39 protein-coding genes are annotated in these 43,517 nt (G+C 69.7%); 22 read left to right on the forward strand and 17 right to left on the reverse strand.

The features are described from left to right. Positions 1-34 precede the first annotated feature (34 nt). The 7 genes from EKO23_RS20320 to EKO23_RS20350 all read left to right on the forward strand — a co-directional run bounded on the left by EKO23_RS20320 (position 35) and on the right by EKO23_RS20350 (position 4,639). Positions 35-1,000 (forward strand): FAD-dependent monooxygenase, encoded by a 966-nt coding sequence (locus tag EKO23_RS20320; protein WP_134720128.1) that lies wholly within the window; start codon positions 35-37, stop codon positions 998-1,000. Positions 1,001-1,321: 321 nt separating this feature from the next. Continuing rightward, entirely contained in the window at positions 1,322-1,795 is a 474-nt protein-coding gene (locus EKO23_RS20325; RefSeq protein ID WP_134720130.1) for a nucleotidyltransferase domain-containing protein, read from the forward strand. Further along, positions 1,795-2,106: a HepT-like ribonuclease domain-containing protein gene (locus EKO23_RS20330; protein WP_134720132.1), complete on the forward strand. Its 312-nt coding sequence runs from the start codon at positions 1,795-1,797 to the stop codon at positions 2,104-2,106. Before EKO23_RS20325 ends, EKO23_RS20330 begins: the two co-directional genes overlap by 1 nt. Positions 2,107-3,019: 913 nt before the next feature. Next, positions 3,020-3,388, forward strand: coding sequence for an alpha/beta fold hydrolase (locus tag EKO23_RS20335; RefSeq protein ID WP_134720134.1), 369 nt, complete (start codon positions 3,020-3,022; stop codon positions 3,386-3,388). Beyond that, positions 3,364-3,810 (forward strand): hypothetical protein, encoded by a 447-nt coding sequence (locus tag EKO23_RS20340; RefSeq protein ID WP_134720137.1) that lies wholly within the window; start codon positions 3,364-3,366, stop codon positions 3,808-3,810. Before EKO23_RS20335 ends, EKO23_RS20340 begins: the two co-directional genes overlap by 25 nt. Further along, positions 3,807-4,118, forward strand: a complete 312-nt coding sequence (locus EKO23_RS20345; RefSeq protein WP_134720139.1) for a hypothetical protein — start codon at positions 3,807-3,809, stop codon at positions 4,116-4,118. The genes EKO23_RS20340 and EKO23_RS20345 overlap by 4 nt, the downstream gene beginning before the upstream one ends. 116 nt (positions 4,119-4,234) lie before the next feature. Continuing rightward, entirely contained in the window at positions 4,235-4,639 is a 405-nt protein-coding gene (locus EKO23_RS20350) for a COG4315 family predicted lipoprotein (RefSeq protein ID WP_246051211.1), read from the forward strand. A 382-nt stretch (positions 4,640-5,021) separates the two neighbouring features. Here the strand turns inward: EKO23_RS20350 and EKO23_RS20355 are convergent, their stop codons facing one another. The 5 genes from EKO23_RS20355 to EKO23_RS20375 form a co-directional block, all read right to left on the reverse strand. Beyond that, the gene (locus tag EKO23_RS20355) at positions 5,022-6,257 is read right to left on the reverse strand and encodes an NAD(P)/FAD-dependent oxidoreductase (RefSeq protein WP_246051213.1); all 1,236 of its coding nucleotides are present in this window, start codon (positions 6,255-6,257) and stop codon (positions 5,022-5,024) included. Between the two features lie 72 nt (positions 6,258-6,329). After that, complete coding sequence (locus EKO23_RS26535; protein WP_167880571.1) at positions 6,330-8,000, reverse strand: helix-turn-helix transcriptional regulator; 1,671 nt, start codon at positions 7,998-8,000, stop codon at positions 6,330-6,332. A gap of 91 nt (positions 8,001-8,091) precedes the next feature. Beyond that, on the reverse strand, positions 8,092-8,700 hold the full coding sequence (locus EKO23_RS20365; protein WP_134720143.1) for a universal stress protein: 609 nt from the start codon (positions 8,698-8,700) through the stop codon (positions 8,092-8,094). A 123-nt stretch (positions 8,701-8,823) separates the two neighbouring features. Further along, complete coding sequence (locus EKO23_RS20370) at positions 8,824-9,495, reverse strand: potassium channel family protein (RefSeq protein ID WP_134720145.1); 672 nt, start codon at positions 9,493-9,495, stop codon at positions 8,824-8,826. 7 nt (positions 9,496-9,502) lie between these two features. Next, positions 9,503-10,927 (reverse strand): TrkH family potassium uptake protein, encoded by a 1,425-nt coding sequence (locus EKO23_RS20375; RefSeq protein ID WP_134720147.1) that lies wholly within the window; start codon positions 10,925-10,927, stop codon positions 9,503-9,505. A gap of 262 nt (positions 10,928-11,189) precedes the next feature. Here EKO23_RS20375 and EKO23_RS20380 point away from each other — a divergent pair, with 262 nt between their 5' ends. The 3 genes from EKO23_RS20380 (at position 11,190) to EKO23_RS20390 (ending at position 16,492) form a co-directional block, all read left to right on the forward strand. Further along, on the forward strand, positions 11,190-11,513 hold the full coding sequence (locus EKO23_RS20380) for a hypothetical protein (protein WP_134720149.1): 324 nt from the start codon (positions 11,190-11,192) through the stop codon (positions 11,511-11,513). A gap of 411 nt (positions 11,514-11,924) precedes the next feature. Continuing rightward, complete coding sequence (nhaA, locus tag EKO23_RS20385; RefSeq protein ID WP_217702724.1) at positions 11,925-13,250, forward strand: Na+/H+ antiporter NhaA; 1,326 nt, start codon at positions 11,925-11,927, stop codon at positions 13,248-13,250. A gap of 182 nt (positions 13,251-13,432) precedes the next feature. Further along, positions 13,433-16,492, forward strand: coding sequence for an ATP-binding protein (locus EKO23_RS20390; RefSeq protein ID WP_167880572.1), 3,060 nt, complete (start codon positions 13,433-13,435; stop codon positions 16,490-16,492). A gap of 23 nt (positions 16,493-16,515) precedes the next feature. Here the strand turns inward: EKO23_RS20390 and EKO23_RS20395 are convergent, their stop codons facing one another. Further along, positions 16,516-17,439, reverse strand: a complete 924-nt coding sequence (locus tag EKO23_RS20395; protein ID WP_134720153.1) for a class I SAM-dependent methyltransferase — start codon at positions 17,437-17,439, stop codon at positions 16,516-16,518. A gap of 68 nt (positions 17,440-17,507) precedes the next feature. On the opposite strand from EKO23_RS20395, the gene EKO23_RS20400 reads away from it, so the two are divergent. Together EKO23_RS20400 and EKO23_RS20405 are read left to right on the forward strand one after the other, a co-directional pair. Further along, positions 17,508-18,203: a PadR family transcriptional regulator gene (locus EKO23_RS20400; protein WP_246051212.1), complete on the forward strand. Its 696-nt coding sequence runs from the start codon at positions 17,508-17,510 to the stop codon at positions 18,201-18,203. Positions 18,204-18,273: 70 nt separating this feature from the next. Next, complete coding sequence (locus tag EKO23_RS20405) at positions 18,274-19,080, forward strand: methyltransferase domain-containing protein (RefSeq protein ID WP_134720157.1); 807 nt, start codon at positions 18,274-18,276, stop codon at positions 19,078-19,080. 720 nt (positions 19,081-19,800) lie between these two features. On the opposite strand, the gene EKO23_RS20410 is transcribed toward EKO23_RS20405, so the two are convergent. Then, the gene (locus tag EKO23_RS20410; protein WP_175582726.1) at positions 19,801-20,286 is read right to left on the reverse strand and encodes a hypothetical protein; all 486 of its coding nucleotides are present in this window, start codon (positions 20,284-20,286) and stop codon (positions 19,801-19,803) included. 129 nt (positions 20,287-20,415) lie between these two features. Next, positions 20,416-21,906 (reverse strand): hypothetical protein, encoded by a 1,491-nt coding sequence (locus EKO23_RS20415; RefSeq protein WP_134720159.1) that lies wholly within the window; start codon positions 21,904-21,906, stop codon positions 20,416-20,418. Positions 21,907-22,536: 630 nt separating this feature from the next. Here EKO23_RS20415 and EKO23_RS20420 point away from each other — a divergent pair. Genes EKO23_RS20420 through EKO23_RS20430 form a run of 3 tightly spaced genes read left to right on the forward strand, consistent with a single transcriptional unit; the run spans position 22,537 to position 25,303 of the window. Next, complete coding sequence (locus EKO23_RS20420; RefSeq protein ID WP_134720161.1) at positions 22,537-23,247, forward strand: response regulator transcription factor; 711 nt, start codon at positions 22,537-22,539, stop codon at positions 23,245-23,247. Continuing rightward, on the forward strand, positions 23,244-24,623 hold the full coding sequence (locus tag EKO23_RS20425) for a sensor histidine kinase (RefSeq protein WP_134720163.1): 1,380 nt from the start codon (positions 23,244-23,246) through the stop codon (positions 24,621-24,623). The genes EKO23_RS20420 and EKO23_RS20425 overlap by 4 nt, the downstream gene beginning before the upstream one ends. Further along, positions 24,620-25,303 carry a GerMN domain-containing protein gene (locus tag EKO23_RS20430; RefSeq protein WP_167880573.1) on the forward strand — a complete coding sequence of 228 codons (684 nt, stop codon included), beginning with the start codon at positions 24,620-24,622 and terminating at the stop codon, positions 25,301-25,303. The genes EKO23_RS20425 and EKO23_RS20430 overlap by 4 nt, the downstream gene beginning before the upstream one ends. 46 nt (positions 25,304-25,349) lie before the next feature. Here EKO23_RS20430 and EKO23_RS20435 read toward each other — a convergent pair whose 3' ends face one another. Both EKO23_RS20435 and EKO23_RS20440 read right to left on the reverse strand, forming a co-directional pair. Next, the gene (locus EKO23_RS20435) at positions 25,350-25,793 is read right to left on the reverse strand and encodes a hypothetical protein (RefSeq protein ID WP_134720165.1); all 444 of its coding nucleotides are present in this window, start codon (positions 25,791-25,793) and stop codon (positions 25,350-25,352) included. Next, positions 25,790-26,251: an STAS domain-containing protein gene (locus EKO23_RS20440; RefSeq protein ID WP_246051215.1), complete on the reverse strand. Its 462-nt coding sequence runs from the start codon at positions 26,249-26,251 to the stop codon at positions 25,790-25,792. Before EKO23_RS20440 ends, EKO23_RS20435 begins: the two co-directional genes overlap by 4 nt. Before the next feature lie 186 nt (positions 26,252-26,437). Between EKO23_RS20440 and EKO23_RS20445 the strand changes: the two genes are divergently transcribed. Together EKO23_RS20445 and EKO23_RS20450 are read left to right on the forward strand one after the other, a co-directional pair. Beyond that, positions 26,438-26,890, forward strand: coding sequence for a MarR family transcriptional regulator (locus EKO23_RS20445; protein ID WP_134720169.1), 453 nt, complete (start codon positions 26,438-26,440; stop codon positions 26,888-26,890). A 61-nt stretch (positions 26,891-26,951) separates the two neighbouring features. Then, positions 26,952-27,938, forward strand: a complete 987-nt coding sequence (locus EKO23_RS20450; protein ID WP_134720171.1) for an ATP-binding protein — start codon at positions 26,952-26,954, stop codon at positions 27,936-27,938. A gap of 38 nt (positions 27,939-27,976) precedes the next feature. Here EKO23_RS20450 and EKO23_RS20455 read toward each other — a convergent pair whose 3' ends face one another. The 5 genes from EKO23_RS20455 to EKO23_RS20480 form a co-directional block, all read right to left on the reverse strand. After that, positions 27,977-29,170 (reverse strand): NAD(P)/FAD-dependent oxidoreductase, encoded by a 1,194-nt coding sequence (locus tag EKO23_RS20455; RefSeq protein ID WP_134720172.1) that lies wholly within the window; start codon positions 29,168-29,170, stop codon positions 27,977-27,979. A 66-nt stretch (positions 29,171-29,236) separates the two neighbouring features. Beyond that, a complete protein-coding gene (locus EKO23_RS26280; protein ID WP_134720174.1) occupies positions 29,237-31,093 on the reverse strand; it encodes a LuxR C-terminal-related transcriptional regulator in 1,857 nt (618 codons plus the stop codon). An 859-nt stretch (positions 31,094-31,952) separates the two neighbouring features. After that, a complete protein-coding gene (locus tag EKO23_RS20470; RefSeq protein ID WP_134720176.1) occupies positions 31,953-32,222 on the reverse strand; it encodes a hypothetical protein in 270 nt (89 codons plus the stop codon). Between the two features lie 136 nt (positions 32,223-32,358). Beyond that, complete coding sequence (locus EKO23_RS20475; protein WP_167880574.1) at positions 32,359-32,760, reverse strand: ester cyclase; 402 nt, start codon at positions 32,758-32,760, stop codon at positions 32,359-32,361. Positions 32,761-32,859: 99 nt separating this feature from the next. Beyond that, positions 32,860-35,697 carry a helix-turn-helix transcriptional regulator gene (locus EKO23_RS20480; RefSeq protein WP_134720180.1) on the reverse strand — a complete coding sequence of 946 codons (2,838 nt, stop codon included), beginning with the start codon at positions 35,695-35,697 and terminating at the stop codon, positions 32,860-32,862. A 132-nt stretch (positions 35,698-35,829) separates the two neighbouring features. Between EKO23_RS20480 and EKO23_RS20485 the strand changes: the two genes are divergently transcribed. From EKO23_RS20485 to EKO23_RS20495, 3 genes are read left to right on the forward strand one after another with little or no spacing between them, the layout of a single operon-like run. Then, a complete protein-coding gene (locus EKO23_RS20485) occupies positions 35,830-36,474 on the forward strand; it encodes a TetR family transcriptional regulator (protein WP_167880575.1) in 645 nt (214 codons plus the stop codon). Continuing rightward, entirely contained in the window at positions 36,471-37,391 is a 921-nt protein-coding gene (locus EKO23_RS20490; RefSeq protein WP_134720184.1) for an ABC transporter ATP-binding protein, read from the forward strand. The genes EKO23_RS20485 and EKO23_RS20490 overlap by 4 nt, the downstream gene beginning before the upstream one ends. Then, the gene (locus EKO23_RS20495) at positions 37,388-38,965 is read left to right on the forward strand and encodes an ABC transporter permease (protein WP_134720186.1); all 1,578 of its coding nucleotides are present in this window, start codon (positions 37,388-37,390) and stop codon (positions 38,963-38,965) included. Before EKO23_RS20490 ends, EKO23_RS20495 begins: the two co-directional genes overlap by 4 nt. Before the next feature lie 595 nt (positions 38,966-39,560). Here EKO23_RS20495 and EKO23_RS20500 read toward each other — a convergent pair. Both EKO23_RS20500 and EKO23_RS20505 read right to left on the reverse strand, forming a co-directional pair. Continuing rightward, positions 39,561-40,016, reverse strand: coding sequence for a MarR family winged helix-turn-helix transcriptional regulator (locus tag EKO23_RS20500; protein WP_217702725.1), 456 nt, complete (start codon positions 40,014-40,016; stop codon positions 39,561-39,563). Then, positions 40,013-40,798, reverse strand: coding sequence for an MBL fold metallo-hydrolase (locus EKO23_RS20505; protein ID WP_217702726.1), 786 nt, complete (start codon positions 40,796-40,798; stop codon positions 40,013-40,015). The genes EKO23_RS20500 and EKO23_RS20505 overlap by 4 nt, the downstream gene beginning before the upstream one ends. A gap of 580 nt (positions 40,799-41,378) precedes the next feature. Here EKO23_RS20505 and EKO23_RS20510 point away from each other — a divergent pair. Both EKO23_RS20510 and EKO23_RS20515 read left to right on the forward strand, forming a co-directional pair. Continuing rightward, complete coding sequence (locus tag EKO23_RS20510; protein WP_134720190.1) at positions 41,379-42,086, forward strand: M15 family metallopeptidase; 708 nt, start codon at positions 41,379-41,381, stop codon at positions 42,084-42,086. 509 nt (positions 42,087-42,595) lie between these two features. Beyond that, positions 42,596-43,417, forward strand: coding sequence for a GNAT family N-acetyltransferase (locus EKO23_RS20515; protein WP_134720192.1), 822 nt, complete (start codon positions 42,596-42,598; stop codon positions 43,415-43,417). Positions 43,418-43,517: the final 100 nt, after the last annotated feature.

The raw sequence follows: 43,517 nt of genomic DNA on the forward strand, positions 1-43,517 counted from the left end.
GCAATGACCCACGGATCAATCACAAGAGCCGTATTTGCCTGCCAACTCGGTCCGGGCGCTCGGCGCGCTCGGTCTCGAGGCCGAGCTCCGCGACCGCGGCCGGGTGATCGCACGTCAGCGGTTCCTGGATGAACGCGGTCGCCTCCTTCTCGAGATCGACCTACCCGGTTTCTGGGGCGAGGCAGGCCCGTGTGTCGCGCTAGGGCATCGTGAGCTGCACGAGGTGCTCCGCGAGGGCATCGACGTGCGGCTGGCGACGACCGTCGTTGACCTTCGCCAACGTGGCGGACCAGTCCACGCGGACTTCGTCGACGGCTCGGGCGAGGACTACGACGCCGTCGTTGGCGCCGATGGCCTGCGCTCCTGGGTACGCGCCCATGCGTTCGGTGGCGGCGAGCCTCACTTCGTGGGGCAAGCCAGCTGGCGTCTGCTCGTTGACGGCTTCGCGGACGTCACGTCGTGGACCGTGTGGCTCGGGCGGGGCCGGGCGTTCCTGGTGATCCCTCTCGACGGTGGTCGGGTCTACTGCTACGCCGATATCGATGCCTCCGAGACGACCGACCCCACCAGTGGGGACCCGGCGGCGTTGGCCGAGCTCTTCGGTCGCTTCGCGGAGCCCGTTCCGACGATCCTGGCAGCGGGGCTCGCGACCGGTGGCGCGCCGTACTTCTCGCCGATCGAGGAGGTCGTCCACGAGCCGTGGGTGCTCGACAAGATCGTGCTGGTCGGTGATGCGGCACACGCCATGGCGCCAAACATGGCCGAAGGCGCCGGGATGGCGCTGGAGGACGCGCTCGTCCTCGCGGAAACGATCGCCTCCGGCCGGCCACTCGAGGCGTTCCAGGCTCGACGGCGGCCCCGCGTCGAGTTCGTGCACGCCCAAACGCGACGCCGGGACCGAACGCGCAGACTCCCCGGCACCGTGCGCAACGCGTCCCTCCGGTTCGCCGGTCGGCAGATCTTCAACAGCAGCTACGCACCGCTGCGGACCGCGCCGTAGCGCGAGCAGCGCGCCGAAGTCACCGGTCAGGTCTGGACTGGCCCGGCATCGATGTCAGTGTTGGCCCTTCTGTTCGTAGGAGGGGCGGCAGCGATCCAAGCTCGCGACGTCCTGGTGCTGCACGGCTTCCTGCGGCGAGAGGTCTAGGCCGTGCTGGGAAGCGAGACGCGGTCGGAGGCCGACCCAGCAGTGGTGGACCGCCCTCTGCGCCGACGTTCACGGCGGAAGGTCCGCCTTGAGCTCGCGCTCATCCCGTACGACGTCGTGCAGGTGACGTTCGGTCCACCGCCAGGTGTCCTCCCGGTTTGATAAGGTGGGCTTATGACCCTGATGGCCGAGTACCGCGACGCCCGGCGCGAGGAAGACGTCGCGCGGCTGCGACGCGTCCTCGCACTGCGGGCGATGGGTGCCAGCGGCATGAGTCAGCGCCAGATCGCCGAAGCGCTCGGCATCACCCAGCCCGCCGTCAGCCAGCAACTCAAGTTCGCCCACGATCTCGGTGGCGTCCATCCCGAGAAGCTGCTCGAAGCCGCCGCGCCGATACTCAAGGCACTCGCCGCTGAGCACGGCTACAGCAAGCTCGCTGTCTTCGGATCCGTCGCGCGCCAACAGGCCCGTCAGGACTCCGACATCGACCTGATCGTCGAAGCACCCGCAGGAACCTCGACCTTCGGGTTCATCGGCTTCAAACAACTCATCGCACAGGTCCTCGGTCGCGAGATCGACCTCATCGACTACGGCGGACTCAAACCGACGCTCGACGATGACATCCGTCGTGACGCGGTGCTGCTGTAGTGGAACGCAAGGCAGCGAAGGAACTCCTGCACGTAAAGGGCTGGCTCACCCGCGTCGACGAGATCATCGAACGCGGCCACGACGCGTACCTTGCCGACGACCTCCTGCAAGAGGCCGGCGATTCCCTGATGATGAAGCTTGGGGAGGCCGCCAACCGGCTCTCCAAGCTAGACGTGCTCGCACCCGACGGCGTCGACTGGGCGCTTGCGGTCGCCAACCGCAACTTCCTCATCCACCAGTACGACGAGATCAACGGGAGCTCACCTGGCTCACGCTGTCCCGTGATCTGCCGGCGTGGCGAGCCTCGCTGAATGCGCTGTTCGTACAGGCGGACCAGGCGCTCGATGAGGTCGATCCCGATTGAGGTTCCCGCAGGAGACTGAGACGATCAGGGTTTCGACAACCCTTCACCCACCGCCGGGGTAGGCCGGTTGGCATCGGAATCGTCGTGTGCGATTCCAGAGGTTCGTTGGTCAATCCTCGCCACCGTGACGCACATATTCCCCAAGTATTCGAGCAGATCGGCGCTGATTGGGGCGATCGCTGGCAAACACAGAAGGAGTGCCTATGTGTTTGCGCAGGTCAGGTGCACGATGACGCAAATGTGGGCCATTCGGTGAGGTGCCCGCCGAGAAACAAGGGGTCGCAGGTTCAAATCCTGTCAGCCCGACAAGAAAATAGGCCTTGACCTGCGGAAACGCGGATCAAAGGCCCTGCAAGTGTTGAACTATCGGCCTCGAATCCCGACATAATCCCGAAGTACTCGCGGGTTCAAGTCTCGCCGGAAGGTCGCAGACCAGCGAAAATGGCCACGCGGTCGCCGACCGGGGGAACGGTTGCTCCCCAAAAACTCCCAAAGTATTCGCGCGTGGTGGCTCTCGGCGGCGACGCTGCCCGTCAGGGTCGCTGCATCGCCAGACCAGCTCGGGCGCGATCGCAAGCTCCAGGTAGGTCGCTGGTGTTCGCTGGGGGCAAAGACCCCCATGTCAGCCGGGCGCTGGGTCAACGCTGCGATCCGGGCGCGGTCGCCCGGTGCCCAGAGCGGGCAACTGCCGCAAAGCGCGGCGGTGGGACACTGGTCCGCGGCACGAGTCGCGGCCTTTAGGCGAGGGCGCACACGGCGACGAGTTCGAGACCGTTGGCCCTAGGCACGAACGAACGGCAGCCGACGTCGGCGATGGCACACCCATCGCCCGAGACCACGGCGCCGAGGCACCTGCGTTGATGCTGCTCCACGGCGGTGGCGCGAACCTCGAGTCGATGGACCAGTACGCCGAACGGCTGGGGCACGGCCGACGGTGCGTGGCCATGGACGTCCGGTCCTGCGGTCGGTCGGGCGACCCGGCGAGGTTCCGTCTCGAGGACGCCGCAGCGGACATCGCCGCGGTGGCCAAGGGACTCGGCCTCGGACCGGTCGACGTGCTCGGGCACTCGCTGGGCGGCTTCCTCGCCGGCTACCACGGCAGTGTCCACGGGGGACGAGTGGTCAGCATCGATGGCTTCGGCCCGGGCATGGTCACTGTCGGCACCCCGGCGCAGCGGCGCGAGTTCGCTCGTTCCAGGAAGGCATGCGGGAGGCCTTCTTCGCGATAACCGCCGCCCCGGAGTCCGGCGACCGGCACTGGCGGGACGAGCAGGTGGAGCAGCTGTGTGCGGTGTTCCCGCGGATCGGCTACACCGCCCCGAACGCCCGGGTGATGGCCGAGCGCAACCTGGTCCCCGTCGGTGAGGGGCAGTGGGTGCGCCGACCTCCCCGGCACCTGTTCGCCGACGCGTTCGAGGACGACGGCGAGGCCGATGTGCTGCGGATGTATCGAGGGGTGCAGGGCCCGACGATGATCATCCGCTGCACCCGCTCCGACGCCCCGCCCGTGCTCGACATGGCGCTTGACGAGCTGGCCTCGACCAACCAGAACGTCTCAGTCGTGCCCATGCCGCTCACCCACCTCGAGCCCGCCTGGGACGCCGTCGACGACGTCGTCGCCGTGGTGGAACCGTTCCTCTCGCCGCTATGACGCTTGCTAGCCCGGTCAGTGACCGGGCGTGGCTCATCCGCCCGATCGGCCAGGGGCGTCAGTTCGCTGTGTCGATCTCCACCTACGCCATCGCCGGCGACCGGACGCTGTCCCTGATCGCGCCGGTCGCCGCGACGTCCGGCGCTGGTCCCACCGATGCCGCGGTCTCCCCCGACGGCCGTCAGCTGTCCGTGCGGATGCGCGCCGGGTCGGTCGCCTCGTGGCGGATCGGTCCCAGCGGGTCGCTCACCGACGCCGGCACCGCAGCCGGGACCGCGTTCGGCATCTCCGGTCTGGTCGCCGACTGACACGGCGGGATCGGCGCCGTGACGGCCATCCGCGTGCGCGTCCCTGGAGGGGTCGCCCACGCGGACGTCACGATTTCGTCACCACCACAAGGCGCACACCGCCGGAGACTGGCCTCATGCGCCCGACCTCGCTGCTCCTGCTGAGCCTCCTCTTGGCGACCGCGTGCAGCGCCCCGGCCGACGACACCGCGGACCCACCCATCGCCGCAGGCCAGGCATCGCAGCGCCCATCCACATCCCGCACGGCGCAACCCGCCGACCCCACCCAGCCGCCCAGTGGACACAACGGCGCCGAGATCATCACCGCCGACAGTGACTACGGTCCGATGCTGTTCGACAGCACCGGCCAGCCCATCTATCTCTTCGCCCGCGAGGCGGGCGCCGAGCCGGCTTGCTATGCCGACTGCGCGGCCGCGTGGCCCCCGGTCCTCACCACCGCCGAACCATCGGCTGCGGGTCAGGTTCGGGACGCGCCGCTCGGCACCACTCGCCGTACGGACGGTTCCCTCCAGGTGACCTAGGCCGGGCACCCGCTGTACCTCTGCGCCCACGAAGGCAAGCACCAGGTGCTGTGCCACGACGTGCAGGAGCTCAGCCGCACCTGGCTGGTGGTCCGGCCGCAAGGAACGGCCGCGGGGGCTTGAGGCAACGCAGCGGTCGCTCGCCATCTGCAGCTGCACCGTCCAGGACCATCTCCAGGCCGTGTTCGACACGGTGAACGTCAACAATCGACGGGAGCGGTGGCCACACAACCTCGGGGGACCGCGGCCCGAAGAGTGACTTTGAGAGATTGAGCTCGCCCGAAATCGTCAGGCGTCGGCCACGGCCGGGCGCGTAGCGCCTCTCGCACGTCGGCATCGGGTTCAGGCAAGTTGTTGGTCGGGAGGCAAGGTGAAGCCCCGATCACTGGACTGTGGGAGACGATTCGGGCACCGCGTCGTACTTCTCGAGGTGCCGAGGGTTGAAGAACGCGTCGACCGGCATGGTTCCGGCCAACACGCTGAGGAAGTCCTGCGTCGCGTCCTCGCGGCTCGCGATGAAGGCGAGCAGAGCAGCCTCCTCGGCAGAGGGCGGGTCGTTCGAGGCGAGCTGGCAGGTGAGATCGAACATCGGCCTGGTCGCAGTGTCCCGGTTGTGCTCGTACGTGGCGAGCGCCTCGGCCTCCGCGCGACGGCCCGAGAACGCATCGTCCAGCGCCCTGGCGATGAGCTCCGCATCGTGAAAGGCGTCGGTGATCCCTTGTGCGGTAACGGCGTCCTTGTGGTACCCGGCATCGCCGATCAACGCCCATCCCGGCCCGTGCGATCGCCTGTAGAAGTTGTGCATCCTCGCGCCCACCAACCGCGTCTCCCGTCGCCCAGCCCGCGCACGCTCAGCGAGTGACGGGTCCGACTCGAAGGCCCCGAGATAGTTCCCGAGCAGATCCCGCCGGTTCGCGTCGAACTCGTCGACCGGCCAAGTCACCACCACAGCAGTGAGGCCCTCGTTGGTCGGGATCACGCCGAACCCACGCGCGCCGCGCTGGTACAGCTGGAACTCCCCGTCGGTGGGGAACCCGCTCCAGTAGGCGTAGTACAGGGCTTCGAGCGCCGGGACTTCGTGGGTGATCGGAGCGCCCACCCAGCGTGCCACGGATGAATGCACCCCGTCCGCGCCGATCACCACCCGAGCGCGTTCCTCGAAGGTCGCCCCGGCACGGGTCCGGCCGCGGATCCCGCGCACGACACAGCCCTCCACAACGAGGCCGTCGACGAGCACTTCCTCCCGGAGCTCGGCGCCCGCTTCTACCGCGGCGTCGACCAGGATGGCGTCCAGGATGAACCGCCGTGGCGCCAACGCGCAGGGCGCTGCGGTGGTGCCGCGAGGGGTGCCGGCGATCGCGAACGGGCCCAGGTCGAGGCGATAGCCGGTGACTGGAGGGCAGCCGCTCGCAACCACGCGCTCGGCGAGCCCCCACCGCTGTAGGAGCTCCATCCCGGGCGGGTGGATCAGATGAGTGGACATCGTGTCACTCGGGAAGCTCGCCCGGTCCAGCAGCAGGACGCGGGCCCCCTTCCTGGCGAGCAGCATGGCCGCCGGCGCACCCGCGGCGCGGGCTCCCACCACAATCACGTCGAACGTGCTCGCTGTCACGGTCATCGCCTCCACGACCGAAGAGATCTCGGACAGGGCGAGCCTGCCGCGGATCCGGGTGCCTCCGCATCGGGGTCCTCACCTATCTCTGAGCGGATCTCCCGAGAGGAGGCTCGGTGCTCGGGCGACGAGCTCGGCTCGTCCGGTGAGCCCGAGCTTGGCCAGGATGCTGCTCACATGGTGCTCGACGGTCTTGCGCGTGATGAAGAGTCGGTTGGCGATCTCCGGGTTCCCCAGTCCCGCGGCGACGAGCTCGGCGACCTCGCGTTCACGTCGCGTGAGCAGGCGGTCCGGGCTGGGTCCGCCCCGGCGAGCCCTCGCGCCGAGCGAGCGGATGAGTGCGGCGGCCTCGTCCGCAAGTCGAGCGGCGCCGATGATCTCGAAGGCATGGAGCGCTGCTCGAGCCTCGGCGAGCGCGGACTCGGCATCGACGCTTGCCAGCGCGCGACCCAGGAGTAGCCGGGTCCGGGCCCCGTCGACAGCCAGACCGAGGTCGTCGTAGAGGGCGACCGCTCGCTGAAGGTGCTCGGTGGCGCCGGGCGGGTCGCCCGCGCCGAGCAGCGCGATTCCGAGCAGGCGCGACGCGGCCGCGACCACGGGGTCGCATCCGGCACGCGTGCCTCGATCCAGCAACTCACCAGCCCGAAGGGTTGCCTCGGCGAACGCGCCGCGTGCGACGTCGATCTCGCCGAGGAGCCCGGTCAGCCGCCACGCCTCCAAGCAGTCCTCAGCCACACGGGACAGGCGCCGTTGGACCAGGGAACCAGCGGCGCTGGGTTCGCCACGTGCGAGCAGGTGAGCGGCGACGGCGAACGTGGCCACCGCCTCCGACTCGAGTCCTTGGAGGAGATGATCCGCCTCATCGATCCGCCCTTGCGCGAGCCGAAGTTCGGCGAGCATGGCCCTCGCCTCGGCGTGCAGCGTGGGCTCGGCTCGTCGTCCGATCTCCAGCGCGGCTAGGAGCTCGCGTTCGGCGTCTTCCCATGCGCCGGTCGCCAGGAGGACCGCGCCGTAGTGCACACGGCACGTTGTGAAGAGGTGCGATGAGCCGTAGCGATCGTGGAAGTCGTCGGCGGCGTGGACCCACTGCAGCGCGCGTTTCGCATCGGCGGCGTGACTGCACGACGTCAGCACCCGGCAGGCGATCAGCACGACGGCATCCAGGTCGGTGGCCTCTCCTGCCAGCGAGCGGGCCATCGCCTTGCCGAGCAGACCCAGGCCCTCGTCCAACCGGCCGCCTTCGACTAGTGCCGTGCCCAGCTCGGCAGTGGCGCAGAGCTCCAGGTCGACGTCGCTCGCCGCATGGGCGCGCTCGATCGCTGCGCGGGCCAACGACGCCGCCGTCCCGGGTCTGCCGTGGTCGTTCGCGAGGTGAGCACGACACAGCGCGATCCACCCGACGAGCGGCTCCAGCTCGTGCCGGATCACCAGCTCGTCGGCTCGATCGACCCAGGCCGTGGCGATTGTCTCGTTCCCCAGACTCATCTCGTAACCCAGACAGAGGTAGAAGCCGGCGAACGCTGCGCGCTGCCAGTCCTCGCGCACCACGGCGGTCGTGTAGGAGCGTTCCCAGCCCGAGAGGGCCGCCTCGGTGTCGCCGAGCCACCAGGCGGCGATCGCGACGCCGAACAGCGCCTCCGGTGATGGGTCGTCCGCGGCGGCGAGGTCGAAGCTCGCCCTCGCTTCGGTCCATGCGCCTTGCGCGAGCTGCCGCCTCGCTCGCTCCATCGGCGCCGCACCGTCGGTCATCAGCCCGATGGCAAGTCGCGGAACGAGGCAGGTGCGGCATGCCGCGGACCGGGTAGCGACGAGGGTTCGCTGAGGGGCTGGCTCCGTGAGGTCACGGTGACCCTCCGATCGGTCGCGCCCGGGACCAGCGCACCGCGCCGGTTCGATCAGGCCGGACCAGGATGACGCGACGCTCACAGCGGCGCGCCACGTGCCCTGAGGTGCTTCCCACGAAGATCGCGTGCAGGGCGCCGCGTGCTCCGGTGCCCATGACGATCGCCTGGGCCTGCACGGTCCGGGCGTAAGCAACGATCGCGGCCGAGAGGAGCCGCCGGTCGGCATCCGCGACCACGGCGTCGGCGCTCACCCCGGCGGCACGCAGGCACCGCGCTCCCCGCTCCGCGATCTCGCGCGCTTCCTCCCGGGTCTCGATGAAGAAGAACCCGCCGCGGCACACGTCCCACGGCCGGACATAGAGCACCAGGACCGTCGCTCGCAGCTGCAGCGCGCAGGGAGCAGCCACCGGCAGCGCGGCCTGCGCCACCGGGCTGCCGTTGTAGGGCACCAGCACGATGTCCCGGTCCGCATGTGGCGACCAGGCCTCGCTCGGGGAGACCGGGCGAGGCTCGGGACCGATCCAGCCGACCGGGCCGATGCGGTTCCGCGGCACCCATACGCCTGCGTGCCGGAGTTCGAGGGGAAGAGCCGCTTGCTCTGCCATGGTGGCATCCTCGGGGTCGACGTTCGATGTTGCCGACCAGCCTTCCCGGCGCTCCACGGCCCACGGTACGCCGCCGCGGGCGGCACGGCCAGGCCTGACGAGGCCTCCGCGGCCCGGAGGTCGTCAGGTGAGCTCGCTGAACCGCTCCACCTTGTCCTGGGGCCCGGAGACGATGATCAGGTCGTCGGGTTGGACGACGGTCTCGGGGGTGGCGTGGGTGAAGTCCTGGCCGGTGCGTTTGACGCCGACGATGGTGATGCCGTACTTCGAGCGGGGCCTGGAGTCGCCGAGCGGGAGGCCGTGCAGGCTGGAGGGGGGCTTGGTCTTGACGATGGCGAAGCCGTCGTCGAACTCGATGTAGTCCAGCATCCGCCCGCGGACCAGGTGAGCGACGCGCTTGCCCATGTCGTGCTCGGGACGAACGACGTGATGCACACCGATCTGGGCGAGGATGCGGGCGTGGGACTCGCTGACGGCCTTGGCCCAGATGTTCGGCACGCCGAGCTTGAGCAGGACCGAGGCGGACAGGATGCTGGACTCCAGGTCGGTGCCGATGCCGATGACCGCGCGGTCGAACTCGTGCACCGAGAGCTGTCGCATCGCCTCCTCGTCGGTGGTGTCCGCTTCGACGACGTGGGTGAGCCGCCCGGCCAGGGACTGCACGACCTTGTGGTCGCCGTCGATGCCGAGCACCTCGACGCCTTCGGCGACGAGCTCGAGGGCCAGGGACTTGCCGAACCGGCCGAGGCCGATGACGGCGACCGGGGAGCTGGACAGCTGGATCTGCCGGGCCATGATCTGTCTAGCCAATGAGGGGCCTGCCTTCCGGGAGGGTGTAGCGGCGCTGCCGCTCGCGCAGGGCGAGCGCGGACACGAGGGTGATCGGGCCGAGCCGCCCGACGAACATGAGCACCACGAGGAGGACCTGGCCACTCACCGGCAGGCCGGGGGTGATGCCGGTGGACAGGCCCACGGTCCCGAACGCGGAGACGGTCTCGAACAGGACGTCGCGCAGTGCGAGACCGGTGACCTCGAGCAGCACCAGGGTGGCGGACATGACCAGCCCGATCGAGAGCAGGGCGACGGTGAGCGCCTGCCGCTGCACGCGTTCGCCGACCCGACGGTCGCCGGCGTTCACGTGGCGCTCGCCGCGCACCTCGCTGGAGATGACGAAGAACAGCAGGATGAACGTGGTGACCTTGATGCCGCCGGCAGTGCCCGCGGAGCCGCCGCCGATGAACATGAGCACGACGGTGGCCAGCAGGGTGCTCTCCTCCATCTGCCCGTAGTCGACGGAGTTGAACCCGGCAGTGCGGGGCATGACGGCCTGGAAGAACCCGGCCAGCACGCGCCCGGGCGGGTCCAGGGCGCCGAGGGTGCCCGGGTTGTTCCACTCCAGTCCGGTCACGACCAGGACGGCGATGGCCAGCAGTCCGAAGTAGGTGGACACGGTCAGTCGGGTGTGCAGGCTCCATCGGCCGGGGCGGCGTAGGTGTCGTCGCAGCTCGAACAGCACCGGGAACCCCAGGCCGCCGAAGATGACCGCGGCCGCGATCGGCAGGCAGATCCAGGGGTCGGTGACGAAGCGGGTGAGGCTGTCGGAGTAGAGCGCGAACCCGGCGTTGTTGAACGCCGAGACCGCGTGGAACACGCCGTGGTAGAGCGCCCGGTCGAACGGTTCGTCGTAGCCGATGAGGAACCGTCCGGTCAGCAGTGCCGCGGTCGCGGTCTCGAACACCAGGCTCACCGTGGCGACACCGGTGATGATGCGCCGGATGTCGCCGAGTCCGACGCTCTTGGTCTCCGCCGCCGCGGTGAGCCGGGTGCGCAGCCCCATCCGGCGCGAGAGCAGCAGGCCGACCAGCGACGCCACGGTCATGATCCCGAAGCCGCCGACCTGGATCAGGGCAAGGATGACCAGCTGCCCGAACTCGGTCCAGTACGTCGGGGTGTCCACGGTGACCAGGCCAGTGACGCACACCGCGCTGGTGGCGGTGAACAAGGCCGTCTCGGGGGGCGCACCGCCGGCGCCGGTGCGTGACACCGGGAGCATCAGCAGCACCGTCCCGAGTAACACAGCCGTGCCGAAGGCGAGCACGATCACCTGGGCCGGGTGACGCAGCAGCGGACGCGACGCCGTCCCGCTCGGTCGTACCCGCACGGTCACCCCACCTTGCCGGCCGGCGGACACCAGGAGGACCCGCTCAGCGACCTCGGGGTCGGCCATCGTCCTGCTGTGCCGACATGCCGTGACCCCGCGCTTGCGCCGAGGAGGCACCGTCGCGTCGGCCTCACTGGCCGGGCCAGCGCTTCGCCGCGAAAGCCGTACTCCTGCGGCGGCCGGTGTAGATCGACAGGCATCGAGAGGGGTTCCTTGGGGGTCGGCGATCTGACCGCCGACCAGACTTCCCGGCACACCAATCACCAACCGTACCCCGCATCGCCCCGGCGTGTTCGTGTCCGACGCCCGGGCACGTAGCCTGCGGTGCGTGGACTCCACTCCCGACAGGCAGCAAGATGGCGCGGTGTCCCGAATCAGAGCAGCGGCTTGGCTCACGCCCGTCGTGGGCATGGTGCTGGCCATCGTCGTGTACCGCGACGCCTACTCGGCTGAGGCCGGTCGCTACGCCGGCGACGAGCCGGCACTCGCGGGACTGTGGGTAGCCTTCCCCTTCGTCCTCCTGGCCCTGGTGCAAGCCAGCTGCGCAGTGGGTGCGTCCGTATCGAAGACCACCCAAGCCCGCGCCGCTTGGACTTCCGCGGCTATCGCTACCACCGCGACTGGCCTACTTGCCGCGTTCCTCGTCGTCTGAGGCATCACCACCGACCTTCCGGACGTACCGCTCCCTCAGCCCTGCCCCTACCGAGGCACGTAGTCGGCGCGGCGGGTCGGGGTTGGGCGCGGGGTACAGTCGTGATGGGTGTGCCGGGAAGCCTGGTCGGCGTCTTCTTGCCGAGCGCGAGGGGACTCATCGCCGATGCCGCACCGTTTTCTGGGGGAGCTGTTTCTCCGGCTCCGTTGTGTTCTGGCGCGGGCAACGTCACCCGAGGCGATCCTGCGCCGCAAGGCGCACCATCGGCGGCGGGGCTTCGGGCTGAATCGCTTCGACCGGTTCTGACCGCACACGGTGGCGCGACGCCCGCACCCGCGTCGGTAGGGTGGAAACAGGTGTGCCGGGAAGTCTGGTCGGCAAAGTCTTGTCGCCGGCCCACGACGGAGCCTCGTGACCCGCACCGACCGTCCTACCCGTCAGCCCGGCCGCCGCCCGCTGCGCCTGTTCGCACGCGGCTCCTGGCTCGAGAGCTCGCGGACTGCGGAGATCCTCCGGGCGGAGACCACCGGCGGCGTGCTGCTGATCGTCGCCGCCGTGATCGCGCTGATCTGGGCGAACAGCCCGTGGCACGACTCCTACTTCGAGCTCCGCGAACTCACGGTCGGCCCGGCCGCGCTGCACCTGGGCCTGACGCTCGGCGCGTGGACTGCCGACGGGCTGCTCGCGATCTTCTTCTTCGTCGCCGGTCTGGAGCTCAAGCGCGAGTTCGTGGCCGGCGACCTGCGCGACCCACGCCGGGCGGCACTGCCGGTCGTCGCGGCCCTCTGCGGGATGCTGGCCCCGGCACTCGTCTTCGTGGCCTGGAACCTCGGCACCGACAACCTCGTCGGCTGGGCGATCCCGACAGCCACCGACATCGCGTTCGCGCTGGCGATCCTCGCCGTCATCAGCACGCACCTGCCCACGGGACTGCGCACCTTCCTGCTCACGTTGGCGGTCGTCGATGACCTGCTGGCCATCACGATCATCGCGGTCTTCTACACCGACCACCTGAACCTGCCCTACCTGCTGCTGGCGATGATCCCGATCGCAGCCTTCGGCGGCCTCGTCCAGCACCGTATCCACCACGTCTGGCTGTTGCTGCCGCTCGCGGCGGTGGCCTGGATGCTGGTGCACGAGTCGGGTGTGCACGCGACGGTCGTCGGGGTGCTGCTCGCCTTCACCGTGCCCGTACGCCGCTCGGACGGTCACACGGGTCGGGGTCTGGCCGAGCACCTCGAGCACCTCGTCCGCCCGGTCTCGGCCGGCGTCGCCGTCCCGCTGTTCGCCTTCTTCGCCGCCGGCGTGTACGTCGGCGGACTCCGCGGGCTGCAGCGGTCGCTGACCGATCCGATCGCGCTGGGCATCATCGGTGGCCTGGTCCTCGGCAAGACGATCGGCATCCTTGGCTCGAGCTGGCTGCTGTCCAAGTTCACCCGCGCCGACCTCGACGAGGAACTGGCGTGGATCGACGTCGCCGGCATGGCGATGCTGGCCGGAATCGGCTTCACCGTCTCCCTGCTCATCGGCGACCTCGCCTTCGGTAGCGGAAGCACAGCCGACGACCAAGCCAAGGTCGGGGTCCTCCTCGGCTCGCTCTGCGCGACGGCGTTCGCCACGATCGTGCTGCGAGCCCGCAACCGGGTCTATCGGCGTATCTGCCTGGAGGAGGCGCGCGACTCCGACGCAGACGGCATCCCGGACGTGTACGAGCAGGACGCGGAAGACTCGGCCTGAAGCGAGTCAGGGCTGTGTCGGGTCGGCTGATCGATCTGTGCCGAGGCAGGACGTCGACGCACCGACGCGAACGGAAGCACGTTACGCCCGATTCTCGCCCTCACAGCCGATACACAGCCCGCCAGGACCACCCTCGCCGGCGTCGCCCCAGGATGGCTCGCTACCGTTCGCCCATCAACGGAATGGCGACGAGCGCCAGCAGCAATGGTGCCGACCTGCGTGATCCTGTGCGTCAGCGCACAGTGTGCGGTCCCGCATCGAATCGGGGATACGATGTCGACGTCGAAGGTCTGACCCAGGCACTCGGGACGGCCGGGGGTGGGTTGGCGCCCGCGGGCCACGACGGAGCACGCACGTTGCCGCGCCGACGCGCTGACTGGTTCGTGTTCCGTGACATGGCTGGTCGCCTTTCGATCTCCTGCGCAGGAGGTGCCATGGCTGTTGTGGTCTCGGTGCTCGGTGGTTTCGAGGTCGTCGTTGACGGCACCCCGGTGCCTGCCGCGTCGTGGCGCCGCCGGCATGCGGCCAGGCTCGTCAAGTTCCTTGCCCTTGCGGAGGGCCATCGCCGGCACCGGGAACAAGTGCTGGAGGCCCTGTGGCCGGAGCTGCCTCCCGATGCGGCGGTGCGACAGCTGCACAAGGCGGCTCACTACGCGAGGGGCGCTATCGGGGTACCCGGAGCGGTGGCCCTGTCCTCCGATCTCGTCTCGCTGCTGCCGTCAGCCGACCTCACCGTCGACCTCGAGGCCTTCGACGTTGCCGCTGCCAGCGCCGAGTCCGCGCAGCGGCGGCTGGCCGGTGCGCATCGAGGAGACGAGGTGCTCGCCGACGAGGCGCGCCGGCTCGCGGAGCGCGCGGCGGCGCTCTATCCAGGTGATGTACTGCCCGAAGATCCCTACGAGACGTGGGCGGACGCCGCTCGGGGATCGCGCCGCCTGCAGTACCTACGCCTGCTGCGCCAGGCCGACCGCTGGGAAGACCTGGTTCGGGAGGACCCCACGAACGAGGAGGCGCACGTTCGCGTCGCACACCGGCTGGCGACACGAGGAGACCGCGCGGGCGCCTTGCGACAGCTCGACGTGCTCGCCGAGGTGCTGCGCGACGAGCTCGGGACCGTGCCGGGAGACACTGCCGCGACCCTCAGGACCACCGTGCTTGCGCTTCCGGCGGCCGATGGCGCGGAGACAACGTTGCTCCGGGGCCGTCCCCCCTCACCGGTGCCGGAGATGTCGTCACCCATTCTCGGGCGGGTCGCCGAGCTCCAACAGGTGTCCGCGCTGCTGGACCAGTCACGCATCCTGACGATCGTGGGCCCGGGTGGGGTGGGCAAGACCACGCTTGCAATCGAGGCGGCGCACCGCCGGAGCGCGGCACGGGCCGCTGAGGCTTGTTTCGTCGACCTGGCCAAGGCGAGCCGAGCCGACGAGGTCCCGGGTCTCGTTGCCACCGAGCTCGGGATGCAGCTCGCCGGCTCGGATCCGCTTCAGATGCTGCGGGAGGCCATGCGTGGCCGCCGGATGGTCCTCGTGCTCGACAACTTCGAGCACGTCATCGAGGCCGCTGCGCTCGTTCCCGAGATCGCGGCACGGTCGCGCGAGCTCGAGATCGTGTGCACCAGTCGCGCTCGACTCCGCGTCACCAACGAGCAGGTTCTCGAGGTCCAACCCTTTGCGGTACCCGGAGACGCAGGAGGCGGGTTCGACAACGACGCTGTAGCGCTGTTCGCCCACCATGCCTCCGCCAGCGATCCGCACTTCGCTCTCGAACCCCATCGCCGCGAGGTGGCCGAGATCTGCCGCCTGGTCGACGGTCTGCCGTTGGCCATCAAGCTCGCTGCCGGACATGTCCGCACCCTCCCACCGCCCCTGCTCCGGCAGCGGCTCCGCCAGAGCCTGCGGTCGTCGTTCGGCGGCCCCCGCGAGGCTCCCGAGCGGCAGCGGACCATCCCCGCGACGATCGACTGGAGCCTGCACCTCCTCGGCGCGCCCGAACGTGAGCTGTTCCGCCGGATGGGCGTGTTCGCGGGTGCAGCCCGGCTCGGAGCAATCGAGGAGGTGTGCATGCAGCCCGGCCAGGACGTGCTTGCTCCACTGTCGCAACTGGTCGACCAGAGCCTGATCCGACGGGTGGACGCTCACGACCTCGAGCCGCGGTTCTCGATGCTCGAGCTCATGCGCGAGCGCGCGTGCGAACAGCTGCAAGCCAGCCCCGAGCACGATGACATCAAGAGACGTCACGCGCGGCACGTCGCCGGATGGCTGGAGCGCATCGAGGAGGACCGCTGGACCACGCTGGCTTCCACCTGGATCTCGATGGTGGTGTCCGAGCTCTCCGAGGTGCGGGCCGCACACGCGTGGGCGAGACATTCCGGCGACCTCGTGCTGGCAGCCAGGATCTGCGGATCGTTGGGCACGTTCTGGCACCGGGAGGGCCACCACGCCGAGGCACGGCGATGGGTCGACGCCAGTCTGGAGCACCTCGACGAGCTCGACTCCGAGCTCGCGGCACGGAACCTGATGTCGGCGGCCTTTCTCTCGTGGAATCTCGACCCGGTGCGTGCACGCAGCTTCTGGGAGGGTGCGGTGTCGCGCTTCCGGGCCAGCGGCAACGATCGGTACCTGTCGTACTGCCTCGGTCTGACCGCGGGGACCTACATCGGCGCCGAACAGTCCTACGAGACGGCCGTCGGGATGTGCTCCGAGGCGATAGCCCTGGGCCGACGCGTCGGCGGTGGACCGCTGGTGGCGCAGAGCCTCAACGTGCTGGGGGAACTCGCCCGGGTCCACGGCGACGACGACCTGGCGTGCACGGCGTACACCGAGGGGAGAGATCTCGCTCTTGCAGCGGGCGACCTGGCGCACGTCTCGGTGTTCCTGGCCAACCTCGCGTACATCGCGGACCACCGTGGCCAGTACGAGCAGTCGCTGCAGCTCGGGCGCGAGGCCCTGTTGACCTGCTGGGGGCTGGGTCGGCGGATGATGGCGGCATGGACCGTGTCCGAGATCGCCGGCCCCCTCACGGGCCTCGGTCGGCCTGAGCTGGCCGCCCGTCTGGTGGGCGCCGGCACGAGCGCTCTGGACATCCTCGGCCAGACCCGGCACCTCGGTGACCTGGGCGAGCACGAACGGGTGGTGGCCGCCTTGAGGGCAAGCCTGGGCGAGGACGCCTACGGGCGCTTCGCCGCCGAGGGTGGCAGGCTCACCCTCGAGGAGGCCGTGCACCTTGCACTGTCGGCCACTTGAACACGAACTACCGCTCGGCGCGGTCAGGCGCGTCGGGCCGTGATCAGCCAGGCCGCGCAGCCCAACGCGACGCCGTCGTCGGTCTGGTGCTCGACGAGGAGGGAACGAAGCTGCTCCAGCGATTGCCTGCGCGCCGCCGGATCACGGTCCTGGAGCATCCAGCCAAGCAGGTCGCGCAGGATCAGGAATCCTTCGTCGGCGTCCCCGCCGAAGTACATCGGCGTGTCGATTGCCTGCAGATCCACGTCGTCGAAGCCCGCGGCATGCAGGATCTCGGTGGTGGCGGAGGCGTCAGCGTGCCGGAACGGCGACGGCGCCGAGGGCGGAGGTGGCGGCGGCGGGTCGCCGAGCAGGGCTCGGACCAGTGAGCTGAACCACTCGTTCTCGGACGGGCCGCGCCAGGACACCACCGCCAGTCGGCCCGCTGGTCGCAGCGCGTGGGCGATGTTGGAGAACGCGGCGACCTGGTCGGCGAAGAACATGGCGCTGGTCCGGCTCACCGCCACGTCGAACGCCGCGGGCGGGAACGGGTAGACCTGCGCGTCGCCGTGCACGAAGGTCGCGTTCCCCAGCCCGTTCCGTCGGGCGATCGACTCCGCGACGCGGAGCATCGGCAGCGAGAGGTCGATGCCGAGCGCGCTGCCCCGGGTTGCCGCGCGTGCTGCGTCGTGGGTGCACTGGCCGTTGCCGCACCCGACGTCGAGGACGCGGTCGTCGGGTGCGATAGCCGCGGCCTCCATCAGGTGGCGGTGCAGGTGGCGGACCGAGTTGTCGAAGAACTCCGGGTGAGCAGCCCAGAGGTCGCCCTCGTCGCCGTTCCACGCGGCGTACTGCTCGTGGTTGCCGTGGGCCACCTCGGTCCGGTCGGCTCGGGGGTGTGCCGGCGGCCGGCCGTGCTCGCTGGCGTGTTCGCTCCTGTGTTCGTTGCTGTGCTCGGTGGTGGTCATGGCGATCTCGCTCGGATAGTCTCGAAGGGACTATTCTGGAATACTCTCAAGGAGACGATGTGTCAAGGGTGGACCGGACCCCTGCTTTGACCACGACCTCGTTCGCGATCCTGGGCCTTCTCGCGATCCGGCCGTGGACCACCTACGAGCTTGCGGTGCAGATGGAACGCACCCTCAACCGCGTCTGGCCACGCGCGCGGAGTCGGCTCTACGAGGAGCCGAAGAAGCTGGTCGCGCACGGGCTGGCGGAGGCGGCCAGGGAGACCGTCGGGCGACGTCCGCGGACCGTGTACACGATCACCGAGGAGGGCCGACGGGCGCTGGCGGAGTGGCTGCGTACCCCGGGGGCGGGGCCCAGCCTGGAGTTCGAGCAGAACCTGAAGCTGTTCTTCGCAGACTTCGGCACCCGCGACGACGCGCTGGCGCAGCTGGAGGCGGCACGGGAGTGGGCGACCGCACAGCTCGAGGTGTTCGTGACGGCCGCCCGTGACTACGTGGAAGACCGTGGCCCGTTCCCGCAGCGGCTGGCGGTCACCTCACCCGGCGCGCGGTTCCTGGTCGACTTCTACGATCTGGTCGACCGCTGGGCCGCGTGGGCGAGCACGATCGTGCAGGGGTGGCCGGAGGACCCGAGCCAGGCCGAGCCGACGCTCGAGGTGGACCAGTACATCCTGCGGCTCGCCGAGGAACGAGCCCGCCGTCCCGGCGGGGACGCAGCCGTCCCGGCACCAGACCTGGCGCCGCACCAGGTAAGCGGTCCGTAACCAGGCGGGGGTGGCTGGCAAGCGCGGTCGGGTGCATCCTCTACAGGGAGAGGCAACCCGGGAGGGGCACATGCCGGACGTCTACGCCCACATCACCGACGCTGACGAGGCGACGCTGGAGCAGGTGGCGGCGGCCATGGAGATGCGGGCCAAGGATGCCCGTCAGCACGAGATCCTCGACACCTACCTCCGCCGGATCGCGTGGCCGCGGGGCGCTCGTGTGGTCGAAGTGGGGTGCGGCACCGGAGCCATCGCCCGCGCGCTGGCGGCTCGCCCCGAGGTCGCCGACGTCGTCGGCGTCGAGCCCTCGCCCGGGCTGGTGAAGCGGGCCCACGAGCTGGCTGCCGACCTGGCGAACATCTCGTTCGTGGAGGCCGATGGACGAGACGTGCCCCTGACGGACGGCTCCTTCGACGTCGCCGTCGTCCACACCGTGTTGAGCCACGTGCCCGACCCGCACCGCCTCGTCAGCGAGGTGCACCGACTTCTGCGACCCGGAGGATGGGCAGCCTTCTTCGACGGCGACTACGCCACCATGACGGTGGCGCGCGCCGCAGACGATCCTCTCCAGGCGTGCGCTGCCGCCTTTGCGGAGCACTTCATCCACGATCCCTGGGTGATGCGGCGCCTGTCCCGGCTCTCCGAGGACCTGGGCTTCGTCGACCCCGTGGTCGACAGCCACGGCTACCTGCAGGTGGGGGACGCGCCGTACCTGCTGAGCATCATCACCAGGGGCGCGGCTGCGCTCCGCGGCGACGGAGTGGTCGACACCGAGCTGGCGGAGTCGCTGGTGGCCGAGGCCGAGCGACGCGTTCGGAACGGGACCTTCTTCGGCTTCATCGCGTACATCAGTCTCGTGGCGCGTCGGTCAGACTGATCTGGTGACGGCGTCAGGCCGCATCCCGCAGGGCAGCAGCGTGGGTCATCGCGCGGGTCCTCGGGCCACCCAGCTCCGGGCAGTGCCGACACCCCGGCCAGTCTCCGGGGAACCGTGCGTGCCGACCTGTCCGAGGCCAGGCGCACGCTGGGTGCACCCACCCCACCGCCGCGGCCCGGCTGGCCGGACCCGGCTGGCTCTGGACCGAAGCGGTAGTACGCCCGCTCACCCGACCGGCAACTGGACCCTGCGCGAGCTCTCGCCGACGCGATGCTCGGGGGCGCCGGCGTCTCGTCATGCCCGCAACGTCGTCAGGATGCGCAGGCCACGCCGATCATGCTCCTCGCGCTCGGCGCCGTGGGATTGCTCGGCGCCGGCGCCGCGGTATGGGTGGATGCGAAGCGCGAGGGCGTGGATCGCGCGAGGACGCAGGACTGATGCAGGAGAGGCTCGACACGCCCTGATCGCGGACTCCGTGATCGCCACCCTCGCCGCGCGCGGGAGTCGGGGACGCACGCATCGCCCGGCGGACGAGACAGCAGGGCTGCCGACCGGCTCGACCTCGTACTACCTGCGGAGCCGGGCCGATCGGCTGGCAGCAGCGGCAGAGAGGCGGGACTTGCGTGCCTGCGTCGACCGCTTCCTGGAGTCGATAGCCGCGGACCGGGCCCGGGCGGGCGAACCTGTCGAGGAAGATCCGCCTGCTGTCCAGGGCGCCGCTCAGTGCGTTCGTGGCGGGGGGTCGCCTTCTGGTGCGCGGCGCCTGGGTGGTGCGCTGGGACCCTCACCGTCCAGGTACCGGTGGGTCGCGAGCCAGAACTGAACGCCGATGACGAGGAGATACGTCGTCGTGGCCGTGAACCCCACCAACGGCCATGCGGCGTGGCCGTGGACCATCGAGGTCACGAAGGCGACCAGGAGGATGCTCGACCCGACGGACGGGAGATGGATCCCGCCCCAGATCCGGATCTCCCGGGTGTCCTCCGGGGCGAGGACACCGTTGAGCCCGCCGTAGGCGAAGGTTCCCACGACGCCGAACGCCAGGACCGCGCCCGCCAGCAGCAGCAGCGCGTCGAGCGCGGAGGGGATGCCTTCCGCATGACTCGTCACCGCTCCCGCGGTCCACACCGTGAGGGTGTAGCCGTACGGTGCAGCGCTGGCCGCCACCACGGCCCGCAGGTGGCGGCGATAGTCGCTTCGCGTCATCTCGACCTCCGATCCGTGTCGTCCGCGACCTCGTGACCGCCCCGACGGTCGGGAACCAGCGTGCCACCGCGACCGGACGCTGGAGGCACCAGGGCGCTGGACGAGCGAGCCCTTCGCGCCCCCGGGCACTCACCCGGTCGACGCGCGGTTCGAGAGGGCAGCGGCTGTCACGCCGTGTGGGATGCGCCGTCCGGTCCGAGCGTGGACCTCCTCCGCCTGGGCGTCGCTGAGCAGTGTCTGGGGCGTGACGCTGACCGTGGCATCCGGTCTGACCGTCACCACGGAGTACGAGGTCTCCTTCGTGGCCGTGGCGACGTACAGGATCGCGAATCGGGCCGGGTGCCGGATGACCCCAGCGTTCGGGCGGGTGTCGATGTGCCCGCCAGCGCTTCCGATGGTGAACTCGATGGTCTGCCGTCCCGTGGCCGTCGTGACCTGTCGGGGCCCGAGGAACCGGTAGGACCGCCCGTCGAGCACCGCCACGTCCTGGCATCCTTCGCCGGCGACCCGCTCGCCGAGGAGATGGTCATGGAGCAGGACGAAGTCCGTGCTAGTCGCGCACGAGGCCTCGGCGGTGGCGTGCACGAAGGTGTCGACGTCGACGTCCGGGTCGCGCCGTACCGTTCCGACGCCGAAGTCGCCGACGGTCGAGATCCTCGGGTCGGCAGCCGCCAGCAGGGTGAGGCCGTCGACGGCATGGGTCGTACCGTCCGCGACGTGCCAGCCGCGTGTGATGGCCGCATCCACGATGGTGGTGGTGTCGTGGAGTCCGGGGGCGAACCAGACCGGCATCTTGTCCGAGTAGTAGTCGATCGTGTCCAGGAGGTAGGTCTCCTCCCTGCGTCCCGCGAACGTGAGGTCGCCTGTGAGGGCGATGAAGTTCGCGTCGATCAGCCTGGCTGCGAGTCCGACCTGTCGGGCCATGCCGTTGACGTCCTCGAAGTCCTCGGCGAGCACGAACGACACCTCGCCGTCCTGCCTGGTGAGCGACGACTGCTCGGCCAGTGCCGTCTCGAGGTTGCGGCTCACCTTGTCGTAGAACTCGGTGCGAGGCCTGAGCACCGAGGTGAACGGCAGCGCGTCCGCGAGCAGCCCGGTGACCTGGGTTCCCTCGAGCGCCGTGCCTTCGAGCGCGGCTGACGGGAGGATCGCATGGTCGTCCTCGTGCGTGTACGTTCGCGCGGCCGCGATGTCGAGGGCGAGAACTGCCGCGATGCAGGCGGCGATGACGGCGCGGCGCAGCGGGCGGTTGTAGGCGTCGATGAGCTCGGCCTGCTCGGTCGGGTAGCGGGCGAGTCTGGCGCGACGTCGCCTCCAGAGGAAGAGCGCCGCACCATCGAGGGCGAGACCGGCGGCGAATCCGGCCACAGCCCACGCGAGTACGTGCCGGCGGGCAGTGTCCCTGATCCGGCCTATGGCCGGTTCGGGGTTCTCCCACAGGCTCGTCAGGTAGGACCGAGTCTCCTTGTCACTGGGGACGAGGAGGTTGATGTTCGCATCGACATCCACACCGACGGCCTTGTCCAGCAGCGGTAGCCGTGCGTACTGCGGTCGTACGAGAGCCCCACCGAACAGCCGGCTGTTCGACTGCCCCAGCACCGGAGTCACGGTGACCGGCACGCCGGCGATCTCTACGGTTGCCGGCGGCGCGTGGGCCACGGCGAGGACTGCTCCCGCCAGCGGGACTGTCGCCATGACCATGGCTGCCGCGATCCACGCGATGACGCGCCGGCTCGCGGGGAGTGCTTGCGCCCGTGGCCTCGGGGCGCCCGGTGCCGTCATCGGGCGGCGCTCCACATCCGTTGTGCGCCAGGTGCCACTCCACCTTGGTAGCACGAAGGAAGTGGGCTCCTGGCCGACGTCCGGCCCAGCCCCGCCGACCTCGGACACGTCGCCGGCCGGTTGGTCGAAGGGCGACGAGCGAGAACCGGCTCCGACCTGCGAGATGGCTGGGCCGGAGCCGGTTCCGTTCCCCCGGAGCTCCGCCGTACCGGGACGTGCTCCGGGCCAGACCCCGGGCCGGGAAGGGTGGCCCAGGGACACCGGGACCTCGTGGCTCGTCTCAGGGACCAGCAGTGAGCCACTGGGCCTCCGGCATTTCCCCCGCGAGTCCGACCCCCCTGTCGGCCCCACCGCCAATCTGCCACCAGTCGTTGACCGTGGCCGGTCGACTCCGTTGCAGTTGCGTGACAAACCACCCCCGGTCGGCTGTTGCCGGGTCGATTCGCCCACGATGGGAACATGACTGGCATGGCGACCCGACTCCTGGTGCTGGAGGACGACGACGGATTGCGTACGTCCCTCCGGCTCGTGCTCGAGAACGAGGGATACGACGTGGTGGAAGCCGCGGATGCCGAGGTCGCACTCGAGGCGGTGGACCAGCCCGGCGTCGACCTGATGCTGGTCGACCTGATGCTCAACGGGATGGACGGCTTCTCCTTCATTCGGCGCGCGCGCCCACAGACGGACGCCCCGATCGTCGTGGTCAGCGCCCGCGACGGGGTCCAGGACATTGTCGCCGCCCTCGAGGCCGGCGCCGACGACTACGTGACGAAGCCGTTCGTCGTGGAGGAGGTCCAGGCTCGGCTCCGCGCTCTGCTGCGCCGGCCCGCGATGGTCAGTGAGGGGACCCGGAGCCGCGAGGACGACGTGTTCGTGCTCGACAGTGGGAATGGTCCGCTCGTGTTCGACAGGGGCGCGGCGATCCTGACCCGCGGTTCCCGGGAGCTCCACCTCACCAACACCGAGTTCCGGCTCCTGGGGGTACTGGTCGACCACGCGGGCCGTGTCCTCAGTCGCAGCGCCCTGCTGGAGCACGTCTGGGACCGGGGCTTCTTCGGGGACGAGCGAATCGTCGACGTGCACGTGCGCCGGCTGCGCAGGAAGATCGAGATGGATCCCGGCACACCGTCCGTCCTCGTGACGGTTCGCGGGCTCGGCTACCGGCTCGACGTACGGTGACCCGCTGGCGCAAGGTGCACGGGCTGCGGTCCTCGGTCACGGTCGCCTTCGCGCTCGGCGCCCTTGCCCTGTCAGCCGCCCTTGCCTTGGGCACCTACTTCTCCGCGCGGCACTACCTGGTCGAACAACGCGAACGGACCGCGATGCGTCAGGCCTTCACCGACGCTGCGTTCGTGCGCGACAACCTGCTCACGTCCGGTGCCCAGGTCAGCGACGTGCTCGGGTCGATATCCCCGCCCGCCGGCACGGTCATCTTCGTCCACCGCGACGGGCGCTGGTACTCCTCCTCCCTGGATCTGCCCGGTCCGGAGGCCACCTCCGGCGTGCAGCCGGTCGTGGCCACCGGGGCAGCGGGCGTCGGGTGGACGAGCGTGACCGAGCCTGGCGCCGTCGTCGTCGGAGTCCCGTTGCCAGCCGTCGACGCCGAGTACTACGAGGTGGCGGTGGCCGAGGAGCTGGACCGGACCTTGTCGACCCTGGGCATTGCCCTGGCGATCTGTGCTGCCGTCACCACCCTCGGCGGAGCCATGGTCGGCCGAGCGGCCAGCAGGCGCGTCCTGGCACCGCTCGCCGACGTCACCACCGCCGCGGTGAAGGTGTCGGCCGGCGACCTGGACACGCGGCTGGACCGGACCGAGGACCCCGACCTCGCCGCGCTGGTCGGGGCGTTCAACAACATGGTCGACGCCCTGCACGAGCGGATCCAGCAGGATGCACGCTTCGCGGCGGACGTGAGCCACGAGCTGCGGACGCCAGTGACGACCCTGACCACCAGCCTCAGCCTCCTGCAGGGCTCCACCGACCTCTCACCCGAGGTCGCCCGCGCCGTCGAGCTGATGGCTGTCGAGCTCGCACGTTTCCGTCGAGCGCTGGAGGACCTGCTCCAGCTGGGCCGTCTGGACGCCGACGTCCACGACGCCCAGCCGGCCGAGATCGGGGTCCGCGACCTCGTTCGTCAGGCGCTGCTGGCCGGCGGTCGCGCCCCGGCCCTGCTGGTGGCCGAGTGCGATCCTCTCCGGGAGGCACACGTGACGGTGGATCGACCTCAGATGCTCCGAGCCCTGACCAATCTTTTCGACAACGCCGACACCCACGGGGGCGGACTGGTCGGCGTCCGCCTCAAGCCGCGCGGCACGTTCGTCGACATCCATGTCGAGGACGGCGGGCCAGGAGTGCCGGCCGAAGATCGGGAACGGATCTTCGAGCGCTTTGCGCGAGCGGGTGGACGCAAGCTCGGCACGGGCAGCGGCCTCGGCCTGAGCATCGTGGCCCGGACCGTGCACAACCACGGCGGCAGTGTCTGGTGCACGACCCGGCCCGGCGGCGGAGCCACCTTCGTCCTGAGGTTGCCGCTCGTCCACGGGGACGACGCGTGAGCCCGCGCCCCCGGACGGGCAGGTCGCGGGTGTGGCTGGCCGCCCTCCCGGCTGCGGTGCTGCTGGTGGCGGCGTGCGGCGTGCCGGAGGGAGGCTCCGCGCGGAGCGTCGACGACACGAGCGTCCCCTATCGCCTGCTCGACCGCGAGACGTCGGCGCCGGGAGCGCCGTACGACGCGCATCCTCCCGCCTCCGTTCCGCTGGTGTTCTGGCTCGACGACGCGGATCGGCTGACCCCGGCCGCGGCGGGCGCGTCCTGCACCCAGCGGCCAGAGGCCCAGGTCGAGCACCTCCTCGGCGAGCTGGCGGCAGGACCTACCGACGAGGTTAGGGCCGGAGGCAGGGGGAGCGCCATCGCTCCGCGGTCCGGCCTGTCCCTGGTGCGGATCGACGACGGTACGGCGCTGGTCGAGGTCGACCCCGGCTCGGGGACCAGCGCCGACCGACTCCCGCTCGCGATCGGCCAGATCGCGCTCACCGTCACCTCGGCTCGGGGTGTGCAGGCGGTCGCGCTGGTCAGCGACGGCGAGCCGGTGCGGGTGCCGCTGCCGGGCGGGGCGCTGACGTCGGCCCCGGTGACCGCGACGGACTACGCCGCGCTCGTCGAGGACCGGCGCGGCGACGGGACGGCGTCCCAGCAGCCGGGGCCCAACCGCTGGCCCGGCTGCCCGGTCTCCTGAACCGCTGTCGGTGCCACGGGACGCGCCGCAACCACGACGCGGAGCCTCAGGCCGTGTCGACGACGAACCAGTGGACCGGGTCGGGGGTGAGGATCCGGAGCCCCCAGGACTCCGAGAGCGCGTCGAACGCGGCGGCCGTCGACTCCAGGTCCCGGGTGTCAGCGGCCGTGGACCCGGTCACCCTGGAGCACCCGCGCCATCGGACGTCGACTGCGACTCGATCGGGATCGAGCCAACGCAGGCCGATGGCGACCGCGCGCGGACCGAACCGGAGGCCGTGTCGAAGAGCGGCGGCGACGAGCGTCACGATGCCGTCGGCGGCCGTGCGCGGCACGGCGCGGTCGTTGCACCAGCCACGCGCGAGGTCCTGCGCCGTGGCGTCCATTCCCTCGCCGCACACGAGATCGAAGCGGGTGACTCCGGGCAGGTCTGGGACGCCCGTGTCGGGGATCCCGGGATCGGCTCGGCGGGCGCGTCCACGGCCGGTCATGGGCGCCCTCGCGTCCCGGCGCCGCCGCCCCGCGAGGCGGTCGCGTCCAACCCTTCGATCGCCAGGGCTCCCAGGAGACCGGTGCGACGGAGCAGGTCGACGCTGCGACGCGACGGCTCGCGTAGCACGACGCCGACCTCCCGCGCGGCGCAGCGGCGCTTGACCCAGAGGAGCACAGCGATCCCCGTCGACGAAAGCTGCGTGACGCCCGACAGGTCCATCACCAGCGTCGCCGGGCCGCGCTCGAGCACGGTGGCCAAGCGTCGACGCAGGTCGCCGAGAGCGCGCCCGAGGTCGCCGTCGCCCAGCAGCACGACGGCGACGTCGACGTCCTGGTGAGACCGCGACCGTGGCACGGCGCCGGGGTCGAGGTGGTGCGGGACTTCCACCTCGACGCCCGCGCCGATGCGCGCATCGACGTGCGCGGCCGCGAGGTCCGTGCGGAAGCTGCCGTCCATGACCAGCACGCTCTCAGGCTCATGTGACAGCGACTCCGTCAGCCACGTTGCAGCGTCGTGACAATGGACGCGGTCGATCGGCTGGGGGTCGCAGGCGTCCGCGAATGGTGGTCGATCGAGGAAAAAATGCTCTACCGCACACTATGCTGTTGAGCAACAAATCCCCAGGGTCCGGGAGGCGGCGCAGTGGACACCGACGAGCTCGTCGAGGCCTTCCTCGAGGCCAGCCGGGCGCTGGTTGCCGTGGCGGTCCGGTCGATCGCGACGGCGCCGGTCGAGGTGACCCTGCCCCAGTGGAGGGTGCTCGTGCTGTTGAGCTCTCTCGGTCAGCAGACGGTGGGCGAGCTGGCGGTGGAGCTGGGAGTGAACTCGTCGAATGCCACGCGCGTGTGCGACCGGCTCGAACAGCTCGGCCTGGTCCGACGTCGACGCTCGAGCGCCGACCGAAGGATCGTCCGGGTCGCCCTGACGGCCGAGGGAACACGCGTGGTGGAGGCGGTGGTGAGCCGCCGGCGTGAAGACGTCCGCGACGTCGTGGAACGCATGTCGGACCTGGACGCCGCACGCGCGGCGCGCGCGCTCGAGGCGTTCGCGGCGGTCGCGCTGGAGCCGGCAGACCGGCGGACTGCCCAGGGATAGCCCGCACGACCGTGCTCGTCCGCGGTCAGCACGTCGAGTCTCGGGGGAGTGGAAGGTGGGTATGGCGGACGAGAAGCCCGGCGGCGATGACCTGAGCCTGGTCGGCAGCGTCCGGCTTCCGCCGGTGCCGGCAAGCGTGCCTCGAGCGCGGGCGTTCGTGCGGGAGTGCTTGGGTCCGAATCTCGACCCCGACCTGGTCGAGGATGTCGTTCTCGCCGTCAGCGAAGTCGTCACCAACGCCATCGAGCATGCCGGCACACCTGTCACCCTGACCGTGTCGACCCGGGCTGGGCGGACCCGGGTGTCCGTGAGCGACGCCAGCCGTCACATTCCGCGCCTGCGTGACTACGGGACGACGGCCGGCACCGGAAGGGGGCTCCGGCTGCTGGACCTGCTCACTGCGGCGTGGGGCATCGACGTCCGGCGGGAGACCGATGGCCCGTTCGGCAAGACGGTGTGGTTCGACATGGTGCCGGGTCACCGGCGCGACCAACCGACTTGGACCGGCGGGACGCCGGACCTCGAAGAGCCGGGGCGGGTCGATCCAGGACCCAGAGGCCCCGGCGACGACCTCCCAGGTCGAACCTGGGACCGGACCGCGGCCATCCAGCTGGTCGGTCTGCCGCTGTCCCTGTACGCCGAGTGGCGCCAGTCGGTCGAAGAGCTGCTACGTGAACAGTTCCTGGTCAACCTGGACCGGCATTCCGCCGAGTCCGCCGTGCACGTGCATGCGGAGTCCGCGGGGGCCCTGGCCAGCCTCGAGGAGGCGATCTCCTCACCTCGGGAGCGGCACACACGGTCCAGAGCAGTGGCTGGGGGGCCCACGACCAGGGACGTCGAGCTGAGGCTGTCGGAGGAAGGCAGCAACCAGTTCATGACGCTCGAGCGCACCCTGGGTGAAGCATCGGACCAGGCAGGAGACCCGGCCTCGATACCGACTGCCCGGCCCGAGCTCCGAGAGCTGGGGCGTTGGATCTGCGACCAGGTGCGCAACCAGGCCACCGGTGCCATCCCGATCCGGTGGCACGACCATCCGTCACGAGGCTGACTCGGGTCGGACCGACACCGTCGCCAGCGTGCGCGCGCTCAGGCAGCGGAGCTTGCGGCCAGGACCCGGCCGACGTTCGTGTCGGAGAAGAACTCAGCCGGGGACAAGGCGCCCGAGACCACCGACACGAACGCGTCCATGAACTCCCGGTGGGACGTGGTTGCCCGGAGCAGCTGTTCCAGCTCTGGCGGGGGCGGGTTGAGGGTCGCCATCTGCGAGGTGAACTCGTACATCGGGACCACCCGGGCGTCCCTGTCCCGGTGCCACCGGGACATGGCCTCCTCGTAGTCGAGCTGTCCACCCAGCCACCGGTCCACTGCCTCCGCGCACCCCTCCGCGTCGAGGAATGCGTCGGTGATTCCCTGGGCCGTGATCGGATCCTTGTTGTAGCCGGCGTCGCCGACGAGGGCCCAACCGTGGCCATACGGTCGGCGCAGCCAGCCGGGCACTGCGCCGCCGCGGAACGGTGCCTCCTGTCGGGCGCGGGAGACACGGTCGGCAAGCTCAGGGACAAGCTCGAGCGTCGCGTAGAAGTTGCCGGCAACGTCGGCCTTGAAGGCCCGCGCCTCGGTGTACGGCCAGCCCATGACGAGCATCGTGAGACCGTCGTGGGTCGGCGCGCACCCGATCCCGCGGCCAGGGCGGATGAAGTTCTCCAAGCCATCGGTCGGGAGCCCGCTGAAGTACGTGTAGTACCCGTACTGCAGCCGCGGCTTGAGGTGGTACTCGGCAGGGCGCACGGCCTTGACGAGCCCGCTGTTCCGGCCGTCGGCCGCGATCACGACGCGCGCGCTCTCTGCCGTCCCGTCGCACCGGACACCCTGGACGCGACCATCCGAGCCGACGACGACCTCGTCGACGTTGACGCCTTCGCGCACCTCCGCACCGGCCTCGCGCGCCGCGTCGACCAGCATCTTGTCGAGGATGGTGCGTCGGGGGGCGTATGCCACGTCGACACCGTCGACTGGCCGCGTGGTCCCGCGGATGGTGAACGTCCCGAAGTCGAAGGAGTACGTCGTGATCGGGACGCAGCGCGTCTCCGTTAGCCGATCCAACAGCCCCCAGCGTCGAAGGGCGGCAATGCCGGGTGCGTGGATGACGTGGGTGGAGAGCGTGTCGCTCGGGAACGTCGCTCGGTCGATTGCCAGGACGCGGTAGCCCTTGCGCGCGAGCAGCATGGCGGTGGGGGAGCCGGCAACGCGGGCTCCGATGACGATGACGTCGTGATTCATTACTGCCTCCTCGGGGTTCGTGGAGACACTCGCGCGGAACAGCGCCTGGGGTATCGGGGAGTTCCCCTATTTCCTGTCGGGCTCGTGTCGCACCGCATAGGCCACAGCCTCGGCCCGGTTGCGCAGCCCGAGCTTGGCGAGAAGGTGACCGACGTGGTGCTCGACGGTCTTGCGGCTGATGAAGAGGCGCTCGGCGATCTCCGGGTTGGACAGGCCTTCACCGATCAGGAGCAGCACGTCTCGCTCCCGCCTCGTCAGCTGTTCGCCGGACCTTCGGGGTGGGCCGGCTCTCGCGCCGAGGCTTCGTAGCAGGGCGCCTGCCTGAGCGGCGTACGGGGCCGCGTCGAGCTCTTCGAACACACCCAAGGCAACGCGGGCCTCCGCCACGGCGACGGCAGGCGCGGAGGCAGCGCACGTGCGAGCCAGGTGAAGGCGGCAGAGACCGGCCTCGAACGGCAGCTGCGCCTCGAGGAATCCGTCGAGCGCGTGTCGCAGCCAGTGCCGGGCCTCGGGACCGGGTGCCCGGCCGCGCGCGAAGGCCAGCACGGCGCTCGAGTACCCCGACGGGTGCGCCGCGACGCAGGTGGCCATGGCGGCGAGGGTCTCCGCGGGATCATCGCCGGCGGCGAGCTTTGCGTCGACGAGCATGGCCAGCAGGGGCAGGCAGCTGCTGCTGCCCGGATCGGCGGACTGCAAGGCATGCTCGAGGATGCTCCTCGCGAGCGCGTTCTCTCCGCGGGCGAGGTGCAGGGCGGCCCGGACCTTGCTGGCCTCGTCGCCCTCGACGTCCTGGAGCAGCGCGGCAGCCTCGTCGTATCGGCCCTGCTTGACCCTGAGCTCGGCCAGACGGACCAGGGCACCCGTCCGCAGGGTTCGTTGTCCCATGGTCCACAGACGAACTGCCTCGGTGAGCGTCGCATCCGCCTCTCGCCAGCGGCCGGCGGCGGTCAGGAGGCCGCCGTAGTGGGTGTGGCAGTAGGCGCTGACTGCCGGCAGGTTCCGTCGCTCCGCCAGCTGGTCGCCGACCCCGATCCACTGCTCGGCGCGGGCGACGTCGCGCGCGTGCTCGCAGGCCGAGAAGAGCTGGCAGAAGATCTCCTCGACGACCATGAAGTTCGACACGTCACCGCCGGCGGTGGCCGCGAGGGCCTCGTCGAGCAGCGCCATGCCCTCCTCTCGCCGGTCGTCATGGACCAGGCTGGCGCCGAGGTAGGCGAGGGCGGCGAAGGTCAGGTCCGGATCGCCCGTCGTACGGCCCACCGCGAGTGCCTCGTTCAGGCGAGCGTTTCGGGTCATCCGGTTGCTCTCGAACATTCCCTGCGTGAGGGCCACCCAGCCGCGCTCGCCGTCGTCGGGATGCTCGTGCAGGAGTGACCTGGCCCTGGCGATCCATCCGTTGGCGACGGCCCAGTTACCCGACGTCGAACCGTGCATCCCGCCCAGCATCCGGGCCACCCTCGCCGCCCCGGCCCCGTCGTCGGCCGCCCGATACGCGGCATAGGCGGCTTGCATCTCGTCGATCGCACGCATGTGCTCCAGCAGTACGAACGACGCGGATGCGCGAGCCTCCAGCACCTCGCCCGTCGGGTTGAGCTGTTCGAGCAGGGCCCGGGCTCGAGAGGCATCGCCTGCAGCGAGGAGCGAGCGTCCCTGGGTGAGGAGGTTCGCCGTCACGTTCCGATCATCCATCCAAGGGGCCCGCGTGGCGATCGTGGTCCGCCCACCACTGGTCGCGCACCGACACAGGTGACAGCGGTGGAGCCGACACGTGTCGACCGCGTGACAGCCCTCGGACGAGGTTCCGGCAGTTGGGCGAACCGGGTTGTCCCGCGAGCTTCTGCGTGGGTTCCATGAGGGCGTGCCGGTGATTCCGCCGGCGCGACGTCCATCCGAGGAGGGGAGCGGATCCTTGCTCACGATCACGACGAACGCCCTGGCCGTCATCCGACGCGTCACCGGACACCCGACGCTGGAGGAGGCCTCCGGAGTCCGGATTGCGCGTCGGGCTGCGCCTGCCCGATCTCTGGACGTGCGGGCCGTCAACGGTCCGCAGCCCGGGGACCGCGTCGTGGAACGTGACGGGGCGAGGCTGATCCTGGGCCCGCAGGCGGCCCGACAGGTGGAGGGGCGAACCCTGGACGCCCGCACCGATCCGGAGGGCCGGGTCCAGTTCGTGCTCCGGATGGCCCGATGACGCACCTCGATGCTGTGCGTGCGCGGCGGCGTGAGGCGGTCATCGTGTCTGCCCGACGTGCGGTCCGACGAGCCCAGAGACGTGTTCTGACCGTTCAACACCTCCGGCGCCTCACCTGACGTTCGAGCTGGTGGCAGGCCTGCGAGGAGCTGGGACTGCCCGGCTACCCGCCGTACGGGCCGGAGAGTACGAACCTCAACCTTGTCCTGCGCCAGACCCCGAGCGACCCGATCAGCGGCAGGTCGACCCTGCGCGCGTCGGTCCGCGACATCCCTGCGCTCAGCACGGTGGCCCCGTCCGAAGCCTGAGCATCGTCACGGAACTGCAACGCCCTCGGCCAGGTCCTGGTCACATCCTGCCGACAGGGTGGTGTCCTGTGGGTCGACCCCGAGGGCGACTCCGTGAACGGGCCGAGTGCCTCGCGGTGCGTCGTTCACGGAATGCCCCACTTCCCTGGGGTCGGCGCCGGGGACACGGTGGCGATCGAGGCCACCCACAACAGCAGACCACCGTGTCTCCGGCGCCCGAGGGGACGGCACCACCGGGACGCGACGTCGCTGCGGAAACGCGCCGTCAGGGTGACGGGGTTCAGGAGGCGACCAGGATCGTCATCGTCTCGGGGAGGACCGTGTCGTACTTCATTGCCTCCGTCAGCTCGTCCGAGGGGTTCTCCAGCACAGCGAACAGAACGTCGAGGTCGGCCACGTCCATCATCAATCCGACCTTCGTCCGGTCCTGGGGGTTCACGAACGTCCGCAGGTTGCTGGCGCCCACTGAGGGCAGGAGCTCCTCACGCTTCGGCGATGAGAGCCAGTGGTCGGTGTCGGTGACATCGTGGGTCACGATGATCGTGGGCATTACTCCTCCTTGTGCAGTGTGTTCGAGGTGGCCTGGGCGGCCATCCCGGGGAATGGAGGGCATCAACGACAGAAGACCTCCACGTTCACGATGTCGAACATCAGGCGACGTTCGAGCCCGGGGCAACCGGCCTGCGTCACGCCGGAGCGGCGGCAGGCATGACGCCGAGCTGCTGCATGAGCCTGAGCATGTCGGCGACTCCCCAGTGCTCGCAGACCAAGCCGGCCGAGTCGAAGCGCATGATGTCGATGAGCTCCACGTCCGCGCTGCCGCCGGTCGGCGGGATGCCGATGAACTCGCCTCTCTGCGTGCCGGTGACCCGGACGCGTGCCACGGTCTTGTCACTGCCCGCGATCAGGTCCTGGACGGCCATGTGCCAGTCGGGGAAGGCCCCCGCCAGGTCTCGGAAGAAGTCGAGGGTGCCCTCCTTGGTGGGAGGATATCCGGGCCCTCCTTGGTGCTCGACGAAGTCGGCGGCCAGGAGGTCACCGAAGCCGTCGATGTCTCCTGCGTTGATCAGTTCGTAGGTGTTTCGCATCGTCGCCGCGTGGTCCACAGTGCCCCTCCCTTGATCCGAAGCCTGGGCCATGCGTGACCCCGGCGCCTCCGATTGTGTTCGCGGCGTACGGCGCAGACATCACTCGATCGAGTGAGGCACCAAAGCGGCGAGCGCGGCGCGGTTGGGTACGCCCAGCTTGCTGAAGACGTGGCGGAGGTGGGTGTTGACGGTGTGCGGCGAGATGTACAGCTGCCGGGCGACGGCGCCGTTCGTCAGGCCCTCGGCGACCAGCCGGGACACCGCCTTCTCCGTGGACGTGAGGCTCTCCCAGCCGCTCGTCGGCCGGTGCCTGTTCCCGCGGGGGCCAGGATGGACGCCCAGCGTTCGTAGCTGTGCCCGGGCCCGGCCCGCCCATGCATCGGCGCCCGCCTTCTCGTAGCGATGCAACGCCTCTTGCAGCAGCGCCGCCGACTCGTCCCGCCGGCCGTTCTCGGCGAGCAGCTGGGCCGCGTCCTCGCAGGCGCCGGTGTGCTCGACGAGATGCGGCGCCTGGCGGGCCAGCCCGACGGCGTCGACCAACGCCTCTGTGTCGCCGTCGACCAGTCCCTGGCAGCGCAGCGCCAGGCTACGAACGGTGGGCACGTCGGGCGCCAGCGCGGCCCCTCTCCGCACCACGCCCGCCACATCGGCCGCGACCTCTTCATGACCCAGCGCCAGGGCGAGGCGAACGAGGTCCGGAGCGAGACAGCGGTGGTAGAAGCGGCACTCCCGCGCGATGTCGAACTGCCAGCAATGCAGCAACACGTCATACGCGCCTTGAAGATCACCTTCTGCAGCCCTCAGGCCGGCCACCGCACAGGCGAGGACCCCTGCGTTGTACGGCAGCTGGTCACCCTCCAGCACCGGGATGAGCGGGGCGGCGAGCTCCTTGGCTGTCAGCAGATCTCCCGTCCCTGTCGCGATGAAGATCCGGTAAGCCAGCGATTGATTGACCAGGAGTGGGTTGCCCTTCTCCTGCGCGGCCCGGCCGCCGGCAACCAGACCCGGGAGGGCATCGCCCCAATCCCCGATGACGAACGACGCCTGAGCGTCGGCCATCAGCGTCTCGGAGAGCCACCACGCGGAGCCGAACTGGTCGTCGAGCGCCTCGCGGAACGCCGCGCGTGCCTCGGCCACGCGGTCGCAGTCGATGAGCGCCAGGCCGAGGAAGAACGTCGGCTGCAGCGGCAGCGATCTCGTGTCCTGCGACTCGGCCGCGAGAACTGCCGCCCGGCGGGCGTGCACGAGGGCCTCCCCGAAGCGGCCGCGTCGTCCGACCGCCACCAAGAGCGCTGTCAGTGCCCACACCGTCATGGCGACGTCCTCCGCCTCCTCGGAGATGGCGAGGGCACGGGCAGCGGCCGACTCACCCCCTCGGGGATCGCCCGAGTAGGTCAGCGCCCAGCTCTGCTGGGCGAGCATCATCACCTGGCCGGAGGGTCCGAGCTCGATCGAATCGAGACTGGTCTGGACGAGAGCGATGAGCTCGTCGGTGCGGTTCTGAAGCGCCAGGGCTCCCAGGAGTGCAAGGCGCAGCGGGATGTCCGCCTCGGGGGCGTGGCGCCGGGCGAGGATTGCTTCTGCCCGGCCCGAGGCCTCGGCGACCTGGCCGGCGCGGAGCAAGGCCTGGACGACCTCCGATGCCACCAAGTCCGCGTCGCGATGCCCGAGCGGCAACAAGGCTTCGGCGCGGCGCATGAGCTCGGCGGAGACCGGTGGGGCCTGTGCCGATGCCGCACCCGCTGCTTCGCGCAGCCAGGCGACCGCCTCTTCGTCACCCCGCTCCGCGCCGCGCACCAGATGGTCGGCCACCTCGAGCCGGTGTGCGCCCGCGGCCATCAGAGCGACCGCGGCCTCGCGATGCAGCACCCGGCGGGCGGACGACGCAATCCGTTGGTAGATCGCGTCGTGCACGAGCTGGTGCCGGAAGACCACTCGCTCGTCGGACGTGTCGAGAAGCTGGGCGTCGAAGGCGGGGCCGAGCTGCGCGACCACGTCGACCCCGGGCCGGTGGGCGACAGCAGCGACATCGCGCAACGACACCGCATCCCCGAGCACCGCGGTGATCTGCAGCAGGTCCAGCGTCGCTGTCGGCAGGTGTTGCAGACGGCGCACCACCAGGTCACTGAGCGAAGCCGGCAGCTCCGAGGTCGTCGTCTCGACGTCGTCGCCGGTGCCGCGCAGCAAGCTCTCGTCTGCCAACGAGCGCAAGATGGCCAGGACCCACAGGGGGTTCCCACCCCCCTTGGCCAGCACGGCACTCAGCTCAGGGCCGGGATCAGCGCCGAGCAGCCGGCGCGCAAGCAATGCCACCTCGTCAGGCGTCAGCGGCAGCAGGTCCACCGCGCGGGCCCCTCCGGCGGCCAGGTCCTCCAGCAGCCGGGCCACCTCGGCCGATCGCGGCGACGGCCGGGCGGTGACGACGACAAGGAGCTGTTCCAGCGTCAACTGACGCGCCACGGACCAGATTGCCGACAAGGTCGCCGTGTCCGCCCAGTGGATGTCCTCGACCACCAGCACCACGGGGCTCCGGGAGCACGACGACTCCACCAGATCGACGATCTCCTCGATGACCCGGTACTGAGAGTCGCCCGCGACAGAGCCAGGCATGGCGTCCCCGCCGCGCAGAAGAGCATCGATCGCAGCCCTGCGTGGATCCCCAGAGCGCCGGTTCAGGTCCAGGGCGGCCACCATCGCACCGAACGGACGGGTGCGCTCGAACGGGTGAGCCTGGCCGACGAACGCGGTCATGTTCTGGGCCCGCGCTTCTTCCGCGATGCTCTGCACCAGGCGTGTCTTGCCGATGCCCGCCTCTCCTTCGATGACGAGGACGGACGATCGCCCCGCGCGGAGGCGGCGGAGCTCGGCCACCGCCAGGGCTACCTCGGCCTGCCTTCCCACCAGATCATCCGACGACACACTCACAGACTTGCCCACGGCGGCAGGCCCGTCCAGCCGATGCGTACTGGTCCGATCCGCAACCCATGCCCGTCGCTGGGGAGTGAGCCAACCTCCGCTCCAGAGGAGGTGGGGTTGTGTCCTGCTGAACGAATGATTAGTATGCTGAACATGTGTTCAGACCGCCAGGTGCCGCCGGGTGACTTGACCGCCAGGGCGACGATCCGCAACGCAGCGCTGCGCCTCTTCGCGGAGAGTGGCCCCGAGGCCGTCACGGTGCGGGAGGTTGCGGCAGCAGCGGCCGTGTCGCCGGCGCTGGTCATGCATCACTTCAGCAGCAAGGCAGGGCTGCGCGCGGCGGTGGACGAACACGTGGCGCACAGCTTCGATGCGGTGCTCGACAACCTGACCGAGGACGGGATCGAGGACGCGCTCACCGGCGGCGACTCGACGTCGCTGGCCGAGGCTTTCGTCGCCGGCTTTCCCCCGGGATCCCCGGTGCCGGACTACTTGCGCCGGCTGCTGCTGACCAACGACCCGACCGGCGACCGGGTGTTCGCCCGCTGGTTCGCAGTGAGCGAACGGGTGCTGACCGATCTCGAGGCGGCCGGCATTGCACGACCGAGCCAGAACCGGAAGGTGCGGGCAGCCTTCCTCTTTGTCAACGACCTGGCAGCGATCCTGCTGGCCCGACACATCGGGCAGGTGTGCGGAGTCGACCTCCACACGAGCGAGGGCATGACCCGGTGGGCTGCCGAAGCGGTCGACGTCTACAGCCAAGGCGCCTTCCGTGCGAAAGAAGAAGATGAGACATGAGCGACGACATCGTCCGTATCGAGGGCCTCGTCAAACAGTTCGGAAGGTTCCGCGCGCTGGACGGCCTCGACCTCGACGTACGCCGTGGCGAGGTGCACGGGTTCCTTGGACCCAACGGTGCCGGTAAGTCCACCACGATCCGGATCCTGCTCGGTCTCATGCGCCTCGATGGCGGCAGGATCACGCTCTTCGACCGCGATCCGTGGAGCGAGGGAACCCGGCTGCGCGGCGACGTGGCCTACGTGCCCGGTGACGTGTCGCTGTGGGCGGGCCTCACCGGCGGGGAGTGCATGGACATTCTCGCCGGGGTCCACGGTGGGATGAACCCCGGGCGGCGGGCCGAGCTGATCGATCGCTTCGACCTCGACCCGACCAAGCGGGCACGCGACTACTCCAAGGGCAACCGGCAGAAGGTGGCCCTGGTCGCGGCGCTGGCCAGCGAGGTGGGACTGATCGTCCTCGACGAGCCGACCTCAGGGCTCGACCCGCTGATGGAGCAGGTCTTCCAGGACGTCATCCGGGAGCGCCGACAGCAGGGCGCCACGGTTCTGCTGTCCAGCCACATCCTCTCGGAGGTGGAGGCGTTGGCCGACCGGGTGAGCATCATCCGGCGCGGGAAGACGGTGACCTCCGGAACCCTCGCGGACCTGCGCCGGCACACCCGCACCAGTGTCCACGCGCTGACCGGATCCGCCGTGGCTTCGCTGGACATGGTTGCCGGGCTGGAAGGCCTGAGGACCGGACAGGTCGACGGAAGCGTCGAGACGCGGTTCACCGTCGGTCCGGATGAGCTCGGGCAGGCGATGGGACTGATCCACGCGGCCGGCATCCGGGGCCTCACGGTGGAGCCGCCGAGCCTGGACGAGCTGTTCCTGCGCAACTACAGCGAGGACGAGACCGGCGCGGTGTCGGCATGACGGGAACCGCGGCCATGCTGGCCATCCAGTGGCGCGCGCAGCGCCGACGTCTCCTGGTGTGGGTGCTCGCGACCGTCGGCACCCTGGCGTTCACCGCGATCGCTGTGGCCCAGCTCTACAACACGCCCGAGGAGATCGCCTCCTACGGTCAGGCTGTGGTCAGTGACGCACTGGTTGCCATCAACGGCCATGTGGAGGGAATCGACACCCTGGGGGGCATCATCCAGGACGAGTTCGGCTTCATCGCCTCCTTCCTGATGCCGCTGGTCGGGCTGGCCCTGGTTGCCGGAATGACCCGGGGCGAGGAGGAGTCCGGACGTCTCGAGGCGCTGCTGGCAGGGCGGATCGACCGACGGTCCCCGGTGGTCAGTGCGATGCTGCTGGTGGTGGCCGCGGTTGTGGTGATGGACGTCGGTTTCGTGCTCGCGCTGTTGGCTGCCGGGATCGAGCTCGGCCCGGCGGTGCTCTACGCCCAGGCCCTGGGCATGGTGACCGTCGTCTTCGCCGCGCTCGCCGCGGTCTGCGCCCAGGTCGTCCTCCACAGCAGGGGTGTCTATGCCCTCGGCTTCGCCGCCCTCGGGCTCTCCTACGTCCTACGGGGTGTCGGCGACGTCAATGAAACGTTCTGGGTGTGGCTCTCCCCGCTCGGCTGGCTGGAGAAAACCGCTCCCTTCGCCGACGAACAACGCTGGTGGGTCCTGCTCATCCCGATGGCCGTCGCGACCGGGTTGACCTTCCTCGCCGTCGGGCTGACCCGGCGCCGCGACCTCGGCGCCGCGCTGTACCGCCAGGGACCAGGTGAACCGGCCGCCTCGGCCTGGCTGGTCCGGCCCATCGGGCTGGCGCTGCACGGCCAGCTCGGCTCGTTCCTCGGCTGGCTGGTCGGATCGGTCGCGCTTGCTGCGGTCATGGGCGCCCTGGCACAAGAAGTCGTCGGCGCCATCCTCGGCAACCCCTCAGTCAGCGAAGCGATGGGGATCACCCGGCACGATGCCGCCGACGGCTTTCTCGCCTCGACCCAGGTCTACCTCGCGGTCATCGCCTGCGGCTACGTCGTCCAGGCACTCGGCTCACTCCGACGCGAGGAGGCGGCTGGCCGCCTCGAGCCCGTCCTCGCGGGAGCGTCGGGCAGGATGCGGTGGCTGGGCGCACAAGTGCTCGTCGTCGGCACCGGCCTGGTCGTGATAGTCGTGCTGTCGGCGGTGGTGTTCGGCGCCACCACCTCGCTGTCGACCGGTGACTCCGGCTACGTCGGCACCCTGCTGGTGTCGGGGCTGGCCTACCTGCCAGCCGAGCTCGTCATGGCCGCGGTCGCGGTGCTGCTCTACGGGATCGTTCCTCGCGCGTTCGGCCTGGCCTGGGCGGCGTTCGCCGCGGTCACCTTCATCGGTCTGCTCGGCGCGGCCCTCCAGCTTCCGGACTGGGTGCTGAACCTGTCTCCGCTGACCCACGTAGGAAACCCGCCGGTCGACGACATCGACACCACTGCCCTGGCCCGGCTGGGTCTGCTGTCGGCCCTTCTGGCTTCCGCGGCGTTCGCCGGGTTCCGCCACCGCCGGATACCCCAAGGCTGAGCTGCTCTGGAACGGGGCCTCGCCAACGAGCTGACTGACTCGCGTCCCGAGCAGGATTCGTCGTCGGCCCATCGCCGGAGGGCATCGCCGATCAGGCTGCTGCGGCACTCCCACGGGTTCGGTGCCACCCGAGGCGCACTTCCTTGACCGGGGAACACCTTGGCAAGCCCCGACGCTAGCCATCCCACCCTGCAGGGGAGCGCCTTGCATCGGGGCCACCAAGTGGCCTCTGCATCAAAGTAGGCGGGATACCGCACTCCAGACGCTATGTGGGTTGCGCCGCCAGCGCGCGCGGATGGACGTCCAGCGCCCGAGATCTGAGGGGCGATGGGGGAGCGCTTGTTCCCCGAGTATTCCCAAAGTGTCCACGCGCGAGGGCGTAGGGCGGCGAACCTGGCCGCGCTGTATCGCCTGACCGGCTCGGGCCTGATCGCAAGCGCGTGATAGGTCGCCGGGTGTTCGGTCGCTGGGCCAATGACCCAGAGGTCAGCCGGGCGCCGGGCCAACACTGCGATCCGGGCTCGATCGCCCGGTGCGGACAACTGCTGCAAACGCGGCGGATAGACGCACGTTCAAGCGCGTGGGTCGCGGTAGGTCACAAGCAGGAGCCAGGGTCGAGGTGGTCGCCGATGAGCTCGAAGAGCATTCGCCGGAGCAAGGCGACTTCGGCCGCCGTGAAGTCGCTGAGGGCCTCGGCCTCCGCGGCCGCGCTCGCCTCCGCGACACGGGCGCGCAGTCGGTCTCCCGCGCGCGTGATCTCGGGCATGCGGGCTCGGCGATCCGTGGCGTTTGCCCGTCGCACGACCAGACCTTGGTGCTCGAGCCGGTCGAGCTGGCTCATCAGGGTCGTCTTGTCCAACCCGACGGCTCTGGCGAGTTCAACCTGACTCAGGCCTGGCCACTTGTCCAGAGCACTCAGCACGATGTGATCTCGAAGCGACAGTCCGTGCTTCTCGGCATGCTCGCTGGTGACGACGTGCATACGCTGCGCTGCGCGGTGCAGCAGCCAGGTGATTTCGGAGTCGACGCTGGGTCCTGCGGCCGTCGTCACTGGGACATGTCCGCTGGCAGTAGGGGGATTCCGTCGTAGGCGTGTACGTCGTGCGCCGGTATCACGTGCATGAGTTCGTTCAACGAGGCGACGCGGAGAATGCCTTGGCGTACCTGCGCTGCGTCGCTGTCGGCTAGCTTTCGCAGCAGCCAGGGCCGTTCGAGGCGGCGTTGGATGCCGTCTAGCTGCCACGTGATGTCGCCGATGAAGGCGTACCGCTCGCTCGATGGGAGCGTGACGAAAACGACCACCGATCCTGTGGTGTGGCCACCTGCCAACGCGATCACCATCGAGCCGTCGCCGAAGACGTCGAGGCTCTTGGGAAACCCCAGGTAGGCGTGGTCGTCGAAGGTGTACTCGTGGATGCCGTGGTCGGAGGAGACGACTCGGAAGACCTTGCCGGCGGCGTCGGTTGCCGCGTACTTCCGCTCTGCTGCGTTGATCCAGATGGGCACGGGTAACGAATCGAGGCCACCGGCATGATCCCAGTGAGAATGGGTGAGGATGACGCCTCGCAACCGCTCCAGGTCGTAGCCGGCTCGCTGCAGCTGTTGGCGCGCTGTGCTGCCCGCCTGATGGGGAGCGCGGACGACACGGGGCAGCAGCTTGACGTGCTCTGCGACGTGCTCTCCGAACCCGGCGTCAATGAGGAAGTCGCCTTGCGGGTGCATGAGGAGGACAGCAGTCGCGGCAAAGTTGCGCTTCTCGCGAAACGACCCACCCTGCACCGCGAAGGCCGCACGCGTCTCGTAGGTGCCCGTCGGTAGCTGGAAGATCGCCATGCCCCGGGGCGGGTCCGCGGCGGGTAACGGAGTGGACCACGGCGCTGGAGCGGGGAGCGATGCCATGACCCAGACCGTACGAACTCAGATCATCCGAATCAAGACGAACGTTCGCCCCAACGCACTCGACCAGTGCTGAAGACGGAGATGAGCGCACTCGCCCCTCCCGCGACGGATCCCATCCAGGGGCACGCGCCCGCCGCGTGACGCTCGCGTGACACGCGCCTATCGGCAGACTCTGTAGGTCCGTCTGCGCCGACTGGCGGCGAAATGACGCGCGTTGCCTCTCGTCGTATCTGGGCGCTCCGACGGTTCGCGAGTCGCGGGACCGGCGCTTGGATCTTCGGGCGTCCCCGGTCCGTAGGCCCGGAGACCCGGAACATGGTCCGACCACGTCAGGATGCGCGCGAGCGCACGATCGCCCCGTCATTCTCATCCATCGATTCGTGGTCCGGACGCGCTGGCTCCTGGTCCGGCGCGACGACGTGACCGCTCGACACTGGGTGACGCAGGACGGTGGTAGGGCTAGGGTCTTGTCGCACCACCTGCTCGTTGAAGAGTTGCCACAGGGGAGAAAGCAATGAAGATCTCGGGTTTCCTGTCCTCCGTGACGTTGGCCGTGGCGGTGGCGCTGGCGGTCCCGCTCACCGCATCTCCTGCGACGTCGAGTGCGGAGACCGCGACGCCTGCTCCCTCGGCGTTCCAGGCGACCATTCGGTCCGTCGACGAGGAGACGCGGGCGCGGATGATCGGGGTGTCATGGCAGCCCGGTTGCCCGGTGCCGATCGACGATCTGCGGATCATCGAGATGAACTTCGTCGGGTTTGACGGCGCCGTCCACTCTGGGGGCCAACTGATGGTGCACCGGCTGGTCGCCTCCCAGGTGGTGGAGGCGTTTCGGGTGCTGTTCGAGAACGACTTCCCGATCCGGCGCATGGAGCTGATCGAGAACTACGGCGGATCCGACGACGCTTCCATGGCCGCGGACAACACCTCGGCGTTCAACTGCCGGCCCATCACCGGCACGACGGACCGATTCTCGATCCACTCCTACGGCCAGGCCATCGACATCAACACCGTCGAGAATCCGTATGTCCGGGGCAGCACCGTTCTGCCGCCGGCGGGGGTCGACTACCTGGACCGCACCGATGTACGTCCGGGGATGATCACCAAGAACGACGTGGTGGAGAAGGCCTTCCGGGAGCAGAAATTCTTCTGGGGCGGTGACTTCAACTCGCTGAAGGACTACCAGCACTTCGAGACCAAGAAGCTGGTGCTGCCCGACTGACCTGGGCGACCGGAAGACGTCGGCCCGCAGGCGCTGCCTGCACCGTGGCCGGCGGGGGCGCTACCGGTTGGAACCATTGGTGCCCTACCGCCCGACATAGAGGGCGCCTTGTCGCGGCGGATTGACGCAGCTCATTCGGCGGGATCACTCTTAGGGGTGAGGCTTCACTGCCTCAAGTGTCGCTGGCAATCGTTCGATCGAGCGCGAAGCCGTCCCTAAGGTGGTCCATGTCGGTTCCCCGGTCCGGCTCCAACCTGCGGCCCGAGCCTCGGTTTGGCTCGAGCACTCGGCCCGGCGCGACGCGTGGGCGTGGGTTACTCCTCGGGGTCGTTGTCGGCGGGGTCTTCTTCGTCCTGCTCGCGCTCAACCCGGAGCTCACGGGAGACCCATACGGCGACTCGCGGACTGACGCAGCGGGGCTGACCCTGCCCAACCACAGGCTCGCGAGTTCGGAACCCCGATGCGCGACATGATCGTCTTCGCCCACGACCTCAACGAGACGGATCATCATGTTCGTTGATGTGGACTTGGCGGTTCGGGCCGAGAAGGAGGAGGCGGAGTTCATGGCCGCCTGTAGCCGCGCGACCGGACTGCGATACGACGTGCCCGCCTTCCAGGTGCCGATCGCCGGTGGCGTCGCGACCTACGCAGGGCCGGACTCACCGTTCAACAAGGTGGTCGGTGTCGGGTTCGCCGGGACTCCATCAACTGCCGAGCTGAACGCTCTCGAGGAACGTTACGCAGAGCACGACGCACCTACCAGCTTCGAGATCGCCACGTTGGCCGCACCCGAGGTATTCGAGGCCCTAACCGAGCGTGGGTACCTACTGGTCTCGTTCGAGAACGTACTGCTCCGACGACTCGAGGCGACAAATGACGAGCCCTCGATCGTCAGCATCGACGTACGCCGCGCTGAAGGTGAACTGGACGTCTGGTTGAACCTGGCGGTCGAGTCGGCGCTGCATCCGGACACAGCCGGGGTCCGGCAGCACGACACCTTCCCGCGCGAGTCGCTCGAGGCAGCTGAGATGGCGGGCGCCGATGCTGGCGCACGTCTGTACGTGGCCAGCATCGGCGGCGAGCCCGCCGGCGCAGGAGGGTTTCGGATGGCCGGCGAGTTCGCCCAGCTGACCGGGGCGGGCACGGCCCCTGCGTTTCGTCGTCGCGGTGTCCAGAAGGAGCTCGTACGGACCCGTCTGCGAGATGCGCGCGAGGCGGGCTGCGAGTACGCGATCGTGACGACCCAGCCGGGATCCACCTCACAGGCCAACATGCACCACTTCGGATTTGGCCTCGGCTACGCACGGGCGGTCCTTGCCCGAGCCGGGTAGGCGACTGGGCTCGCTCCCTGGGTTGGGGCGGTGCGTCTATCGGGGCTACTGGTGACGCAGTCAAGTCTCGGTCGTCTGACATTCGGCAGCGCCGTAGATC

The sequence above is a fragment of the Nocardioides guangzhouensis genome (assembly GCF_004519545.1).
GTDB lineage: Bacteria > Actinomycetota > Actinomycetes > Propionibacteriales > Nocardioidaceae > Nocardioides > Nocardioides guangzhouensis.

What these genes read in the sequence shown, in the direction of transcription:
- EKO23_RS20365 (WP_134720143.1), bottom strand. Translation starts at nt 8,700, where the DNA reads ATGGCAGAGCAAGCGGCTCTTCCCCTCGAACTCCGGCACGCAGGCGTA.
- EKO23_RS20410 (WP_175582726.1), bottom strand. Translation starts at nt 20,286, where the DNA reads ATGACGCGAAGCGACTATCGCCGCCACCTGCGGGCCGTGGTGGCGGCC.
- EKO23_RS20485 (WP_167880575.1), top strand. Translation starts at nt 35,830, where the DNA reads ATGTGTTCAGACCGCCAGGTGCCGCCGGGTGACTTGACCGCCAGGGCG.
- EKO23_RS20350 (WP_246051211.1), top strand. Translation starts at nt 4,235, where the DNA reads ATGCGCCCGACCTCGCTGCTCCTGCTGAGCCTCCTCTTGGCGACCGCG.
- EKO23_RS20370 (WP_134720145.1), bottom strand. Translation starts at nt 9,495, where the DNA reads ATGGCCCGGCAGATCCAGCTGTCCAGCTCCCCGGTCGCCGTCATCGGC.
- EKO23_RS20435 (WP_134720165.1), bottom strand. Translation starts at nt 25,793, where the DNA reads ATGACCGGCCGTGGACGCGCCCGCCGAGCCGATCCCGGGATCCCCGAC.
- EKO23_RS20515 (WP_134720192.1), top strand. Translation starts at nt 42,596, where the DNA reads ATGTTCGTTGATGTGGACTTGGCGGTTCGGGCCGAGAAGGAGGAGGCG.
- EKO23_RS20440 (WP_246051215.1), bottom strand. Translation starts at nt 26,251, where the DNA reads ATGGACGGCAGCTTCCGCACGGACCTCGCGGCCGCGCACGTCGATGCG.
- EKO23_RS20340 (WP_134720137.1), top strand. Translation starts at nt 3,364, where the DNA reads ATGCGGGAGGCCTTCTTCGCGATAACCGCCGCCCCGGAGTCCGGCGAC.
- EKO23_RS20505 (WP_217702726.1), bottom strand. Translation starts at nt 40,798, where the DNA reads ATGGCGATCTTCCAGCTACCGACGGGCACCTACGAGACGCGTGCGGCC.
- EKO23_RS20490 (WP_134720184.1), top strand. Translation starts at nt 36,471, where the DNA reads ATGAGCGACGACATCGTCCGTATCGAGGGCCTCGTCAAACAGTTCGGA.
- EKO23_RS20450 (WP_134720171.1), top strand. Translation starts at nt 26,952, where the DNA reads ATGGCGGACGAGAAGCCCGGCGGCGATGACCTGAGCCTGGTCGGCAGC.
- EKO23_RS20325 (WP_134720130.1), top strand. Translation starts at nt 1,322, where the DNA reads ATGACCCTGATGGCCGAGTACCGCGACGCCCGGCGCGAGGAAGACGTC.
- EKO23_RS20455 (WP_134720172.1), bottom strand. Translation starts at nt 29,170, where the DNA reads ATGAATCACGACGTCATCGTCATCGGAGCCCGCGTTGCCGGCTCCCCC.
- EKO23_RS20345 (WP_134720139.1), top strand. Translation starts at nt 3,807, where the DNA reads ATGACGCTTGCTAGCCCGGTCAGTGACCGGGCGTGGCTCATCCGCCCG.
- EKO23_RS20395 (WP_134720153.1), bottom strand. Translation starts at nt 17,439, where the DNA reads ATGACCACCACCGAGCACAGCAACGAACACAGGAGCGAACACGCCAGC.
- EKO23_RS20470 (WP_134720176.1), bottom strand. Translation starts at nt 32,222, where the DNA reads ATGCCCACGATCATCGTGACCCACGATGTCACCGACACCGACCACTGG.
- EKO23_RS20405 (WP_134720157.1), top strand. Translation starts at nt 18,274, where the DNA reads ATGCCGGACGTCTACGCCCACATCACCGACGCTGACGAGGCGACGCTG.
- EKO23_RS20475 (WP_167880574.1), bottom strand. Translation starts at nt 32,760, where the DNA reads ATGCGAAACACCTACGAACTGATCAACGCAGGAGACATCGACGGCTTC.
- EKO23_RS20355 (WP_246051213.1), bottom strand. Translation starts at nt 6,257, where the DNA reads ATGACCGTGACAGCGAGCACGTTCGACGTGATTGTGGTGGGAGCCCGC.
- EKO23_RS20390 (WP_167880572.1), top strand. Translation starts at nt 13,433, where the DNA reads ATGGCGACGAGCGCCAGCAGCAATGGTGCCGACCTGCGTGATCCTGTG.
- EKO23_RS20335 (WP_134720134.1), top strand. Translation starts at nt 3,020, where the DNA reads ATGCTGCTCCACGGCGGTGGCGCGAACCTCGAGTCGATGGACCAGTAC.
- EKO23_RS20510 (WP_134720190.1), top strand. Translation starts at nt 41,379, where the DNA reads ATGAAGATCTCGGGTTTCCTGTCCTCCGTGACGTTGGCCGTGGCGGTG.
- EKO23_RS26535 (WP_167880571.1), bottom strand. Translation starts at nt 8,000, where the DNA reads ATGACCGACGGTGCGGCGCCGATGGAGCGAGCGAGGCGGCAGCTCGCG.
- EKO23_RS20420 (WP_134720161.1), top strand. Translation starts at nt 22,537, where the DNA reads ATGGCGACCCGACTCCTGGTGCTGGAGGACGACGACGGATTGCGTACG.
- EKO23_RS20495 (WP_134720186.1), top strand. Translation starts at nt 37,388, where the DNA reads ATGACGGGAACCGCGGCCATGCTGGCCATCCAGTGGCGCGCGCAGCGC.
- EKO23_RS20375 (WP_134720147.1), bottom strand. Translation starts at nt 10,927, where the DNA reads ATGGCCGACCCCGAGGTCGCTGAGCGGGTCCTCCTGGTGTCCGCCGGC.